This is a genomic window from Lysinibacillus sp. NPDC059133, assembly GCF_042755925.1.
Lineage (GTDB): Bacteria > Bacillota > Bacilli > Bacillales_A > Planococcaceae > Lysinibacillus.
In genome coordinates, this window is sequence record NZ_JBHZDH010000030.1 from 1 (window position 1) to 57328 (window position 57328).

Below are 57328 nucleotides of genomic sequence, written 5' to 3' on the forward strand. Positions count from 1 at the left end.
AACATGAATATCCCAGGATTAAAAGATGTAGAGATTACGAAAGTAGAAGAAGTAGGCGATCGAATCGCATTGTATGTACAATTGCCTAAATGTACATACAATGTCCAGTTTGTAAAAAAGAAACATCGAAAGTTCACGATTATCGTATACAGAAGATCAATCATTTAAAATGGTTTGAACGTTTAACTATTCTTTTCTATAAGCGTCGTCGTTATGTTTGTAATTGTGGTAAGCGTTTCTCTGAAAAATCCCCCTTCGTAGATAAATATCAACGCTACTCAAAGGAATGGAATCAAGTAGTGAGTATACGTGCTATTAAAGCTAAAACATTTAAAGAAGCTGCAGAAGTACTAGGTACATCAACCACGACGGTCATTCGCCGTTTTAAAAAGGTAGCAAATAAACAATTAGTAGAGGGTGTACGTTTACCAAAAGCAATTGCGATTGATGAGTATAAAGGCGATACGGATGCAGGTACGTATCAGCTAATAATTGCGAATGCGGAGACGCACGAGCCGATTGATATTTTACCGAATCGTAAAAAAGAAACAATAAAAAATTACTTAAGTCAGTATGGAGCAGATGTTGAAATAGTGGTCATGGATATGAATCCAAGTTTTAAAGCAGCTGTTCGTCAAGCACTAGGTCGACCTGTTATTGTGGCAGATCGCTTTCATTTTAGCCGTTATATCTATTGGGCAATGGATGAAGTGCGCCGACAAGTACAAATACAATCGCACAAAGTGTAAACGCATGCGTCATGTGTTTTATAAACGTGCATCTAAATTATCACCGAAACAACAGTGGTACTTACAGCGCTATACAGAAATGTCTGAAACATTAAAAGTAGCTCATGAATTAAAGGAAGCCTATTGTGAATGGTTTGATTGGGCAAAGACAAAGAATGATGTCGTAGAAGTGAAGAAGCGATTACAAGCTTTTTACCGTAAAGTAGAAGAGACAAAATTACCAGCTTTCTTAAAAGCAATTCAAACATTTAAAAACTGGCAAGTAGAAATCTTAAATAGCTTTAGTTTTGGTTATTCCAACGGCTTCTTGGAAGGCATTAATAATAAAACAAAAGTGATGAAACGGAATGCATATGGCTTTCGACGCTTCGATCACTTTCGAGCAAAAATCTTATTAAATTTAAAGTATAAAGATATCGGGGTTCATCTGGGTTAACGCGCTAAAAGAATGCACCACCCCAACATTTGACTTAGAACCATAAAAAAAGGCTCTTTTCGAAAAGATTGTTGCTATTCAACTAACGGCGCAGGTTATTTGAAGAAAGGTATTACATTATGGGGAGTGGTGATTAGGTGGACCTGGTATTTATTCGTCACGGCCAAGGAGAACATACATTAGATATACCAAAAAGTTTACAGATAAAAGACCCTTCATTAACACCTAAAGGAGAGAAACAAGCAAAATTGTTAAGGAATCAATTTCCTTTAACTAATGATGACATTTTAATCATAAGCCCTATTAGAAGAACTCTGCAAACCGCATTTATTTGGAGTGAAAATATAGATTGTCGTAAGATTGTAAGTCCCTTGGTTTCTCCTCGGTTGTTTCCTATATTTCCAGATAAAAACACATTGCCTTGTGATAAAATAATTGATTTAGAAATAATCCAAAAAGATTTTTCAACTTTCGAAATTGAAACCAATGTTCCCCAAGATTTATGGTCTAATGGAATAAATGTTATGCCTGAAAATAAATTCATAAAAATTGCAGAAGATTTTATTATGAATTGCAAGTTGTTACAAAAAGAAAAGATCTATATAGTTTCCCACGATGGTACTATAACCGCTTATCGTCAATTAATTTCAGGTCAGAGTTTATCTAGGAAAGATTTCCCGTCAGAAACTGGATGGTTTCAAATTACTTGTTGAACTCCCATGAAAGAACTTAATCATCTTTCATTTTCTGTGGTGAAGTGTTGATTTTTGGCGCTTCATGGATGGCTAACGGGGTGCTTTACTTGAAGATCATTGAGTTGCATATGCAGCTCTTTTTTTATTGAACTAACGAGGCAGGTTTGTTTAAGTCAGGTAAGCTAAGGGTTAAATGTACGGATATCATAGACAGGCATCACTTCATTCAACATTTACATTTGATGATTAGAAATGGGAAGACAATACAGGAGAAAATCTGTCGGCAACAAATCGAAAACGACCTTTACAAAAAAACACTCCCGAAGGAGTGCTCACCGCTTTAGTTCAAAAAGGTAAAATCCATAGTCTGTGGAAACACCGGAATAACCCATTTGTCGGAGCATTGCGGTAATATTACCACGGTGATATGTACCGTGATTAACCACGTGCCTAACGAGATCTTTGTAATTAGCCCGCAACTCACCGAATTTAAGCGGATACTCAGATATTTCCTCTAAATCATCTTGGTGGTTCAAGATAAACTCTTCATATCGAGCCGCAATTTTAGCAAAATAAGCCTCAAAAGAGTTGAGCGTGGCATCTTTAACCTCTTCAAGTGAACTCGTCATCGCAGCATAGATGTCCTCAGGACTTTCATGGGACATTATGCTGAGCCAAGTATTATCCACAGAATAGATATGTGCTAATGCATCGCCAATGGTAGGAAATACACTATTTAGTGGTTTACGGTACAGATCATCAGGAAGTTTTCTTAAATGTTCAAAAACTCTTTTATTAGCCCAAACATGGTAACGAAATAGTTCAAGCGTATCTTTCATTATATACCTCCTGGATCCTGATGTTTTTTCCAATAGTATGGTGTTCCATACATCGAAACGAATCCTTTAACTATTATGCACGATAAAATGGATCTTTCAACCATTATGCACGAACGTTCTTTCAGACGAATTCCATGACCATCCTTCTGTCGCTAACGGGTGCTTTAGTTTAAGAAGGATTTACGAAAAATCAAAATATAAAGATCAAGTTAATCTACAAAATGTGCAGGATTAACTTGGTCTTTATGTATTAACAGCACCAATCTATCCGCTTAACCGAGCGTACCCTCATAAGTGAACCCATAATTGCTATATACTACCCCATCGATAACCCCACATGCCGCTACGTTGCACTACGCTTTCGCACAAAAATATCCTGACGCTACCGCTACGTTGCACTACCTTTCGAGCAAAAAATATCTGCTGCCCCCAGAAAAGCACCCAGTCGAAACAGAAATCAACCCTACGTTAGGGTGAAGAGCATTTCATTAATAAATCATACATACTAAATGAAGAATCTCAAGGTATAATGAAACTCATAAGAGGAAAAATTATTGGATACAAGATCGAAAGGAAGAAAGAATTGGGAAAAAAACAAATTTGGTATGAAGTAGAAGAAAACGAGTCAATTGAAGATTGTTTGGCAAGAATGCGTCGAGATGGTTATATGGCAGTGGGAAGAAAAGAAGAACCGATTTTTCACTTAGTCGATGGAGAACCAACGTATTTACGTCAAAAAATACAATTTAAAGCGATGAACTGGCAAGATTCCGAGTGAATTTGACTAAAATCCGAACGTTTGCAAATGACTAAAATAAATTGTTCGCATTTTTGCATTGACGATAGCGGAATGACTTGTTAAAATATGAGAAGGAAAAACAAATAAATCCCACATATATGCTAGAGGATTGGCTCTAGTGTCTCTACCCGGCACCGTAAATGCTGGACTATGCGGGAAAGCACTTTTGGCATGTTACGGGAAGGTTTGTGTGCAGAAATGTACATTTGCATATTCTTTTCATAATAAGTCCTCAAGTAAGCTGCTTTCACGTGTATGGTAGGGAGTAGTTTATTTGAGGATTTTCTTTGTTATAAAAAGTAAAGATTGCAATAGCTATATGAGAAATCATTTTTCTAACGTTAAGAAGGAGCGACAATCATGAATCCGAAAATCGGTGTCATTATGGGGAGTTCAAGTGACTGGGAAACAATGAAACATGCATGTGATATTTTAGATGAATTACAAGTATCGTACGAGAAAAAGGTTGTGTCTGCACATCGGACTCCTGATTTAATGTTTGAGTATGCAGAATCAGCACGTGAGCGAGGTATTCAAGTAATTATTGCTGGTGCAGGTGGAGCTGCGCATTTACCTGGAATGGTAGCAGCTAAAACAACGTTACCAGTAATCGGTGTACCTGTACAATCTCGTGCTCTTAACGGTCTTGATTCTCTATTATCAATCGTTCAAATGCCTGGTGGTGTACCTGTAGCAACAGTAGCGATTGGCAAAGCGGGAGCGACGAATGCAGGCTTGCTAGCAGCGCAAATTTTATCAACAACAGATGCAGAGCTTGCTAATAAACTAGATGCTAGACGTGAAGCCACGAAGCAACAAGTACTGGAAAGCACAGGTGACTTAGTGTGACAAAGATCATTTATCCAGGGCAGACGATAGGCATTATCGGAGGAGGGCAGCTTGGCCGTATGATGGCACTTGCTGCTAAAGAAGCAGGCTTTAAAATCGCCGTTCTTGAACCATCAATGGATTCACCAGGTGGACAGGTTGCGGATGTACGTATTGTAGCACCATATGATGATGAGGCAGCTTTAGAAGAACTTGCCGAGGTAAGTGACGTTATAACGTATGAGTTTGAAAACATCGATTATGATGGCTTAAAACGTTTAACACAAATGGCTTACGTTCCACAAGGAGCAGAGCTAGTACGCATTACACAAAACCGTGTGACTGAGAAAGAAGCGATTGTGAACGCAGGTTGTCCGGTAGCTCCTTATTTGGTTGTAAATACATATGAAGAATTACTAGCCAATATCGATAGGATTAGTTATCCTTGTATAGTCAAAACAGCAAGAGGTGGTTACGATGGCAAGGGGCAGCAGCTTTTAAAATCTGCGGAAGACCTATCGTTAGCAAAAGGGCTTTTCTCTCACTCACAATGTATTGTTGAGGGATTTGTACCTTTCGTTAAAGAGGTATCTGTCATTGTACAAAGAAACGGTGATGGTGAATCATATTGTCAGCCAGTTGGAGAAAATATTCATGTTCATCATATTTTACATGAAACGATTGTGCCAGCTCGTATAAAAGAAGAAACAGCACAGGCTGCAGAGCGCGAGGCCTTGAAAATTGCTGATTACTTAAATTTAGTGGGCACATTAGCTGTAGAAATGTTTGTATTAGAAGATGGTGGAATTGTTATTAATGAATTAGCACCAAGACCTCATAATTCAGGTCACTATTCAATAGAAGCATGTAATGTTTCTCAGTTCCATCAGCATATACGCGCTGTTTGTGGTTGGCCATTACGTAAACCACAACTTTGGGCACCATCTATTATGATAAATGTTTTAGGGCAGCATGTCATGCCACTTAGTAACTCAATTGCTAAATATCCTGAATGGTCTATACATCTTTATGGGAAAGCTGAAGCTAAGGTGAACCGTAAGATGGGCCACGTAACGATTATGACAAAAAACTTAGAAGAAACACTACAACAAATCGAGAGTTCTGGCATTTGGTCAGAATAGAAGGAGAAACGCAATGATCGAACGTTACACAAGACCCGAAATGGGCGCAATTTGGACAGAACAAAATAAATATCAAGCTTGGCTAGAGGTTGAAATTTTAGCATGTGAGGCTTGGGCAGAATTAGGCGACATTCCAAAAGAAGATGTAGCTAAAATCCGTGAAAATGCTTCATTTGATGTGAATCGTATTTTAGAGATTGAGCAAGAAACACGTCATGATGTTGTAGCATTCACTCGTGCCGTATCTGAAACACTTGGCGAAGAGCGAAAATGGGTGCACTATGGTTTAACTTCAACGGACGTAGTTGATACAGCCCTTTCTTTTATAATTAAACAAGCGAATGATATTTTACGTAAAGACATCGTGAATTTCATTGACATTATAGCAGCGAAAGCGAAAGAGTATAAGCATACGGTCATGATGGGACGTACACATGGTGTTCATGCTGAGCCAACAACTTTCGGTTTAAAATTAGCTTTATGGTATGAAGAAATGAAGCGTAACTTAGAACGCTTTGAAGCAGCAGCAAAAGTAATTGAAACAGGAAAAATGTCTGGTGCAGTAGGAACATATGCCAATATCGATCCTCGAGTTGAGCAATATGTATGCGATAAATTAGGACTTACAGCATCACCTATCTCAACACAAACATTACAACGTGATCGCCATGCACAGTATTTTGGAGCGTTGGCATTAATCGCAACATCAATAGAGAAATTTGCAACAGAGATTCGCGGCTTGCAAAAATCTGAAACACGTGAAGTTGAGGAAGGATTTGCAAAAGGACAAAAAGGCTCGTCAGCGATGCCTCATAAACGTAATCCAATCGGATCTGAAAACATGGTTGGTATGTCACGTTTAATGCGTGGCTATATGGTAACGGCTTATGAAAACGTAGCATTATGGCATGAGCGTGATATTTCACATTCATCTGCAGAACGTGTTATTTTACCGGATGCAACGATTACACTTAACTATATGTTAAATCGCTTCGGTAACATTGTGAAAAACTTAACAGTATTCCCTGAAAACATGAAACGTAATATGGGTCGCACTTTTGGTCTAATTTACTCTCAACGTATCTTATTAGCACTTATCGATAAAGGGTTAGTGCGTGAGGAAGCGTATGATACGGTACAACCTTTAGCGATGCAGGCGTGGGACGAGCAAGTTCAGTTCCGTACGTTAGTCGATGCAAGTGAAAAAATTACATCGTATTTAACGAAGGAAGAGTTAGATGATTGCTTTGACTACAACTACCATTTACAGCATGTAGATATGATTTTTAAGCGTCTTGGACTTAACTAAGTAGAGTCACTAGCGGATGTTACAGAATTGAATCGTTACGTACGATTCAATTCTGAACAATACGCGTGTATTTCATAATATCAGGGGGAGTAACGAAATGACTACAGGTCAACTTTTGTATGAAGGTAAAGCAAAAAAATTGTATACAACAGAGGAGCCCAATGTGTTACTCGTTGAATACAAGGATAGTGCAACAGCATTTAATGGTGAGAAAAAAGAAGAAATTGAAGGTAAAGGCGTATTAAACAATCGCATTACCTCTCTAATTTTCGAAAAATTACAAGCAAACGGAATTGCGTCACATTTCGTAAAACAATTATCTGATACGCAGCAGCTTGTAAAAAAGGTAGATATTATTCCAATAGAGGTCGTAGTTCGTAATATAGCAGCAGGTAGCTTAGCGAAACGTCTCGGGTTGGAGGAAGGTACACCATTAAAACGCTCAATCGTTGAGTTTTATTATAAAGACGATGAACTAGGCGATCCGCTCATTTCAACGGAGCATATTGACGTACTTGATCTTGCAACACCTGAGGAAGTGACAGCCATTTATAATGGTGCACTTGCAGTTAACGAAGTTTTGCATCCTATATTTGCAGATGTCAACGTTACACTAATTGACTTTAAATTAGAGTTCGGACGTGATAATGATGGAAATGTACTGCTGGCAGATGAAATATCACCAGATACATGCAGACTTTGGGATGCAACTACAAAGCAAAAGTTAGACAAAGATGTCTTTCGTAGAGACCTTGGTAATTTAACTGAAGTTTATACTATTATACTTTCTAGACTCGGAGGCAAATAACAATGAAAAAAGTTAAAATTTACGTAACATTACGCGAGAGCATTCTTGATCCACAAGGTTCAGCTGTACAAGGTTCTTTAGTGAAAATGGGTTACGCTGAAGTAGAAGATTTACGTATCGGTAAATATCTTGAACTAGCAATTAAAGATACAGAACGTGATATTGATACTCTAGTAAAAGAAATGTGTGAAAAGGTTTTAACTAACGTTGTAATCGAAGACTACCGTTACGAAGTCGAGGAGGCTAACTAATCATGAAATTCGCAGTACTCGTTTTCCCTGGGTCAAACTGTGATATCGATATGTATCATGCGATTAAAGACGAGCTAGGTGAAGAAGTAGAATATGTATGGCATACAGCAACAGATTTAAGTGGCTTTGATGGTATTTTAGTACCGGGAGGCTTCTCATACGGGGATTACCTTCGCTGTGGTGCGATGGCAAATCAATCTAATATTATGGCAGAGGTCAAGAAGGCAGCAGATGCTGGTAAGCCAGTATTAGGAGTATGTAATGGATTCCAAATCCTAACTGAAGCAGGTTTATTACCAGGTGCATTACTTCGAAACAAAAATTTGAAATTCATGTGCCGCACAATCCAGCTTAAAGTTGAAAACAATAATACATTATTCACAAACCAATATGAGCAAGGTCAAATGATCAATATTCCAATCGCACATGGTGAAGGTAACTACTACTGTGATGAGGAAACTTTACAACAATTAAAAGATAACAATCAAATCGTGTTTACATACTCAGGCGAAAATCCAAACGGTTCTTTAGAAGATATCGCAGGGATTATAAACGAGCGCGGCAATGTACTAGGTATGATGCCTCACCCAGAGCGAGCTGTTGATGCACTGGTGGGCGGAGCAGACGGTCTAGCAGTATTTAAATCAATCGTGAAGCAGTGGAGGGAAAATCATGTCAACAACTAAGTTTGAGCCAACAGCACAGCAAATTAAAGAGCAAAAGCTATACGCTGGTATGGGGATGTCAGACGAAGAATTTGCAATGGTAGAAGGTATTATAGGGCGTCTACCAAACTGGACAGAGACAGGTCTTTTCTCAGTAATGTGGTCTGAGCACTGCTCATACAAAAATTCAAAACCCGTGTTACGTAAATTCCCTACGGAGGGTCCCCAAGTTTTACAAGGTCCAGGTGAAGGTGCTGGCATCGTAGACATTGGTGACGAACAAGCAGTTGTATTTAAAATGGAATCGCATAACCATCCATCAGCAATTGAGCCTTATCAAGGTGCTGCCACAGGTGTTGGTGGTATTATCCGTGACGTTTTCTCAATGGGTGCACGTCCAATTGCGATGCTGAACTCACTACGCTTTGGTGAATTAAAATCAGCGCGTGGAAAATATTTATTTGAAGAAGTAGTTGCTGGTATTGCAGGTTACGGTAACTGTATCGGGATTCCAACAGTAGGTGGCGAGATTCAATTCGATCCATGCTATGAAGGTAATCCATTAGTTAATGCAATGTGTGTAGGTTTAATTGACCACAAAGATATTCAACGTGGAATTGCAGCTGGTGTAGGGAATACAGTCATGTATGTTGGCGCTAAAACAGGTCGTGACGGTATCCATGGTGCAACATTTGCCTCTGAGGAGTTAACAGAAGAGTCTGAGAACCAACGTCCGGCAGTACAAGTAGGAGATCCATTTATGGAGAAACTTTTACTTGAAGCATGTTTAGAAGTTGTAAAATCGGACGCTCTAGTAGGTATTCAAGATATGGGGGCTGCTGGTCTTACTTCTTCATCAGCAGAAATGGCTTCTAAAGCTGGTTCTGGTGTAGAAATGAACTTAGATTTAGTACCTCAACGTGAAACAGGCATGACAGCATATGAAATGATGCTATCTGAATCTCAGGAGCGTATGCTACTTGTTGTGAAAAAAAGTCGCGAAGATGAAATTAAAGCGATTTTCGATAAATATGATTTAGATGCTGTGGCAATTGGTCGAGTGACTGATGATAAAATGCTTCGCCTTTTACATAACGGTGAAGTTGTAGCGGAAGTACCTGCTGATGCACTTGCAGAAGATGCACCAGTTTATCATAAACCATCTGCGGAGCCTGCTTACTATGCTGAGTTCCAAGCGATGGAAAACACAGAACCGATGGTAACAGATTACAAAGAAACATTAAATGCACTTTTAAAAGCACCAACAGTTGCTTCAAAAGAGTGGGTTTACGATCAATATGATTATCAAGTTCGTACATCAACAGTCGTTGCTCCAGGTTCTGATGCAGCCGTTATCCGCGTTCGTGGTACGAACAAAGGATTAGCGATGACTACAGACTGTAACTCTCGTTATATTTTCTTAGATCCAGAAGTAGGCGGTGCCATTGCTGTAGCAGAGGCGGCTCGTAATATCGTAGCATCTGGTGGTACACCATTAGCGATTACTGACTGCTTAAACTTCGGTAATCCTGAGAAACCAGAAATCTTCTGGCAAATTGAAAAATCAGCTGATGGTATTTCAGCCGCTTGTACAGCACTGAATTCACCAGTAATCGGCGGGAACGTGTCTCTTTATAACGAGCGTTCTGGTGAAGCGGTTTACCCAACACCAACAATCGGTATGGTTGGACTAATTGACGATTTAGCACATGTGACAACTCAAGAAGTAAAAGCTGCTGGTGATGTAGTATTTGTGATCGGCGATACAAAAACTGAATTCGGTGGTTCGGAGCTTCAAAAATTATTAAATAATGGGGTTATTTCAGGGAAAGCACCAGCGATTGACCTACAGATTGAAGCTGCACGTCAACAAGCATTGCTTCAAGCAATTAAAGCAGGAATCGTACAATCTGCACATGATGTAGCAGAAGGTGGTCTTGCAGTGGCTCTTGCTGAAACAACATTTGGCGTTAATGGCTTAGGTCTTGATGTGACATTAACAGGCTCTGCTACAACAGCATTATTCAGTGAAACACAATCTCGTTTCGTTGTAACAGTGAAAGAAGAAAATGCAGCTGCATTTGTAGAAATTGTAAAAGACGCAAAGAAAATCGGTGTCGTAACAAACGATGCGCTTGTTAAAATCAACGGTGACAACGGTGTGCTTGTAGAAGGTACAGTGGAGGAATTCCGTTCTAATTGGAAAGGAGCAATCCCATGCTTGCTGAACTCAGAGGCTTAAACGAAGAATGTGGGGTGTTTGGTATTTGGGGTAACCCAAATCCAGCACACCTTAGTTATTACGGGCTTCATGCTCTTCAACACCGTGGCCAAGAAGGCGCTGGAATTGTCGTTTCTGACGGTCAGCATCTTCGCGCGGTGAAAGGCGAAGGACTAGTTAATGATGTTTTCAACGAAGAGAAATTAAAGGCAGTGGATGGAAAAGCAGCAATTGCCCATGTCCGTTATACGACTGCTGGAGGAGGCGGTATTGAAAATGTACAGCCGTTATTATTCCACTCGTCAACTGGTAGCCTTTCAATTGCTCATAACGGTAATTTAGTCAATGCAACACACTTAAAACAGTACTTAGAGCGTCAAGGTAGTATTTTCCACTCTAGCTCCGATACTGAAGTTCTTGGGCATCTTATTAAGAAAAGCTCGCTTTCACCATTCCGTGCAAAGGTGAAAAATGCCCTCTCATTATTAAAGGGTGCTTACTCGTTCTTAATTATGACTAAAGATGAAATGCTTGTCGCACGTGATCCACATGGTTTACGTCCATTATCTCTTGGAAAGCTAGGAGATGGTTGGGTAGTAGCCTCTGAAACTTGTGCATTTGATTTAATAGGTGCAGAATTTGTTCGCTCTGTTGAACCTGGTGAGTTATTAATTATTAACGATGAAGGTGTAAAATCTGATCGTTTTGTAGAAATGGATAAACGCGCAATGTGTGCGATGGAGTACGTGTATTTAGCACGTCCTGATTCTGATATTGATGGAATTAACGTCCACATGGCACGTAAACGTATGGGCAAACAGCTTGCTCGTGAATGTGCACATATTGAAGCTGATGTTGTTACAGGTGTCCCTGACTCAAGTATTTCAGCAGCAATCGGCTTTGCAGAGGAAAGCGGTATTCCATATGAATTAGGTCTTATTAAAAATCGTTATGTAGGTCGTACATTTATCCAACCGACACAGGAATTACGTGAACGCGGTGTGAAAATGAAGCTTTCTCCAGTTGTTCAAGTCGTGAAAGGTAAACGAGTAGTGATGGTGGACGATTCAATCGTTCGTGGTACAACTTCACGACGTATTGTAAAAATGTTAAAAGATGCAGGGGCAGCAGAAGTACATGTTGTCATTTCTTCGCCACCGATGACGGAACCTTGTTATTATGGCATCGATACTTCAACTCATGAAGAATTGATTGCATCTAGCCACAATGTAGATGCAATCCGTGAAACTATAGGAGCCGATTCACTCACATTCCTTTCCGTTGAAGGCATGGTAGAGACGATTGCAAGACCATATGAAGATGAAAACCGTGGATTATGCCTTGCATGCTTTACAGGTAAATATCCAACAGAAATTTTCCCAGATACAATCTTACCGCATGAAAAAGAACTATTACGTTAAGAAAAACATCTAAATACGTCTAGCAATGATGACAAATCAAGATTCAGATGTGCCAAGGCGATTTGGATGATAAGGAGGAACTCTGCGTGTCAAAAGCATATGAACAAGCAGGTGTAAATATTGAAGCAGGCTACGAAGCCGTAAAACGAATGAAATCTCACGTTGAACGTACAAACCGTCTAGGTGTGATGGGCACGTTCGGTGGTTTTGGTGGTATGTTTGACTTGTCAGAACTAAATCTTAAGGAACCTGTTCTTATTTCAGGTACTGATGGTGTTGGGACAAAATTAAAGTTAGCGTTTATGGTGGACAAGCACGACACGATTGGCGTGGACTGTGTAGCGATGTGCGTCAATGATATCGTAGCGCAAGGTGCCGAACCATTGTACTTTTTAGATTATGTAGCCCTTGGCAAGGCAGAGCCTGCAAAAATTGAGCAAATTGTAAAGGGCGTTGCAGATGGCTGTGTGCAATCTGGTGCGGCATTAATCGGTGGAGAAACTGCAGAGATGCCAGGTCTTTACGAAGAAGATGAGTATGATTTAGCTGGTTTTGCAGTAGGAGCCTGTGAAAAATCAGCCATCGTAACAGGTGAGAACATCGTAGAGGGTGACGTGCTTGTTGGTATTGCTTCAAGTGGGGTGCATTCAAACGGTTACTCATTAGTGCGAAAAATCGTCTTTGCAGATAATCAGTACGCAGTTGATTCGATTGTGGAAGGCTACGAGGATCTAGGTCCTATTGGGGAAGCCTTGTTAGTGCCAACAAAATTATATGCGAAACCTGTACTTGCAGCTTTAAAAGCAGCAGACGTTCATGGCTGTGCACATGTAACGGGCGGTGGCTTTTATGAAAACCTACCACGTATGATGCCAGAAGGTTTAGCAACTGAAATTGACTTAGGGTCTTGGCCAGTCTTACGTATTTTTGAGTTCTTAAAAGAAAAAGGACAGTTAGAGGACAAGGATTTATATAACGTCTTTAACATGGGAATTGGATTCGTTTTAGCTGTACCTGCAAATGAAGTAGATAAAGTCCTTGCTACAGTAGAAGCAAATGGTGAAAATGCATACAAAATCGGTCGCGTAGTGAAAGGCGAAGGTGTTGTATTCAATGGCTCACATGATGGGAGTTTAGTGTAATGGCTGCACCAACTAAAATTGCCGTTTTTGCTTCAGGTAGCGGCAGTAACTTTCAAGCTATTCAAGAGGCCATTGAACGTGGCGAACTACATGCAAAGATTGAACTTGTTGTGACAGACAAGCCTAGCGCATTTGTAGTGACACGTGCTGAAAACTATAGTATTCCAGTGCTAGCTTTAAGTCCAAAAGAGTTTTCATCAAAGGCAGATTACGAGACGGCTATTATCGAGGCTCTTCACGAACGTCATGTAGAATGGATTGTGCTTGCAGGTTATATGCGCTTAATTAGTGAAGTATTGCTAACTGCATACCCACAGCACATTGTGAATATTCATCCTTCACTATTACCGGCGTTCCCTGGTAAAGATGCTATTGGTCAAGCGATGGAACACGGTGTCAAGATAACAGGAGTAACAGTCCATTTTGTAGATGAAGGTATGGATACAGGGCCTATTATTGCACAAGCGGCAGTTCAAGTTGTTGATAATGACCGTGAGGCAACAGAAACGGCAGTTCATAAGGAAGAGCATGTACTGTATACAAAAGCTTTACAGCAATTGTTAAAGTAATGGATTGGGAGAGAGTTAGGTCTTCTAAAAAAAGAGTGCTCAATCAAAACCTAACTCTGTTCCATCAATAATAGCAAGACATATTCGTGGCAAACACGATAAAATTAGGAGGATTTCGTTGTGACAAAACGCGCATTAATCAGTGTTTCCAATAAAGATGGTATTTTAGAATTTGCAAAAGAACTAGTAGCATTAGGTTATGAAATTTTATCAACTGGTGGTACGAAAAAAATGTTACAAGACAATAATGTTGCCGTAACAGCAGTAGATGAAGTAACTAAATTCCCTGAAATTTTAGATGGCCGTGTAAAAACGTTAAATCCAATGATTCACGGTGGACTATTAGGAAAATTTGACGATGCTTCTCATCAAGCACAAATGAATGAGCATGGAATTGAGCCAATTGAGATTGTTTGTGTCAATCTTTACCCGTTTGTTGAAACAATTTCAAAGCCTAATGTAACATGGGATGACGCGATTGAAAATATCGATATCGGTGGTCCAACAATGTTACGTTCTGCAGCAAAAAACCATCAATATGTAACAGTAATTGTGGATAGCAATGACTATGCGAACGTATTAGAGGAACTGAAAGCTAATGGTGCAACGACTATTGAAACACGTCGTAAGTTAGCTGCAAAAGTTTTCCGTCACACAGCCGCTTATGATTCATATATATCAAACCACTTAACAGAAGAAGAGTTTCCGGAGAGCTTAACAATGACATATGAATTAAAGCAAAACTTACGCTATGGTGAAAATCCACATCAAAAAGCGGCATTCTATCAAAAACGTCTAGGCTCAGATTTTTCACTAGCTTATGCTACGCAATTGCATGGTAAAGAATTATCATACAACAATATTCAAGACGGGAATGCAGCATTGCAAATTGTTAAAGAGTTTGAAATGCCTGCAGCAGTAGCTGTAAAGCACATGAACCCTTGTGGTGTTGGAACGGGCGCAACATTAGAAGAAGCGTTTGATAAAGCATATGAAGCAGATTCAACGTCTATTTTTGGTGGCATTATTGCTTTAAATATGGAAGTTGATGCAGCAACTGCTGAAAAATTAAGCCATATATTTTTAGAAATTATTATTGCACCAGCTTTCTCCCAAGAAGCTCTTGATATTTTAACGAAGAAGAAAAATATTCGCTTATTAACAATTCCTTTCGAGCAAGCAAAACAAGACAAATTCAATGTTGTATCGGTTGAAGGTGGTCTTCTTGTACAAGAACCAGATCGCTATGGCTTTTCTAATGCAGATATTAAAGTTGTCACAGACCGTGAACCGACAGCACAAGAATGGGAAGCATTACAACTTGGCTGGGCAGTTGTGAAGCATGTTAAATCTAATGCTATCATCGTTACAGATTCTCAAATGACACTTGGTGTTGGTGCTGGTCAAATGAACCGTGTTGGAGCGGCTAAAATCGCATTTGAGCAAGCTGGCGAAAAAGCAAAAGGTGCAGCGCTAGCATCAGATGCATTCTTCCCAATGAGCGATACTGTAGAAGCAGCTGCAGCTGCTGGTATTACAGCCATTATTCAACCAGGTGGCTCTATAAAAGATCAGGATTCAATCGATAAAGCGAATGAATACGGCATTGCAATGGTATTCACTGGCGTACGTCATTTCAAGCACTAAAATATCCAAAAACTAGACCGAGATGGGCAACATCTCGGTCTTACGCACAAAGAGGAGGATTCCCTAAAATGAAAGTATTAGTCATTGGAAGCGGCGGTCGTGAGCATGCTATCGCCAAACAATTTAATATATCACCATCTGTTAATAAAGTATTTGTAGCACCTGGTAATGATGGTATGAGGGGCGATGCGGAAATCGTTGCTATTGATACTATGGATTTTGCAGGTCTTGCACAATTTGCAAAAGAAAATGCAGTAGATTTAACCTTTGTAGGACCTGAGCAACCACTTGCTGAGGGCATCGTTGATTTCTTTACTGCCCGTGGCTTACGAGCATTTGGCCCAACAAAGGCAGCAGCACAAATCGAAAGCAGTAAATCGTACGCGAAAGATATTATGAATAAATATAATATCCCAACAGCAGCCCATGAAACGTTTACTGAAGCTGCAAAGGCTATAGCCTATATTAAAGAGCAAGGTGCACCAATCGTTATCAAAGCAGATGGGTTAGCAGCTGGTAAAGGTGTAGTTGTCGCAATGACAGAAGACGAAGCAATTGAAGCAGTAGAAGATATGATTGGGAACCAACGTTTTGGTGAATCCTCTTCTCGTGTTGTCATTGAAGAATTCCTAGACGGAGAAGAATTCTCCTTTATGTCATTTGTCCATAAAGGTCAGATTTACCCAATGGTGATTGCTCAAGACCATAAACGTGCTTATGATGGCGATAAAGGACCAAATACAGGTGGTATGGGAGCCTATTCACCAGTACCTCAAATCTCGCAAGAAGTAGTGGATGATGCATTTAAGACGGTTGTTGAACCGACCGTGAAAGGTATGGAGGCAGATGGTGAATCGTTTACAGGGATTTTATATGCAGGTTTGATTTTAACGAAAAATGGTCCAAAAGTGATTGAGTTTAATGCACGCTTTGGAGATCCTGAAACGCAAGTAGTTTTACCACGTATGACATCTGATTTTGGTGCATTTATGACAGCATTGATGGATGAGAAGCCATTTGATTTGCAATGGTCTGAAGAAGCAATGCTAGGTGTAGTAATTGCCGCTGAAGGCTATCCAGGGGACGTTGAAAAAGGACATGCATTACCTAACCTAGAGGCTTTATCAGCTTCACACGCAGTATTCCATGCAGGTACAAAGATGGTTGATGGAAAGTTTGTTGGTAATGGTGGTCGAGTTTTATTAGTTGGAGCAAAAGCATCTACTTTAAAAGAAGCACAAGAAAAAGTATACGCAGGCATTGCAACTGAAAAATGGGACAATTTCTTCTACCGCAAAGATATCGGTTGGCGTACGTTTAAATAGTAGTTGAGTAACTAATTGCCGATAAAAGGATATTTTGTTTACATTTTGCTTAAGTTTATCGCCATAGCGTGGGGTTGATTTCCGTTCCGACTGGGCGCTTTGTAGCTGCCGCTTTGCTTTCGCTACAGAAAACATTTGCCGCTGACGCTTCGCTTTCGCGCAGAGCAGAGCTTCCTGGGGGCGTCCGATGAGCCGCTTCACTCGCGTTGCTCGCTCCAGGGTCTCGGGCCAACACGAGGTTGGTCACGAAGGCGTTATCACAGGACGTGATGCTTTTAGCCTTCGTTCCTCTATTGCTGATCCCCAAGGAGTCGCCCAGTCTCCACTCCAATCAACTTATATAAATAGCATATGTTCTAATAAATGTCGTCCAAAATTTTAAGTATAAATCTAATTGGAATAAGCTGGTTTGCATTGCGGGTTACTAAATGATTAATGAAATAAATCAAGCTTGTTGATTAGGTAAATATAGGTTTTTATTGAGTGATAAAAGGATTTTTTGTTGATATTTTGCTAATATATGCCCATTTTAACTGATTGTAGCGGAGGGCTACTCGACTCCCGCGGGAAAGCGAGACAGACGAGACCCTGCACGGAGTGCAGCGGAGGAAGCGGCTCGACGCTCGCCCGCAGGAAAGCGAGTAGCCCGTAGCGGAAATCAGAGCTTTCTAATTAATGAAGATGATTAATAACGCACCTGAATTAAATATTTTAATAGAACTGTGAAACTTCTTATTGTTTTCAAACGTATGATTTACAAAGGTGAAAGCCGTCTCAACAATACAGTTGAGACGGCTCCTTTGACTAAGAAGGATTTTGTGCATTATTTGTAGGATTTTTACTTCCTGAGGAATTTTGATTGGAAGTGCTGGAGTCAGACTGCTTTGACGCAGTTGCGTTTGATCCTGACATATTTCCAGTTATAACGGAGGAGAAATCCTTCATGAGTTTATCGATTTGTTCAGATGACATAGAATTTTGGCCACTGAGCATACTTTGCATAGAAGAGTTGTTGCCGGTGTTCATAGCACTCCCCATACTTGAGCTTAGTAAAGATTTAGTAGGACAATACTTAAAGATACCCTCAGCCATTTTCATGGCACCAAAAGCAATCATCAATCGACCTGCCGTACAGTTAGGATTTCTTGAGACCTTAGCGATACCAAATGCCGTTAAACTTGTACCCATGGCAAAGCGACAGAAGGCATTTTTTTCGCTTAAATTCGTTTCCTGCATCATCATATTTCCTCCTTTAGTCATTGTGGGAAAAATAAAGCGGGGGCACTTTGCTTTATGAAAGTGCTGTGTTACGATTGAAACAAGATGATTGCATAAAGCACTAAATTTATGAAAGAAAGCGTTTATGCAGTAGTAGTATGTGATTTCAAGTAGGATTTACACAATGAAATTTTACGTAATTCAGGAAGGGGCGAATAGAATGGATCCAGTATGGAAAATTACAGAATTACGCCAACAATTAGCTGTAATTGATGGTAAAAAAGCACCGGATATTGTATTAACAAATGCGCGTTATTTACATAGCATGCTCAAACAGTGGGTAGTAGGGAACATTTGGATTTCAGGAGATCGTATTGTCTATGCTGGTGATAGAATGCCTCCGTTATTAGAGGAGACAGAGGTGGTAGATTGTACGAATAAAACAATTGTACCAGGATATATTGAGCCACATGTTCATCCGTTCCAGTTATACCATCCACAATCTTTTGCTGATTTTTGTGGACAGCTAGGCACTACAACTTTTATTTCAGATAATTTAAGCTTCGTTTTATCTTTAGAAAATAAGAAAGCGTTTTCAATTCTGGATAATTTGAAAAATCTACCGTTTTCATTTTATTGGTGGACTCGTTTTGATTCGCAAACTGAAATGGAACAGGAGGAAGAGATTTTTTCTAATACGTCCATTTTAGAATGGCTAGAACGGGATGATGTTTTACTTGGAGGGGAATTAACGGGTTGGCCAAGGTTGTTACATGGAGATGACCAAATGCTTTATCGCATGCAAATGGCTAAGGGCTACGGAAAAAAAATAGAAGGGCACTTCCCTGGTGCATCAGAACGAACTTTAGCACGTATGAAGCTACTTGGTGCAGATGGTGATCATGAAGCTATGACAGTAGAAGAAGTGGAGCGACGTATTATGCAAGGATATGCTGTAACGCTGCGTCATTCTTCCATACGTCCTGACTTACCACATCTATTAAAAGGAATCGTCGAAAAAGGACTACCTATTTTTGATCATTTAATGATGACAACGGATGGGTCGACACCCTCTTTTCATGAAGATGGTGTGATGGATAAATGTATTCAAGTAGCCTTAGATGCAGGTGTAGCACCAATCGATGCTTATCAAATGGCTTCCTATAATGTGGCACGCTATTATAATATGTCCAGCTTACATGGCTTTATCGCAACTGGTCGATTTGCTTCCCTTAATATTTTACAAGATGAATGGCACCCGGTTCCTGAAAGTGTACTATCGAAGGGTGTTTGGTTAAAACGCGATGGAGAACAAGTGCAAAGGCTTGCTGCAATTGACTATTCAGCGTTACCTGCATTTGACTTAGATTTTTCATTAACGTCTCATGATTTTCAATTCTCGATGCCGTTTGGAATTGAGTTAGTAAATGATGTTATTACCAAACCATATAACTCATTAATTACTAGAGAAGGGCAGCTTGCCGATCATGATGAATGTTATTTAATGCTTATTAATAGAGATGGCAATTGGCATGTTAACACGATGATTAAAGGTTTTGCTACTAGTGTTCAAGGCTTTGCTTCATCATATTCGAATACAGGCGATATTTTGCTGATCGGAAAAAATAAAGAAGATATGATTACAGCTTTTGAAGAAATGAAGGCAATGCGTGGTGGTATTGTACTTGCTGAAAAGGGTGAAGTAATTGCAACTATCCCATTAACTATTGGTGGTCTTTTACATGATGGGGATGTTAAGGAACTATCAGAAAAAGAGAAGGTCTTAAAACAAGCATTAGCGGAACGTGGTTACCACTTAGGAGACGCAATTTATTCTTTATTATTCTTACAATCTACACATTTACCATATATTCGTATAACACCAAAAGGGATTTTTGATGTTATGAAGAATAAGTTATTATTACCAGCAGTGATGCGCTAGTTGAAGCTTCCTTATGGTATATCCACAACAATTACAAATTAGATGTAATTGATTAAAGGAGAGTAGTGCTTGTGTTCAAATCGAAGAAACTATTTATCGCAATGGCTTTTAGTACTTTGTTGATAGGAGGATGTTCTAAAGATTCGTCGGAAGTAAAGGAAGACGATATGAACAAGGTTGATGAAGAAACTGCTATTGAAGAGACTGCTAAAGAGGGAGATAAGGTTGCTCCGTTAACAGGTGAAGCTGTTAAGGAGGAAATTACGCAACGCCCAATTATGGTTACCATTAATAATCATCAGAAAGCACGTCCACAATCAGGAATAGAAGCGGCGGACATTATTTATGAAATGCTGGCTGAAGGCAATGTTACGCGTTTGCTAGCAATTTATCAAAGTGAACTGCCAGAAACTGTAGGGCCAGTTCGTAGTGCTCGATCTTATTTTATTGATCTTGCAAAAGGCTTTGATGCATTTTATGTAGCGCATGGCTATAGCCCTGAGGCAAAATCGATGCTTACTAATAATGTAGTCGACAATATAAATGGCATGGATTATGATGGGACACTTTTTAAACGTTCAAAAGATCGTGTTGCTCCACATAACTCATATATTACGTCTAAAAATATAGTAAATGGGGCGAAAAAAGTGGGCGCTTCAATGAGTTACCGTGAAAAAGTAAGTCAGGCTTTTTATGAACCCGATGAACGTGGTAAAATAGGCAGTGAAACAAGTCGAGTTGACATTTACTACGGAAATAGTGAGTATTTCCATAATTCGTATTTGTATGACCATCAAAGTAATCGTTATGGACGACAATCGGCTGGCGTTGACACAAAGGATATGTTAACAGGCGACACATTATCAATTGCAAATGTTCTATTTTTTGAAATGAAACATCGAACGATTGATAATGAGGGGCGCCAAGAAATTGATTTAACTTCTGGTGGAAATGCGTATGTATTTCAAAATGGCTATATGAGAGAAGTCAAATGGGCTAATATTGATGGAATACCAATGGCTGTAGAAGAGTCTGGGGAGCTTGTAAAGCTAGTACCAGGGAAGTCTTGGGTTCATTTTGTACCAACTTCACCAGGGTTACAAGCAATGGTGAAAACGCAGCCTTAAAGGGAGGAAGATTGCATGCAAATCGAAAAAATTCGAGGACATCAAACAGATCAATTATTTAAAGCAGTGTTAGAGCTGAAAGACATCGAGGAATGCTATAAGTTCTTTGATGATTTATGTACGATTAGTGAAATTCAATCGCTGGCACAACGCTTTGAGGTTGCGCATTTACTACGTTTAAAGAAAACCTACGAATCCATTAAAAAGGAAACAGGTGCAAGTACAGCAACTATTTCGCGTGTACGTCGTTGCTTTGATTATGGGAATGATACATATGATGAAATGTTAGGTCGTTTGTATCCAGATGAAAAGCCATTTCAAGCACCAAAAGAATAGTAGGTAAAGAGGCTGGGTAGAGGTTCTGCTCAGTCTTTTTCATTTTTTTGTAGACAGTCATAAGCTATACTTGTAAACGAATAGATAGAAAATGATAGGTGGTAAAATAGATGGATTATTTAGAATGGAGACATGTGTTCAAACTAGACCCAGCTAAAGATATTTCAGATGAAGCACTAGAAAGAATTTGTGAATCAGGTACAGATGTTATTATAGTTGGCGGAACAGACGATGTAACTTTAGATGGTGTATTAGATTTGCTTGTTCGAGTAAGACGCTTTGAAGTACCGATAGCGCTTGAAATTTCTAATGTTGATTCGGTAACACCAGGTTATGACTATTATTTCATTCCAACCGTGTTAAATAGTGATGATCCAAAGTGGATTAAAAATCTACATCATGAAGCCATTAAAGAATATGGAGATATTATGGTATGGGATGAATTAGTCGCTGAGGGTTATTGTATTTTAAACCCGACTTGTAAAGTAGCAGAAGTAACGAATGCAAAAACTGATTTATCCATTGATGATGTTGTTGCCTACGCACGTATGGCTGAAAATTTCTTTAGACTACCTGTATTTTATGTAGAGTATAGCGGTACTTATGGTGATATTGAGGTTGTAAGTGCTGTTAAAAATGAACTGAAAAATACGCGACTGTTTTACGGTGGTGGCATTACATCTGCTAAGCAAGCAGCAGAAATGGCAAAATATGCAGATACAGTAGTAGTTGGTAATATTATTTACGAAGATTTAAAAGCTGCACTTGCGACTGTTAAGGCTGTTAAAAATAATATATAATGTAAGAACAAACGTTTGTAAGGCGGTGCGGAATGGAGCAGTTAACGAAAAACTTATTAGCAGGTATGAACCCTGAGCAGGAAAATGCGGTCAAAACAACTGAAGGACCGCTTCTAATTATGGCGGGTGCTGGATCAGGGAAAACACGTGTATTGACACATCGTATTGCATATCTAGTCATCGAAAAAGAGGTATATCCGTCAAAGATTTTAGCGATCACATTTACAAATAAAGCTGCACGTGAAATGCGAGAGCGTGTAGATGGCGTTCTCGGTAACGGAACTGGCGATAGTATGTGGGTATCGACCTTCCACTCAATGTGTGTGCGAATTTTACGACGCAATATTGATCAGCTAGGGATATCACGTAACTTTTCAATTTTAGATTCGACTGATCAGCTGTCAGTTGTTAAAAATGTTATGAAGGATGAAAATATTGACACGAAGCGTTTTGAACCACGTGCGGTTTTAAATGCGATTAGTTCAGCAAAAAACGAATGTATAGCTGCGGACGATTATGCAGGTCAAATCAATGAAAATAATCCTTACGAAAAAACGATTGCTCGGATTTATAAAGGTTATGAAAAAAGACTACGACGCAATCAATCGCTCGATTTTGATGATCTAATTATGACAACTATTACATTATTCAAGCGTGTACCAGAAGTGCTTGAATATTATCAAAATAAATTCCAATATATCCATGTAGATGAATATCAAGATACGAATAAATCTCAATATTTACTCGTTCAGATGCTGGCCAAGAAATTTAAAAATATTTGTGTTGTAGGTGATTCAGACCAATCGATTTACCGTTGGCGTGGTGCGGACATTGGCAATATTCTTTCATTCGAAAAGGATTATCCAAGTGCTAAGGTCATTATGCTTGAGCAAAATTATCGTTCAACAAAACGCATCCTACAAGCAGCAAATGACGTCATTCAAAATAATACAACACGTTATCCAAAAGAACTGCGTACAGAAAATGCAGAGGGTGAAAAAATCGTATTGTATAAAGCGTATAACGAGCAAGAGGAAGCACAATTCGTTGTACAAACAATCCAGAAGCATATTCAAAAAGAAAATCGTTCATTTGATGACTTTGCGATACTCTATCGGACAAATGCTCAGTCTCGTGTGATGGAGGAAGTGCTTGTTAAGTCCAATATGGCTTATCAAATAGTTGGTGGTACTAAGTTCTATGATCGTAAAGAGATTAAGGATTTACTTGCCTACTTGCGCCTTATTGCCAATAATGATGATGATTTATCACTTGCACGTATTATCAATGAACCAAAGCGCAGTATAGGTGCAACCTCCTTTGAAAAAATGGCGCGCTATGCGATTGATCAAGAGCGCTCTATTTTTGATGCCATGAATGATCTTGTATTCATGGGACTTACAGGGAAGGCCGCTAATTCAGCTGAACATTTTTATGCGATGATTAAAGGTTTTACAGAGATGCAAGAATATTTATCGGTGACAGAAATTGTAGAGCAGGTCATTGATAAATCTGGTTATCGTGCAATGCTACAAAACGAAAAGACGATTGAAGCAGAAAGCCGCTTAGAAAATATTGAAGAGTTTTTATCAGTAACAAAGGCTTTCGAGGAGCGTAGTGAGGATAAGAGCTTAGTTGCCTTTTTAACAGATTTAGCGCTAATTGCGGATATTGATGCACTTGATAAAGATGATGCATCGAAGGGTAACATTATTTTAATGACGATGCATGCCGCAAAGGGCTTAGAATTCCCGATCGTCTTTATCATTGGAATGGAGGAAAATATCTTCCCACATTCTCGTTCACTTGATGATATGGATGAAATGGAAGAAGAACGTCGTCTAGCATACGTAGGTATCACTCGTGCAGAGGAACGTTTATATTTAACGAGTGCACAAAGTCGTACGATTTTTGGTCGTTCTAGCTATAACAATGTCTCACGTTTCTTAGGTGAAATTTCAGAGGATATTACAGAATCGGTGTCCAAAGGTGGTACGAAGCCTGAAGTTCCGTTTGCCTCTAGTAATCGTTCAACAGGCGGCTATCAAAAACGTACACTTGGAGCAATTCAGAAAACACAGCCTGCAACAGCTCGTATACAAACAACTGGTGGAGACCAATTTGGCTGGAAGGCTGGAGACAAAGCGATCCATAAAAAATGGGGAACAGGTATGGTTGTGAGTGTAAAAGGTGAGGGTGATAGTACAGAGCTGGATATTGCCTTTCCACAACCTGTTGGTATTAAGCGATTACTAGCACAATTTGCACCTATTGAAAAAGGGTAACCGGGGGAACATAAATGAACGAAATTGAACAGCGCATTGTGGAATTAAATAAATTGTTACATGAATACGGTCATGCCTATTATGTGTTGGATAAACCTGTCGTAGCAGATAGTGTTTATGATCAATTATTACATGAACTTATTGCATTAGAGGAAGCGAATCCGTCACTCATTTACCCAGATTCACCGACACAGCGTGTTGGCGGAGCAGTGGTAGAAGGCTTTAAAAAGGTGACTCATGATTACCCTATGCTAAGTCTATCAAACGCTTTTAATGAAGAAGACTTACGTGAATTTGACCGTAAAGTACGTCAAGCAATCGGTGATAAATTCTCTTATGTTTGCGAGCTGAAAATTGATGGTCTTGCCATTTCTTTAAAATACGAAAATGGCGTTTTTATACAAGGAGCAACGCGAGGAGACGGTGTTGTAGGGGAAGATATTACAACCAATTTAAAAACGATTCGAGCAATACCACTTCGATTGAAGGAACCAATTACAATCGAAGTACGTGGTGAGGCGTATATGCCTAAAAAATCATTTGAAAAATTGAATTCCCTACGTGCTGAAAATGGAGAAGAATTATTTGCTAATCCGAGAAATGCAGCTGCAGGCTCTTTACGCCAGTTAGATCCTAAAATAGCAGCAAGTCGTCAGCTATCGACCTTTATTTATGCCATTGGGGGAGATGGAGAGGCATATGAGATTGACGGTCATGCAGAGATGCTTGATTATTTAGAGGGACTAGGTTTCCCATCAAACAAAGAGCGTCAACGCTGCTCAACGATTGAAGAGGTACTAGCCTTTATCGAAAAATGGACTGAAAACCGCCCGGATTTAGCCTATGAAATTGACGGCATTGTCATTAAGGTGGATCGCTATGCCCAGCAGGATGAGCTTGGTTATACAGCAAAGAGTCCACGTTGGGCAATTGCTTATAAATTCCCTGCTGAGGAAGTAGTCACAACATTACTTGATATTGATTTAACGGTTGGGCGTACAGGGGTTGTTACACCAACTGCTATTTTATCGCCTGTTCAAGTGGCAGGTACGACGGTTCAACGTGCATCATTACACAATGAGGATTTAATTCGAGATAAAGATATTCGACTAGGAGATACAGTCATTATCCGAAAAGCCGGAGACATTATCCCACAAGTTGTAGGTGTAATACTGGAGCAGCGCCCTGAAGACGCAGTTCCGTATGAAATGCCCGAAAATTGCCCTGTTTGTGAGAGCGAACTTATTCGTATTGAAGGAGAAGTGGCCTTACGTTGTGTAAATCCTGCATGTTTTGCACAAATCGCGGAGAGCATTAAATATTTTGTATCGCGTAATGCTATGAATATTGACGGTCTTGGTGATAAGGTCGTTGAGCAATTATTACGTGCTGATTTAATTCATGATGTCTCTGATTTGTATCACGTAACGGAGGAACAGCTTGTCGAGCTTGAGCGTATGGGAGAAAAATCAGCGGCGAATTTAGTCAATGCTATCCAAGCTTCCAAGGGAAATTCGATGGAGCGTTTACTAATTGGATTGGGTATACGACATGTTGGTGAAAAGGCAGCGAAAATTGTTTCAGAGGAGTTTGGAACAATGGAAGCGGTGATGGCAGCAACAGAGGAGCAACTCGTGGCGATTTACGAAATTGGTGATAAAATGGCTTCATCACTTGTTGAGTATTTTTCAAATGAGGATGCACGTGCAGTCATTGGGCGCCTAGCTGAAGTAGGTGTCAATATGACGTATAAAGGTAAAAAGATAGAGGTAGCTGTAGGAGATAATCCTTTTGCAGGTAAAACAATCGTATTAACTGGTAAACTTGAGCAATTGACACGTAACGAAGCAAAGGTGAAAATAGAAGAGTTAGGTGGAATTGTTACAGGTAGTGTCAGCAAAAAAACTGACCTTGTCATTGCAGGAGCAGATGCGGGTTCTAAACTAACAAAAGCCGAGCAGTTAGGTATTGAAGTTTGGAATGAAGACAACCTGATCGAACAATTTAATATTGTGAAATAATGGAAAATATCAGGCTCGTCACCAAAAGTTGTAGGTGACATTTGTTAAAATATACCTTATATAATTTGATTGGAGTGGAGGCTGGACGCCCCCAGGAAGCTCTGCGCGAAAGCGAAGCGTCAGCGGCAAGCGCCCAGCTGGAACGGAAATCAACCCTACGTTATGGTGATAATCTAAATATTAATAGTAAAGTAAGATGAATTGTCCGTCCTTTCCACAGGCAGGTATGAACAAATTCGTCAAGCAAAATCTGAACATCAGTAAAGGAGTACTAACATAATGAAGTCATTTCGACTCATTCCAGCAATTATCGCTGCTGCAATGCTAGTCGGCTGTGTGCCTTCTGATAAGAAGGAGACAGAGCTAACACAGGAGACGCAACAGGAAAAAGCGGAAACAACAATTATTCCAAGCTTACAGATTGATGAATCATATTATAGAACGCTAATACCTTATAAACAAAGTGCTAGCAGAGGGTTAGTAGTTTCAAATATGTTTACAAAATATGATATGAAGGAAGTTGAAACAGGTTTAATGCGTCTGTCTCAAAATGAGTTTGACACAGAAAACTACTTCTTCCAAGAGGGGCAATATTTAGCGGAAAGCACAGTGACAGACTGGCTTGCCCGTAGTTCACAAGCGAAGGAAGGTTTAAATCCTCCAACGACGGACTCAATGCCAGCAGAAGAACGTGCAACAAAGGCCCCAATCTATTTATCACATATTGTTGAGCAAAATTATTTAACAAAAACTAGTGATAACAAAGTAAAATTAGGCGGTATTTCGATAGGGCTTTCCTTAAACTCTATTTATTACTATCAAAAAGAAAAATATGGGGAGTACTATGAGGAACCAATTTCGGAGGCAAAACTAGTTGAGCAAGGAAAGAAAATGGCCTCTGAAATTGTGTCCCGCCTAAGAACTCGTGATGAATTGAAAGATATACCGATTGTAGTAGGCTTGTTTAAACAAAAAGCTCGCAATGACATTGTTCCAGGAACGTATTTTAACTATGGGGTAGCAAAAGTTGGACAAAACGACGTAGCTGATTGGAAAGGTATTGACGAGGAATACGTACTATTCCCAACGAGTGAATCACAAGATGTATACCGAGATGTTAGCAATAACTTTAAGAACTTTAAACAAGATGTAGATAAATATTTTTCAAACTATACTAGTGTGATAGGAACAGGCTTCTATCAAAACAAAAAAATTCAAAAGCTATCGATTGAAGTACCAATCCAATTCTTTGGCAAGCTTGAAATTACAGGCTTTACTCAATATTTAACAGGTGTTCTTATCAATCAATTTGATAACATCAATGTTGAAGTAAGTATCACCTCAGTTAACGGTCCAGAGGCATTAATCGTAAAGAATGCCAACGAAAAAGAACCTTACGTCCATATCTATTAAAATATAGTCAGCCTTGTGCTGACTATATTTTTTGTGGGAAGAAAAATGAGATTGGATAATATTTGTTGGAAGAAATCGGAGTGATGGATAGACTCTTTTAAGCGACGGATAGAAAAGTGAAAGTGACGGAAAGATACGTCAGAGCGACGGATAAAGTTCTCGAAACGACGGATAGAAAAAAGGGAGACGGAAGGCCTCGCCGAAGTGACGGATAGAAGAGCAAAAGCGACGGAAAGATTCCCCGGAGCGACGGATAAAGTCATCAAAACGACCTCGACCCGATAAATAGAAGAGAGCACAGCACACAATCCATGCCCTACTTCTGAAAAGCGAAGTCTATAAGAAAGACTCTAAAAACAGTCCCTAAAGACGACACTTCGTCATAGTAGTGAAAGGTTTCTTTATTTTTGGTGAAAGTTGTGATTTTTAATATGAAAAATGTTATGATTATTTGCATGGTTAACTTTATTCAACCCTATTGTTATCGACAAAAGCAATGAATTGAATGAGTATTCGGAGGTGTGAAAAATGGCAAAATTAACAAAAGAAGAAGTTAAGCACGTGGCAAATTTAGCACGTCTTGCAATTACGGAAGAGGAAGCAGAGAAATTTGCTGAACAGCTTGGTAAAATTACAGACTTCGCAGAGCAACTAAACGAGTTAGACACAACGAATGTTGAACCAACAACTCACGTTTTACCACTAGTAAACGTAATGCGTGAAGATGTGGCAACAAAAGGTTTAGACCGTGAAGTAATGATGTTAAACGTAAAAGAACAAGAAGATGGTCAAGTAAAAGTACCAGCTATCATGTAATACTAAAACATAGGAGGATTCCTCATGACGTTATTTGAACGTTCAGCAAAGGAGTTACAAGCTGATATTAAAGCTGGTAACCTAACAATCGCTGATTTAACAAAAGAAGCATACGAACGTGTGGCGAAGCTTGACGGCGATGTACAAGCTTTCCTTGCTTCAAACGAAGAAAAAGCAACTGCACAAGCAGCTGAAATGGATAAAGTGCCATTTGAAGAGCGTGGACCACTTTTCGGTCTTCCTATCGGTGTTAAAGACAACATCGTTACAGAAGGCTTAGAAACAACTTGTGCTTCTAAAATTTTAGAAGGCTTTATGCCAATTTACGATGCAACAGTAGTTAAAAAGCTACGTGAAGCTGGTATGGTCACTATCGGTAAATTAAATATGGACGAGTTTGCAATGGGTTCTTCAAATGAAAACTCATACTATAAAACAACAAAAAATCCGTGGAATTTAAACCACGTACCAGGTGGATCTTCAGGTGCGTCTGCAGCAGCAGTAGCAGCAGGTGAAGTACCATTCTCACTTGGTTCTGATACAGGTGGTTCAATCCGTCAACCAGCGGCTTATTGCGGTGTTGTAGGGATGAAGCCTACATATGGTCGTGTATCTCGCTTTGGTCTAGTTGCATTTGCATCTTCTTTAGATCAAATTGGACCAATTTCACGTAATGTTGAAGATAACGCCCTTTTACTTGAAGCAATCGCAGGATTAGATGCAAACGATTCAACTTCTGCAGACGTAGAAGTACCAAACTACGCAGCAGCCCTTACAGGTGACGTAAAAGGCTTACGTATCGCTGTGCCAAAAGAATTCCTTGGTGAAGGTGTTGGCGAAGCAGCACGTCAATCAGTGCTTGATGCATTAGAAGTATTAAAAGGCTTAGGTGCTACAGTAGAAGAAGTATCGCTTCCTCACTCGAAATATGCACTTGCAGCATACTATATTCTATCTTCTTCTGAAGCGTCTTCTAACCTTTCTCGTTTTGATGGGATCCGTTATGGTTTCCGTGCAGAAAATGTTAATAATTTGATGGACCTTTATAAAGAAACACGTGCACAAGGCTTTGGCGATGAAGTAAAACGTCGTATCATGCTTGGTACTTACTCGCTAAGTGCAGGTACGTATGATGCTTACTACAAAAAAGCTCAACAAGCACGTACACTTATCAAAGCAGACTACGACAAAGTATTTGAAGACTTTGACGTAATTATTGGACCAACTTCTCCAACACCAGCATTCAAAATTGGTGAAAACGTCGATGATCCAATGACGATGTATGCAAATGATATTTTAACGATTCCTATGAACTTAGCTGGTGTGCCAGCCATCTCAATCCCATGTGGTATTGAAAATGGTCTACCACTAGGCCTACAAATTATCGGTAAATATTTCGATGAAGCAACAATTTACCGTGTAGCTCATGCTTTTGAACAAGCAACGGAGTTCCATAAACAAGTTCCTCAAATTTGGGAGGGAAAATAACATGAACTTTGAAACAGTCATTGGTTTAGAAGTACACGTTGAGTTAAAAACAAACTCAAAAATCTTCTCACCAGCACCAGCTCATTTCGGTGCTGAACCAAATACAAATACTACAGTTATCGACCTAGGTTATCCTGGTGTCCTCCCTGTACTTAATAAAAATGTTGTAGATTTCGCAATGCGTGCAGCACTTGCACTAAATATGGAAATCGAACAAGAAACAAAATTTGACCGTAAAAACTACTTCTATCCAGATAATCCGAAAGCATATCAAATTTCTCAATTTGATAAGCCAATCGGTAAAAACGGCTGGGTTGATATCGAAGTAGATGGTTATACAAAACGTATCGGTATTACACGTCTTCATATGGAAGAAGATGCTGGTAAACTGTCTCACAGTGGCGACCACTCTTTAGTTGACTTTAACCGTCAAGGTACACCACTTGTAGAAATCGTTTCTGAGCCAGATATTCGCACACCAAACGAAGCGTATGCGTATCTTGAAAAAGTAAAATCAATCATCCAATATGCAGATGTTTCAGACTGTAAAATGGAAGAGGGATCTTTACGTTGTGATGCCAACATCTCAATCCGCCCATACGGTCAAGAAGAATTCGGTACGAAAACAGAGCTTAAAAACCTGAACTCTTTCAACTATGTTCGCCGTGGTTTAGAGCACGAGGAATTACGCCAAGCTGATGTCCTTCTTTCAGGTGGGGTAATTGATCAAGAAACTCGTCGTTTCGATGAAAAAACAGGTAAAACAATTCTTATGCGTGTGAAAGAAGGAACAGACGATTATCGTTACTTCCCAGAGCCAGACTTAGTTCGTCTATCAATCGATGATGAATGGTTAGAACGAGTGAAATCAGAAATTCCAGAGCTACCAGATGCTCGTAAAAAACGCTATGTTGAAGAATTAGGCTTAACACCATATGATGCAGGAGTTCTTGTTATTTCAAAAGAAATCTCAGACTTCTTCGAGGCAATGGTAGCTAAAGATGCGGATGCAAAGCTTTCAGCAAACTGGCTTATGGGTGATGTTTCTGCCTATCTAAACGCAGAACAAAAAGACCTTAAAGATACTGCATTAACACCAGAAAACCTTGCAGAAATGGTGAAATTAATCACTGACGGTACAATTTCTTCTAAAATCGGTAAAAAAGTATTTGCTGAATTAGTAGAAAAAGGCGGTTCTGCAGGAGAAATCGTTAAAGCAAAAGGTTTAGTTCAAATTTCTGATGAAGGTGCATTACTTGCTATCGTTACAGAAGTTCTAGACAACAATGCACAATCAATCGAAGACTTCAAAAACGGTAAGGATCGCGCTATCGGCTTCTTAGTTGGTCAAATTATGAAAGCTACTAAAGGTCAAGCGAACCCACCAATGGTCAATAAATTATTACAACAAGAAATTGCAAAACGTTAATTGCAATTGCAATAGAGGGCCAAGAGAGCAAATTTGTTTTCTTGGCTTTTTATTTTAAAAAATTAATACATACTAAGAATCTTTAGGGCATTTAATCGGGGATAATTTATGTTAAAACATATGTTATGTGGATAAGTTGATTGGAGTGGAGACTGGGCGACTCCGTGGGGATCAGCGATATAAAGGAACGAAGGCTAAAAGCATCACGTCCTGTGATAACGCCTTCGTGACCAACTTCGTGTTGGCCCAAGCGGCTCATCGGACGCCCCCAGGAAGCTTTGCTCTGTGCGAAAGCGAAGCGGCAGCTACAAAGCGCCCAATCGGAACGGAAAATCAACTTAATATGACTAAAAAATACCAAATTAGCACTTTATAGTTGTCTAAAAGGAGTATTCATAGCAAAATATAGAATAGAACATGATAAAACTTTTGGGAGGTCTATCAATGAAAACTGAACAACAATATTTCAATGATGCGATTTCAATTCAACAATATATGGATAAAATGACGACGTTAAAAGAGGACAGCTTCCGTATTTATGATGGCTTCGAAGTGCCATTAAACGATGGCTTTATCGAACTACTGAAGAACAAGCAATCAAAAATTTTAACAATTACTGAGGACTGGTGCGGGGACGCAATGTTAAACAATCCAATCATTCGCCGAGTTGCAGAGGCAGCAGGATTAGACATGCGCGCAGTACTACGCGATGCTGATACAGATTTGATTGATCGTTATTTAACAAATGGTGGCCGTGCAATTCCGGTTTATATTTTATTAGATGAAGCTGGACAGGTTGTTGGAAAATGGGGACCACGTGCACCAGAATTACAGGAACTAGTAGTAAGTAAACGAGCTACTTTACCTGATAAAGAAGATCCAGCATTTGAAAATGCACAAAAAGCGCTATATGCAGAAATTCGTGAAGAGAATATAACGAATAAATCATATTGGACATTTGTTTACGAGGATTTTAAAAAGCAAGTAACTGCTGCATTGCAATAATTGTAAATCACAAGCGCATGTCAGGAGAATGAGGACATGCCTTGCTTTAGAAGTTCAATGCAACATTTAAAAGTAGAATTTCGTTGAAAGAAATAGAATCTTATGAAGCGAGAAGGTATGTTATGAAACGAGCAAGAATCATTTATAATCCTACATCTGGGCGTGAAGTGTTTAAAAAGCATCTACCAGAAGTATTGGCAAAATTAGAGGTAGCAGGCTATGAGACATCATGTCACGCAACAACTTGTGAAGGCGATGCAACCATTGCTGCAAAAAATGCAGTAGAACGTGGCTTTGATATAATCATTGCAGTTGGTGGAGATGGCACATTAAATGAAGTTGTTTCAGGTGTCAGTCTATTTGAGAACCGACCGAAAGTGGGTCTAATTCCGATGGGCACAACAAATGACTTTGCTCGTGCTGTGCAGATTCCTCGAAATATTGAAGCTGCAGTTGACATTATTATTAAAGGTGAATCGTTGCCGGTTGATGTTGGTTTATTAAATGGGGAACGCTATTTCATCAATATTGCCGCTGGTGGGCGTATTACAGAGTTAACGTATGAAGTGCCAAGTAAAATGAAAACAATGCTAGGACAGCTTGCTTATTACTTAAAAGCAGTAGAAATGATTCCATCAATCAAAGCTTCCCACATGCGTATCGAATATGATGGTGAAGTGTTTGATGGAGATGCCATGATGTTTTTATGTGGCTTAACAAATTCAGTAGGTGGCTTTGAAAAGCTTGCACCTGACGCAAGTATTAATGATGGCTACTTTACGCTATTAGTATTGAAAAAAGTAAGCCTGCCTGAATTTATTCAGCTTGCTGCGATGGCTTTAAGGGGCGAGCATTTGAATGATGATCGTGTAATTTATAAAAAGGCAAGTGTCGTCAAAGTATCTACTGAAGATGAAATTCATTTAAACTTGGATGGTGAATATGGTGGGGACGCGCCTGCAACATTTGAAAACTTAAAGCGCCATATTGAAATTTTTGCTCCACTAGCAGATATTCGTGAAGAAGACCGTATATAACGAACATTAAAACAAGGCTCTCTTCAATTTAGGAGAGAGCCTTGTTAGAGCTTGCTCAATTGAATTTCTGGGATATTAATGGTTTAAACACCATATATATGAATATTACATTCCTTTAATTGGTATTGTGAATGAATTAAGAAAAATGTTTGGCAAATGTGCGTATATTACTTGAACAAAATTTGAAACCTTTATAATAGGCCGAAATTCCGGTCCATTATAAAGGTTTTTTTCGTTGCAATAGTGGAAAATGGGGGTAGAGATAAGGGAAAGGAAGTGTTGCCTTTGTATAAGTCACAGGAAAGAAAGCTCATTTGGCTAAGCTTTGGTGTTGGAATTATCATGCTACTTTCCATACTTGGAAGAATATTTGGAGGTTAGGGGGGCAATGAAATGGTGAATGAATCAGCAGTCTTTTGGAGTAGAGCATTAACGGAGCTAACCTTATCGTTCCATATTATTTATGCAACGATTGGTGTGGGTGTCCCATTAATGATTATGATTGCGCAATGGACTGGGTATAAAAAGAACGATGAGCACTATATTTTAATGGCAAGACGTTGGGCACGAGGTTTTGTCATTACAGTTGCAGTCGGAGTTGTAACAGGGACAGCAATTGGCTTACAGTTGTCTTTACTATGGCCGAATTTTATGCAGCTTGCCGGCCAAACAATTGCATTACCACTTTTTATGGAAACGTTTGCATTTTTCTTTGAAGCCATCTTCCTAGGCATCTACTTATATACTTGGGATCGCTTCGATAGTCAGAAAAAGCATATGCTACTATTAATTCCGGTTGCTGTCGGTGCATCAATGTCAGCTGTGTTTATAACAATTGTCAATGCGTTTATGAATGCGCCACAAGGATTTGACATTGTGGACGGCCAGCTTGTGAATATTCAACCTTTTTTAGCCATGTTTAATCCAGCGATGCCGACAAAGGTAGCGCATGTTCTCGTTACAGCCTACATGACGTCCGCATTTGTGTTAGCATCTATTGCAGGATACCGTCTACTTAGAGGTTCTAAGCATGTATACCATAAAAAATCCTTATACCTACTTATGAAGATTGGTCTCATTTTCTCCATTGCATCAGCGATTATTGGAGACTTTTCAGGTAAATATTTAGCAGAATATCAGCCAGAAAAACTAGCTGCAGCTGAGTGGCATTTTGAAACGGGAGATAAAGCTTCTCTTATCCTATTTGGTGTATTAAATGATGAAGAAGTAAAATATGCTATTAAAGTACCTTATGCTTTGAGTGTTTTAGCACATAATAATCCAAATGCAGAGGTAATTGGCTTAGATCAATTTGCTAAAGAAGATCGACCACCGCTGTATATTCATTACCTCTTTGATCTCATGGTGATGATTGGCATGTTCATGGCATTCGTTTCACTGCTTTACGTAACCGGGAAAGCACGTGATTGGCAGTTTATTCATAGACGTTGGTTTAGATGGATTGTTGTTGCAGGTGGACCACTTTCCATTATTGCAATTGAAGCAGGATGGTGGCTTGCCGAAGTGGGACGACAGCCTTGGATCTTATATGGATTAATGCGAACACCAGAAGGGGCCACAACGAGTGACCATGTGGATTTAATGATGCTATTGTTTACCGGCGTATATGCCGTATTAGCAGTAGGCAGTATGGTGGTTTTAATTCGTATGTTCAAAAAGAATCCAATTGAGCGAGAAATAGAAGATCGCCATGCTGATAAAGGCGGTGACATCTTATGACATTAGAGATTTTAGGTATTTCAGTGTTATGGATTTTCCTATTTGGTTATGTCATTGTAGCTTCAATCGATTTTGGTGCAGGCTTTTTTAATGCCTACAGTCTACTCATCGGAAAAAATCACATTTTAACGAATATTATTAAGCGTTATTTATCACCTGTTTGGGAAGTAACCAATGTCTTTTTAGTATTCTTCTTTGTGGGGATTGTTGGATTTTTCCCACAAACAGCTTTCTATTATGGAACGATTTTACTTGTCCCAGTAAGTATTTCACTAGTGCTCCTTGCAATACGAGGCTCCTACTATGCGTTTGAATCATATGGTGCACGTGGGCATATCGGTTACACGTTGACGTATGGTGTAGCAGGCTTACTCATTCCAGCCTCACTCTCTGTTGTATTCGCGATTGCTGCTGGTGGCTATGTTGATATTGTTGATGGGCAACCTGTCCTAAACTATTGGACATTGTATACGAGCCCATTTGCTTGGAGTATTGTCGTGTTGAGCATTGCAGCTGTACTTTATATTTCAGCCGTGTTTTTAACTTGGTATGCTCATAAAGCAAAGGATCGAGAAGCCACAAATTTAATGAGAAGATACGCACTTGCTTGGGCGATACCATTAATGGTGAGTGCGCTCGGCATTATGTACGAAATGAAATTTATCAACCCTGAAAGTTACAATAACATGGTTAATTTATGGTGGATGTTTGCCATTTCAGCCGTGTTATTTATTGTTACTGTAATATTGATATGGATGAGGAAAAATTATGGTCTTGCGGTTAGTTTATTGATTGCCCAATTTGCAGTGGCATTCTTCGCATACGGAATCGCTCAATATCCATATTTACTGTATCCGTATTTAACAATTTACGATAGCTTTACAAGTACACAAATGGCGATTGCACTCGTCATTGCGTTTATTTTAGGACTGTGTCTACTGATTCCATCACTGTTCTTGTTGTTGAAATTATTCCTCTTCAACAAAAAATATGTGACAGGAAAAGAAGACAATCACGCATAGGAGGGATACAACTATGGCAAGTTTTTTGATTTTTTATGCACCATTTATAGTCGTCATCCTAGGTGTAGTCGCAGCTTTCTGGTGGGCACCTAGAGATTACCATACAGTAAGGAAAGAGGAGAAGAGTCGCGAATAGCGGCTCTTTTTTCTAATCGTGTAAAGGCGATCCGTTTGAGGAGAGCTGATCATATTCTTGCCTTACCCGAGCAGTTTGGGGAGAGAGCGGATTACATTTTCGGCATACCCAATCAGTTGGTGGCCAGAGCTGATCTCACTTTCTCAATACATCTGAGCCGTTAATATGAAGCCTTGTTCTTTTTTCATCCGCCACAACATGCTACAATAAAGAGATTGAAATGGAGGATGTACGAATGTCAGCACCCGTGAAAAAAAATGACCGACTAACAGTTTATATAGAAGATTTAACACATGATGGCAATGGCGTCGCAAAGGTCGATGGCTATCCATTATTTATCCAAGGTGCACTTCCTAATGAAACGGCGGAAGTACATGTTGTAAAAACGTTAAAAAATTACGGCTTCGCGAAGGTTGCAGAAATTCTCAAGCCATCGCCAGATCGTGTAGATGCACCTTGTGAATATTTCAAGCAATGTGGCGGCTGCCAATTACAACACCTGTCTTATGAAGGACAGTTAAAATGGAAAGAAAACATGGTGCGTAATGTCATGCAGCGCATTGGTAAAATTGATGCGCCTGTCCTACCTGTGAAGGGTATGGAAGAGCCTTGGCATTACCGTAATAAAGCACAAATACCTTTCTCCTCAAATGAAGCAGGACAAGCAATTGCTGGATTCTACAAAACGAAGTCTCATAGCATTGTGGATATGGAGCGTTGCTTAATTCAGACTGGGGAAGCGGACGCTATTCTTGCAAGTTTGAAAAAGGAACTAGCGGCAATCGGTGTCCGACCATACAACGAGCTATCGCATGAGGGAATGCTGCGCCACGTAGTTATTCGTAAGGCACGAGCAACTGGTGAAGTTATGGTTGTTCTCGTAACTAAAAAGAAGAAATTCCCGCAAAAAGAAGCCGCTGTTGCGACAATCCAGAAGCTTGTCCCGAATGTCACATCCATTATGCAAAACGTTAACAGCGACAAAACGAACGTTATTTTCGGTGATGAAACCGTGAATCTATGGGGCGAGGACGTTATTATTGATACAATTGGCGATGTTCGCTTTGAAATTTCAGCCCGTTCATTTTATCAAGTAAACCCTGAGCAAACGGAAGTCCTATACAAACAAGCATTAGACTACGCTGACTTACAAGGTGATGAACGAGTTATTGATGCTTACTGTGGTATAGGCACAATTTCATTATTCCTTGCACAACAAGCAAAGGCTGTTATGGGTGTTGAAATTGTACCGCAAGCGATTGAAGATGCAAAACGCAATGCAGAATTAAATGGTTTCACTAATACGTATTTTGAGGCAGGTCCAGCAGAGGAAGTTATTCCACGTTGGTATAAGGAAGGCAAAGAAGCGGATGTTTTAGTAGTTGACCCACCACGCAAAGGCTGCGATGAGGCGCTTCTAAAGACGATTTTAGAGCAACGTCCAAAGCGTGTTGTTTATGTGTCTTGTAATCCAGCTACACTAGCACGTGACCTTCGAATTTTGGAGGATGGGGGCTATCAAACACAGGAGATTCAACCTGTAGATATGTTCCCGCATTCGACGCATGTGGAGGTTGTTACGGAACTAACTCTAAAGGAGCGATCATAATGGACGCAGCAAAAAAATGGCTCTCTATCCCGAAAGATATCAGAGAAATGCTCGTAAAAAACGTATTTTGTGGCAATTGTGGTGTAACAGCAATTGTGAAGTACACGATACAAGAGGGAGAATATGCCCCTGTATTGAAGGGGAAATGCAAGACTTGTGGTAGGGATGTTGCTCGGGTGATTGATTAGTAAATGATAGAACTCTGAAAGGATGGAGTGAATATTCCATCCTTTTTGTGTAAGCATGGAAGGGTTTTTAGTTGAATCATATGCTTGAATAGAAGAGGTTACTTTTGATATAGATGAAAATTAAAAATTATACACCTCATAATTGGTATCAGAACATTATAATAGGCAGTTCAAGAACGTGGGTTTGATTCAAAGGGGTTATAATTCGATTACTTTATGATAAATTAACCGTTATCTCGGATTGCTTTTTTATGTTTTTGGAATAAAGTGTCCACTATTTGGGGTTCAGTTCAAAAATCTATACCATTTGCTTTTTGTTTATAAACATACCATTCAGGACCGATTTTCGTTAAAATAAACATTGTCGATTTTCACAAATTATAAATGTATTTGTGTTTGATAATCAGTTCGAGCATGATATAAGTGTAAAAGAAGCGGAACATTTGGCTTTATATTGTTTGACCAAGAGTTTGAAGATGTATCGATAGTGAGAGGATTTGAGTTTGACATGATAGATAATTTTTGGCGTGACTTACCACGACCATTTTTTGTACTTGCACCAATGGAAGATGTGACAGATGTTGTTTTTCGTCACGTAGTAAGTGAAGCTGGTCGACCGGACGTATTTTTCACAGAGTTTACAAACTCGGATAGCTATTGTCATCCAGAGGGCATGAAAAGTGTGCGTGGCCGTTTGATTTTTACAGAAGATGAACAGCCGATGGTGGCACATATTTGGGGGGATAATCCTGAATATTTCCGTCAAATGAGTATTGGTCTGGCAGAGCTAGGATTTAAAGGCATCGATATTAATATGGGCTGCCCTGTCCCGAATGTGGCATCGAGAGGGAAAGGTAGCGGCCTTATTCTACGTCCAGACGTTGCAGCTGAGCTTATTCAAGCAGCAAAAGCGGGCGGACTGCCTGTTAGCGTGAAAACACGACTTGGCTATAATGATGTAAATGAGTGGGTAGAGTGGCTAACGCATATTTTACAACAGGATATTGCGAACCTTTCTATTCATTTACGTACAAGAAAGGAAATGAGCCAAGTAGATGCGCATTGGGAGCTAATTCCGGAAATTAAAAAATTACGTGACCGTATCGCACCAAATACGTTACTAACAATCAATGGAGACATTCCTGACCGCCAAACGGGGCTACAGCTTGCTGAACAATATGGCATTGATGGTGTTATGATCGGGCGAGGTATTTTTAAAAATCCTTTTGCTTTTGAAAAAGAGCCAAAAGAGCATAGCAGTAAAGAATACCTTGATCTTTTAAGACTGCAGCTTGATCTTCAAGATCAATATGCGGAAGCACTACCACGTTCCATCACAGGGCTTCATCGCTTTTTCAAAATTTATGTCAAAGGATTCCGTGGAGCGGGTGAATTAAGAAATCAATTGATGAACACGAAATCAACAGATGAAGTGCGTGCATTACTTGATAACTTTGGAAAAGAATGGGACGGGGACAATTAAATCAGAATGTATTGGCGGAAATAGCAAAGAGGGGCAAAGAACTCCTCTTTTTTGTTGCCTAATTCAGTTTTGTAAAGTACCTTATCTCTTCTTTATCCGTATAAAAGCTAACAGATGCGTATAGAGATAAGGCTGATTTATTTGTAGTTAATACCATGAGATTAGCTTTTTGTAGCTGATGAGACTTTGTTATAACTAACAAAAAACTACTAACGAACATAAATGGTTTCCCATCATAGGGGCTATCTATTTGTAAAGCATCAAGTACTAGATGATGTTTCAATTGACATATCGAGAATTATCGATATAATTTGGTTTATGGATCCAATTGAAGTGTTTAAGGCGTTATCCAACGAGTCGAGGTTACAAATTTTACAATGGTTCAAAGAGCCTGAAAAATATTTTGCGCCCCATGAAGGGATTGATATGAGAAAAATCGGGGTTTGTGTTTGTCAAGTCCAAGAGAGGCTGAATATGACACAGTCAACAGCTTCCCAGTATTTGTCCATCCTCCAACGAGCAGGTCTGATCAAAATGGAGCGGATAGGAAAATTTACGTATTACAAAAGAGATGAAGACAAAATACAAGAGATTGCAGATTTTTTCAAATGTGAACTATAATTTAGACTGAATACCTGAAACGTATTCAGTTTTTATTTCTAAATCACATCTACATATTGCGATATGTTTAATTGTGCTTTGTATTTTTCTCTAAAATCGGCTAGGGAGTTGAGATTTCATTTATGAACTATAATCTAGGCTGGATTCCTGTAACAGATTCAATTTTATCCTATAACACATCAATATATGTGTATTACGAAAGGAGTTAGTGAAAATGAAGATTGGAATTATTGGTGCGGGTCGCATGGCTCAGGCCGTAGGAAGGTTGGCCGCAAAGGCTGGTCATCAAGTCATGATGAGCAATTCAAGAGGACCAGAGAGCATCCTTGATCTGGGCGAGGCGATTGGTTGCAGCGTCGGTAGCATCGATGAAGCCGCAGCGTTCGGCGAAGTGGTCTTCGCTGCCATCCCTCTTCAGGCTTATCACGCCATCCCGGTGGAGCCTCTCTTTGGTAAGGTTGTGCTCAACCCGCAAAATTATTTCCCACACTTTGGGCGCATTTCGGAGCTGGAGAGAGGAATAATGACGACAGCCGAGCTATTAGCACAACACTTACCACAGTCGCGTATAGTCAAAGTGCTGAACTCGATCTTAGTGGAGGAGGTGGTGCCCGATGCACGACCTGCCGGTGCTCCGGATCGCCGCGCCCTTCCAATCGCGGGTGACGACAAAGACGCTAAGGAGATAGTAATTAGGCTCTTGGATCAGATAGGTTATGACGTGGTCGATGCTGGGCCACTCGCAGAGGGCTGGCGTTTCGAGCGACGGAAGCCTGTCTATTGTGTACCGTTAAACAAAAGTATGCTGGAACAAATGCTGTCTACTACTACTCGTGCTACGTTAATGCCCGAAGGACATTGGCATTATCATCGCGGAATTCGTGGCTAGTTAAGCGACGCGTTTCACTTGCTGTTGAACGCCTCAAGCTCAAATGCATGCATGGTCGCACGTATCTGTGTGCAGATCAATCTACCCGTAAAGGTCACTTGCAAGCGGTCCATGGCTACGGGAAAGAACCTTATACGTCAGCGACTGAATGCTCAAACAGCAATTTCAGTTTTATTTTTTAGTTATCAAATCGATATATTGGGATATGTAATTTTATCGAAATTTTTATAACATCAAATTTTTTTAATGCGAAATTGAAGAAGAGGAGCAAATCTTTATGACAGGTACATGGAAAATTTACTTATTGGCACTCGTCAGTTTTTTAGTCGGCACATCCGAGTATGTTATTTCGGGTATCTTAGATCAAATCTCGGATACATTGGGCATCTCCGTTACTTCGGCCGGGCAACTTGTTACGATTTTTTCTTTAGTATATGCAATCTGCACACCTGTGCTGATGGCGTTGACGGCAAAAGTTGAAAGGCAAAAATTGTTGGTTTCAGCAATGGGTATCTTCGTTTTAGCCAATGGTTTATCTTTTGTCCTGCCTGGATATGAGCTTTTTGTTTTAGCTCGTGTAATCATGGCTCTAGGCGCGGGAATGGTTGTTGTAACCGCCCTAGATATTGCAGCCAAAATTGCTGCCCCAGGTAAACAAGCAAGCGCCATTGCCACCGTAGTTATGGGATTTACAGCTTCCTTAATTATTGGTGTTCCTCTTGGACGAATTTTAGCAGTCGAATTCGGATGGAAGTCTGTATTTGGTTTCCTGGCACTAGCAGGATTACTTGCGATGTTTATTCTCTACACGGCAATACCTAAAGTAAAAGGGGATGAACCCGTTCCCTTGTCCAAGCAGCTTGCCTTCTTGAAAAATAGAAAAGTAACGCTAGGGCTCGCTATTACCTTTTTTTGGCTGGGTGGATACTCGGTAGCCTATACTTATATTTTACCTTATCTACTTAATGTCGCTGGTTTAAATGAGGAGCTGTTGAGAGTAGCTTTATTGGCGTTCGGAATCGCTAGCTTAGTCGGATCGAAATTTGGCGGATTTAGCACGGATAAATGGGGCGTTTTTCCGACATTGACGGGAGGGTTGTTCCTGCATGTAGTAGCTCTTATCTTCCTGTCCATTGCAGTTTCCTTCACTGATTCGTGGTTACTTATTTTAGGCTTACTGATTTTATGGTCATTTGCAGCTTGGTCAACTGGTCCGACGCAGCAATTTAATCTAGTTCAGATTGAACCGAACTTTTCGGGCATTATGTTAAGTCTTAACCAATCAATGATGCAATTGTCAATGGCGGCTGGAGCCGGTATAGGAGGCATCATTGTCAATCAAGTGTCTGTATCATCGATTACTTGGTTCGGCATGATTGGCGTCATCCTTGCGATTATTATAGCGTTTATATTGAAGTCGAGGATGAGCGAAGAAAAGCAAGGGGCACAAGTTAAATCATTATGAAATAGCAAGAAATGAATGATTCTCAATAGTATTTTCCATGAAGAATATATTCGATAGATTATGAAATGGAGATAATTACTTCAAAGGAGAGCTTGAGCTTTTGTATTCTTACTATCAGAAGGTCTTATCAGTTAAACCTTTTAAAAGGGGAATTACTTTTGGAGGTAAAACATCTTGTATGTTATCATTTTACATACTAATGAAGCAGTAACTTGGCTTAAGTTGAAATAAAAAACAATTATCCGAGAGTCTTAAAGGATTCTCGGATTTTTTAAAGATTTCTAACTTTATAAAAGTGATTTCATTTTCAGCAAACGTTGAAGTCGCATCCCTCGATACAGTTTTTAAAAGAATATTGTTTGTTGGACGCTTACGAAGAATTAACAACACAATAAAGATTTATATCCTTTCAAATTGTATGACTCCCACCACAAAATTCAACGAAAGCAAAAATAGTAGGGAAAACAATGATAAAAGTTGTACTTTATCCCTCTCTCAGCATATCTAACTACTAAAATTCAAGTTTTCTCGATCCTCGGTATTATTTTTTGTCTATTCTAAATAATTGTTCTTATGGATATTGACTTTTTATTTATGATTTATTAGCATATTTACAAATGGAAACTGATTAATGGGTATATTGACACATATCTAACTAATAGTGGAATATTACAAAAAAATAATAACAAAATGAATCGTAATGAATCGGTACTATTTAACTTCTTTCAGCAAATGTCGGTAAGAGGAAGTAGAAATACCAAAACCAGGTTATTAAAAGAACAGACTAATTGAGAGGGGGTAAGTAATGCAATGCCACAAGAAAAAGAAGTACATATTGTCAGTACTTATGAGGATATTGAACTCATATGGCTTTATCCACTGATTCATTTAGATAAACAAAACGATAATGGTATTTTTAAAAAATAAGTTACTATTTAGCAAGCTAGAAATAATTATTAAAAATTTTAGAGTTAAGAATAGGTGGTCATTTTATGTCTAAAAAAATTATGTTTGCTACAGCTAAATTAAAAGGAGAAAAAGAACGCAATATTTATTGTAAAGATCTAGATAGGGAAGATTATGATTCTAAATACAAAAACCATTTAACATGTATTAATGGGTGTAAAGCTAAAATAAAATTCACACAAAGAAAAAATAATATTAAATTTTTCAGTACTTGGAATAAAGAGGGGAAACTTCATGATAAAGGTTGCCCATATTACGTAGAATATAAAGGAAGTAAGGGAAGGGAAAAATTAAATGCATATTATAAAAATATCGAATTAGATGATGAAACGATATTTAATCGGCTGAAGAATCAATATTATAAAATAAATAAAAGCTATGAAGGTAACGAGTTACCTTCACCTCAACAAGGAAGTAGAAAAGTTGAACAAAGAGGTGAAAATAATGTAGATACATTTATAGATTTAGATGAAGGAGAAAAAAATTACAATAGCTCTAACATAAGACATAAAGATGCCAATTTTGTAACTCAAGATGATTTAGGTTCACGTCTATCTGTATATGGAAAACTACATAGTGTCGAAAATGGTGTAAATAAAGATGGAACAAGGTATGCTTATTTAAATTTTAAAACAGAAAATACTTCTGTAAATATATTGTTTTCAGAAGCATTTTATTCAAATGAATATGCAAATGGGATAAATGAGTTTGAAAGGTTTATTGAGAATATTAAAGAACTTGTTAAAAATAAAGAAAAAGATGTAATAGCAATAGCTTATGGAGAAATAACAAAGAAGAAAAAAAGGAATACAGGGGTAAATGTATCTGTTACCAACCCTAAAAGAATATTGATAAATAATATGAGTTATAAAAAAATTTTAACATTATCTTAGCGGTTACAATAAATTATATTTAGTAAACTTCTTCAAAATATCGAAGTTCAGAATTATAAAGTATGTAGTACCATTCCTATGCCACAGGAAGTGTCGCGATTGTTGGCTTTTTCTCTAATGGCATTTTCGCATTAATTAGTAGCTTCTATTCCGGTGCAAATTCTAAGTACGGCTACCAATACGATTTTTAACTTCGGTAGAGCAATTGGAGGATTTTCGCCGATCTTTGTAGGTTATATTCTTCAAAGTTATGATATGAAGGTCGTTATGATTTACTTAGCAGCCTTATATTGCATTTCCTTTACCGTAATGTTGACTCTAAAAAAAGGGACAAGCGAGGCTTTACAACCAGTTAATATTAAATAAAAAACATAAAGAACGAATTCCAATTAAAAAAGGGATTCGTTCTTTTTGAAATTTATTATTATAATAAACCTTTTGAACGTTTTTCAGCCATTTCTACGAGGCGTTTTGTAATTTCTCCTCCGACTGAACCGTTTGCACGAGAAGAGGCTTCTGGCCCTAATTGTACATTAAATTCTTGTGCGATTTCATATTTCAATTGATCAACAGCTTCATGTACACCAGGAACTAGAAGCTTATTTGAACTACGATTAGCCATTTTTCTCACCTCCTTGTGATTAGAATGGTCGAGAGTTGGCTAATCATACATGTAAAAAAGTAAAATGCGCATTCTAAATACTATAGTAAAGTAACTTTTGGAAAGCTAGCTAAAATTGTGAATGTCTCTGCTATAATAAAGTAATGCTTCAATCTTGAAGATACGATTGTTAGAAGCGCTTTACAGTTAAAATGGAGGTTTTTTAAATGACGAACAATGATATTTTAATTCGTTTAAGATATGCATTAGATATCAAAAATAAAGATATGGTTGAAATTTTTAAGCTAGGAGGCATGGACTTTACGAAGGAAGAAGTATTGAACATGCTTATTAAAGTTAATGATGAGGAAGAAGCACCAGAAGAATACATCAAATGTAATAATAAAATGGTAGAGGCTTTTTTAAATGGATTTATTACATTTAAACGAGGTCCGCAAAAGTCTAAGTCTGGTCAGCCAGAAGGACCACCACCTGTTTCAGGAAAAGAAAGCCCTAATAATATGCTATTAAAGAAAGTGAAGATAGCGTTAGCCTTAACGAGTGAAGAGATGCTTGATATTTTATATGATGGTGGCGTTAACGTTTCGAAAGGTGAATTAGGTGCCATTTTAAGAAATCCAAGTCATCGTAACTATAAAGAATGTGGCGATCGCTTTGTGAGGAATTTTTTAAGAGGGCTAACATATAAATATAGAGAATAAAACGGCTCGATACTAAACATATTCTTGATTAAAAAGAGGCGTGAAGCCTGAAGCGCTGTATTAACGTTAGTCAAGTGGGGATTTTAGTAAATAGCCAATAAATTAATCATAAACAAAGTAGCTGCAATTTTGTAGCTGCTTTGTTTATGATGGTTTTTACGTAAATATCTATAATGAGGTTAAAATTTTCTGTAAAAAGCACATTTTTCTTAGTTGAATGTAGTTGACAATTTGTGACGGAATTGTGTACACTGAGATTGACATAAAGTTGTCACAAAGATGGAAAATAAATGTTCACGAACAGAGGGGTGCTTTTATGTTTAGTTTAAAAATTTTATTAGTTGCTATCGCATGTGTTACTATCCCACTTGTTGTTGCTGCAATTATGATAGACATTTTTTATGCAGAAAAGAAACAAGTTCGTTTTTCATTACGCCGTACATCGATGTGGTATGTGAGTATGTTTGCTGTATCATTTATACCGGCAGTTTTAGTCATGACACTAAACGGATAAGTATTTTTAATAGGAATAATCATTTAGGGGTAATTGATTATTTTAAATTATAGTAGCAGCTACAATATTACGTTGTAGCTGCTTTTAACTTTTTTCAGCAGAAGTCAGCCACGTCCTGTGACGCAATTATGTCGAGGCATAATTGATTTGCTCTGAAGAGAATTGTGGATGCACCGAGAAAATTATGTAATATTATTCATTTCATACTTATAGTAAAATAGTGAAAATGTGTGTATTTTTAACTAGTGACATTGACTACTTTTACCCATTGTGTTAATTTGAGGAGGAAAAAGATAGGCAAATTTGCCGAAAGGCAGAGACGCAAAGCTACGGGTCTAAGGTATTAAATACTATGATGGCTGAGCTGCGAAGGAGTACTAGTTAAGTACATCTATTGCTAGTTATATTCTTTGATGCCTATTTCATTTGAAATAGGTTATTTTTTTGTCAAAAACATAATAAAAGGGGGAAATAATAATCATGAAGTTGTTAAAAAATGTTTCATTAAAAAACAAGCTTTTACTAACGGTTTCTATAATTGTTTTACTTTTAATTGCTATTATTACTACGCAAAGTATTAGAGAATTAAACAATCGAATGTCTGTTGATTTAGAACAAGAGTTGAAAAGTGTTGGTTTATTGACAGCTATGAATCTTGATAGTGATGATATTAAAGATTTATTGTCTGAAAAGGGAGAAACGAATGCTGACTTTAAGAAAATTCAAAAGCAACTCGATAAGATTCAAGAAGAACAAGGAATTATGAGTTGGAGCTATATTTGGGATGTGAAGGATGCAGATGGCGTTACCCCAATAGGCTATACCTCTAATTTGAACGAAGTATATGAAGCGGGTGAAATCTTTACTGATTTAGCAGATGAACATGTAAAAACAGCTAAATTGGCCATTAAAAATAATAGCACTGAGGTAACTGATATTTTCCAAGATCCTTATGGTTCATGGCGAACTGTATTTAGCCCTATTAAAGATGACAATGGCAAGCTCATTGCATTATTAGGTATTGATTATTCTGCGGATTATATAAATACCATCATTAAAACAAGTGTCATAAAACAAATTGTTCTAGCTGTGATCGGAATTTTAATTTTATTAGTTTTACTTTACATAATTATTGATCGTCTATTAAAACCGCTTAAGAAAGTAGTAAATGCTGCAAATCAAGTAGCAAATGGGGAATTAGTAAATGTAGATTTAGAAATAACGAAGGACGAAATCGGAAATTTATCTGAATCGATTAATACGATGGTTTCGAATCTACAACATATCATTTTAAATATTAGAAGTACATCTGATAACGTTTCTTCTTCTGCTAATCAGCTAACTGTGAATGCAGCAGAGACATATAACAGCGCAACAAATATTGCTCAAGACATGGGACAAATCACGCAAAACGCTGAGGTCTCAATGGTTATGACTGAGGAAACAGCTGCTGCTATGGAGGAAACAGCGACAGGCATCCAGCAAATTGCTGATTCGGCTAATACAGCTGCTGAATCATCTATTTCCTCTTCTCAAGCTTCAGAACGTGGAAATCATGTTGTTCTCCAAGTCATTGCACAAATGGAGTTGATCAATGATTCTGTTGAACAAATAGGGACAACAATAAATGGTTTACATATCAATACGAAAAAAATTAGCGATATTGTAAGTCTTATTACAGCAATAGCAGATCAAACAAACCTACTAGCATTGAATGCGGCAATCGAAGCTGCTAGGGCAGGAGAGCATGGGAAAGGCTTCGCGGTTGTCGCTGACGAGGTTAGACGATTAGCGGAGCAATCATCACAATCTGCAACGGAAATATACAATTTAATTAGTACAATTCAAGCTGATTCAAACGCTTCTATTACTGTTATGGAAAAAGGAAAAGAAGATGTAAAGGCAGGTATGGCATTTACAAATGAAGTAGGGGAAATCTTTAAAGAAATTCTCACGTCATCAGAAGAAGTTGCAAGTCAGATTCGCGAAATTTCGGCTGCGTCTCAACAAATTTCCGCTTCTTCGGAGGAAGTCGCAGCTTCTGTCAATAATATTAAGCATTCTGCGGAGCAGTCATCTGAATTCTCGTCGAATGTGTCAAACGCAACGCAAGAGCAATTGACGACCATGCAAGAGGTGAAAGAGGCATCTTCTTCATTAGGAAAAACAGCAGAAGAATTGCAGGTACTTGTAACAAAATTCAAATTGGAGAATGATCAATAATGGAAATTAATTTTAAAGGGAAAAATGTACTAATTACAGGTTCCAGTAAAGGAATCGGCAAAGCCATTGCTTTAGGCTTTGCTGAGCTAGGAGCCAATGTATGTATCAATTATATTGGTGATGATCACGAGGCAGAAGAGGTTCGTACACAAGCGGAAAAGTTTGGTGTACAGGCTATGAAATTTAATGCAGATGTATCGGATTCTCAGCAAGTTCAAGCTATGTATCAATCTATGGACAAACAGTTAGGCGCTATTGATATTCTTGTCAATAACGCTGGATTTGCACAGGCTTCAAGCATAACGGATTTAACAGATGAGCAATGGGATAAAATGATTAAAGTTCATTTATACGGTTGCTTCTACAATTGCCGAGAAGCAGCAAAAAGAATGAAAGAACGAAACAAAGGAAAAATTATTAATATTTCTTCTGATATTGGTAGTTTAGGTTGTGAGGAATTTACGCATTATTCTGCTGCAAAGGGTGGTATCAATGCATTTACGAAGGCTTTGGCACGAGAGTTAGCGCCTACGATACTAGTCAACGCAGTAGCTCCTAGTGGAACTTTTACAGACATCCTAAAGGAATTTGGCGAAAATTATGTAGAGGAAGAGTCTGCTAAATACCCGTTAAAACGATTAGCTCAACCAGAAGAAATCGCAAAGACTGTGTTGTTTTTAGCTTCAGAAAATGCGAATTTCTATACGGGACAAATATTAACACCTAATGGTGGAGTCGTTATGAACGGATAATGTGGGAAACTAAGGAGCACTACTATGTTAAATATAATCATCTTTAGCTTATACTTAATTTTTATTTATTACATTGGATATAAAGGATATAAACGAGTAAATACTGCGGAGGATTTAATTGTTGCTGGTTGGAGTATGCCTTTATCTGTTGTAACAGGAAGTCTAGTGGCGGCCTTATTAGCGGCCCCATTCTTCTTTGCAGCAGTTGGCTCAGGTTACACAAGTGGCGGCTTTGAAGGTTCAGCAACAATGGGCGGTTTAGGGACTTGTATGATTCTTGGAGCACTCATTTGGACGAAGCCTTTACGTAGATTAAAAGGCTGGACATTAGCAGACTACTATGGATTAAGATATGGCAGTAAAAAGCTAGGTGCTTATACAGGTGTCGTAATGGCGATTGCCTTCGGTGTCTTTAATGCAGCGGCGTTAACAGTTGGAGGCACGTATATCATTCAGCAGCTGTTGCAAATTGATTTCGTTCCAGCGGCAATACTCTTTGTATCATTAACAGCCCTATATTCTGTTATTGGTGGCTTATGGGCTGTAGCCTATACGGAAATTGTTCAGGGGGCACTTGCAGTAGCGGGTATAGTAGGGATTACAATTTTTATCTTATTCTATTACCCTGATGTAACATTTAACCCGGAATGGTGGAATATTAGTGAACTCTTCAATAAGGCTGGAGCAGAATTTTGGACACTGTATCTTGTGTTAGCACTTGGTGATATTCCAGCGGTGGATTTAGGACAAAGGGTAGCAGCGGCAAAAAGTCCAAAAGTAGCACAGCGCAGTATGATTATAGCTGGGACAATTATTATCGCGATCAGCTGGATTCCTGGTATGTTAGGAGAAGCGTTCAAAACGATTTATCCTAATAGTACAAATCCAGAGACGTTAATGCTTGCCTTTGCTCAAGGATATTTCCCTCCATTATTAGCAGCCATCTTTTTAACAGCAATGGCAGCGATGGGAATGTCTACTGTAGCCGCGTGTTATGTTGCGACTTCAGGAATTATCACAAAAAACATTTATTTAGACTTTATTAATCGTAACCCAGATCCTAAAAAACTATTAAGATTTTCAAGACTTATTATTATTTTAAGCGCTTTGCTAGGCTTAGTTTTAGCGGTCAGCTTCCAGAAAGTAATTGATTTAGCATATTTGGCATGGGATATTGTCTTCGTGACGATTTTCTGGCCAATCGTTTTAGGACCGTTTTGGAAGCGAGTAAGTACACCTGCCGTGTGGACAAGTATATCTGTCGGGCTAGTCTATTACATTATTACATCTTTAACTTATGTACCGAGTCTTCATATCCAATCAGAAGGATTTTTAGGTTTATTAAATGAACTGTGGCAGGCACCAGTTTTCTCAGGAGTTGTGATCACAGGTATAACAATTGTTATCGTTAGTTTGCTTATTCCACCTTCGCAACATGTTCTTGAGATGCATAAGATTGAAAAAGATAAGACTTTAGATGATGTTGGTGGTAAAGAGGAATTAATGGATCATTCAAATTGATGATTATTTATAAATGAAAATTCGGGAACATGAGGGCATTGATTTTTAATGCCCTTGTGTTTTTTTTTTTTTTTTTTTTGCATAAAAAACACTTAAAAATGGCAATTTTAGCTTGTTTTAGCAAAAAAATAAAGTACTTTGGTAATAGAGACATTTTACCAGGATAATGTTGTAAAATTTATTATTACCAAAATATAAAAGTAAGTATTCGCATAGAAAATAAAGGAGTTCAACAATGAGAAGTAGCTTAAAAATTAAAATGTTAATGGTATTTTCTATTTTACTTGTAATATGATTCGTGATATTGCTTCACAAACGAATCTACTTGCATTAAATGCTGCGATCGAAGCGGCTAGAGCGGGTGACTCTGGAAAGGGCTTTGCCGTAGTTGCTGAAGAAGTAAGGAAGCTTGCGGAGCAATCAGAAAAATCGGCGAATAGCATATCAAACTTGATTTCTAAAATAAATGAGGATACAAGCTTAACGGTGCAAACGATGAATGTAGTCACTGAAAATGTAGAAGACGGTTTACAAGCTGTTGAAGATGCCGGAAAATCATTCGAAAGTATTCTTCAATCTATTCAGGGCGTAGTATCTCATACAAAACAAGTTTCTGTAACCTCAGAAGAAATGTCTGCATTTTCTGAGGAGATTACAGCAGGAGTTATGGAAACAACAATGCTTGCGAATAAGGCTGCAAAGGCAACAGAAAGTGTTGTAGAGCGTACGATGGAACAAGAAAGCTACAATCAAGATATCCTCCATTCTATTTTAAAACTGAACAAAATGGCAGAAGATCTTGAAAAATCCGTTTCAAAGTTTGATGTAGATGTTAGAAATGCAGATAGTTCCCATAGAAATTAAGAATGAAAAGATTATCGTTAGAATAGAATTTCTATTAACATGGATGAAATAATCCTATTGATTATCTTTTTAAGGGTGGGAACTAGATGAAAACCTTTTTTCTTTTATTTCTGGGGATGATCTATGTATTACTAGCAAATTCAGTTGAAACGGCTATATTTAGTAAGATCTATTGGTTAATTGGTTTAGGGCTAGTAATAGCAGGAATTATTCGGTATGTAAAAGAACGATATATCTATATCAATGAATTAAATGAAATGAAAGAGGCGAGTGAGGAGGAGCTTATGGCTATCCCTCATACACAGTGCATCATCTCAAATGATTGTTTAAGTGCTTTATTACTAAATGAACCTACAAATACACTTTTCCTCGTAAGTAGAGAAGATTTAGATGAAAATTTGATAAAAAAAGAAATTCCATTCAATAAAATATATGAAGTAGCTATAGTAGAGGACGACATGTATATTGCTAGGACGAGCAATAACTTCATAAGTGGTTCATTACTTGGTGAAGATTTGGATATAGAAGAAGAGGAATTAGATGAAGAGGACCCTGAGTATAACACTGTGTCTCAATTGACGTTGCAAATTGTTGCTGATCACTTATCGGACCCTATTCTAGAATATGTTTTTATGGATAACAGTGAGCCTCTATCAAGAGAAGAGGATGAGTATCAAGAAGCGCTGGATTTATGTGAGGAGTGGTTTCAGAAGATCAGTGTGATTATTAAACGTTATGAGCTGGAAAGGGTACCAATTAGGCATTAGTATTAAGGGGAAAAAAGCTATCTCGAGCGTAATGTCGAGATAGCTTTTTTAGGTAGAATTGCCTCGAAATGATCGGGTGAGCCACAAAAGTGCTTAGGTATCACCTCGAACCTTAAATTTTAAATTGCTGTAATTGGCTATTTAGCTCTTCAGCCATACCAGCGAGATGATTTGCACCCCTTGAAATTTCCTCCATAGTAGCAGCTGTTTCCTCTACAGTTGCTGTTGTTTGTTCTACACCAGCTGCAGACTCTTGAGAAATAGAAGCCATTTCATCGATGGAGACATTGATGGATTCGGAATTTTGAGCAACTTTATTTAAATTGCCTGAAATGGTATTTATGTTAAGAATCATGTCCTCAACGGCTTCCGAAATTTGTTCAAATGTTTCATTTGTTTGATCTAGTTGTACAGTTCCTCTTTTTACTTCCTCATAGCCAGATTGTAGAGCGGTTGTTACATTACCAGTTTCACCTTGTATACGGTTGACGATTGTAGAAATATCAGTGACAGAGAACTGTACTTGTTCTGCAAGCTTTCGAACTTCATCGGCTACAACTGCAAAACCTTTACCGTGCTCACCTGCCCGAGCTGCTTCGATGGCTGCGTTTAAGGCCAGTAAATTTGTTTGATTTGAAATATCGTCTATGACTGAAACAAGTTTGGAAATTTCAGCAGACTGTGCATTTAAGCCTTCCACTTTTTTTACGGAATCTAAAACAATTTCATTAATGGTTGCCATTTGTTGTGTTGATTGTACCATTAAGCCTTTACCTGTAGTGGTTAGTTCTTGTACATGATTTGAATGCGCTTTTAATTCAATGCCTTCCTGTGTTGTTTCATGAATACTTTGTTGGAAAGAAGTCATTGTTTCGGCTAAATCACCTGCTGTAGATGCTTGTGTTTCAGTGCCAGAGGCTAGCTCTTGCATAGTTACGGTAATTTGCTCTGTCCCTGATTGTACTTCATTAGAAGATTGGGCCAGCTCTTCGCTACTAGCTGCTACTGTTTCGGAAACAGCATGAATTGAGCTTATTGTTTGCTTTAATTTTTCATTCATATCATTTGCGGAAAGCATTAATTGACCAATCTCATCTCGATGAGTTATTGGAAGTAGTTCGTGTTGCAGATTGCCATCCGCTAATTCGCTCATGCGCTTCGAGACAATTGTAATAGGTTTAGAAATATTGCTAGCAGTAACAATAGCGATTAGGATACCTGCGATTGTCAATACAATGCTAACAATTAGTCCAACTGTTTTATTGCTTAAACTTGTTGATACTACGTCATCTCCTACCTTAGTAATGGCATCTGAGCGTTTATCGGCCAATTCTTCATAACCAACACGAACATCAATTACAAGATTATTCATAGCTGTTAAATTTTTTAATGCTAATTCTCTATCACCTTTTTTATAAACATCGAATACTTCGGTATTTACGCGATTGCTCCATGTACGTGCCATTTCAACTAGTTCCGCACGCTCAGACGTATTTTCGTATTTCTCCACAATACCATTACTTTCCTCAGCAATTTGACGATATTCATTAAAAGTTTCTATGTATTTTTCATCACCTGATACAACATAACTTAAAGCTGCAGAGAGACGAACACTCATAGACATTGCTAAATTTTTACTTGCAGTTAAGACTTGTAAATCTTCTTTCACTAAACCTTCTGCTTGTTTTTCCATCTTATTATTAGAAATGTACGTATAGGTTGTAAAACAAACAACTAATACTATCAAAAGAAGAAATGCACTTAAAATTCGGGCTTTAAGTGTTTTAAACTGAAATATTCCCTTCATCTTTTCCCATCCTTTTATTGTTCATTTTCAATGTAGAACTGTATAAAAATCGAAATCATAATTGTTATAGTACAAATATATTTTATAACTAATTAGATATATACATAAGCCCTTTTAATGGAAAAATTTAAAAATGGTTTTTTAGTACAATAACAAATCCTGGGTTATGAATGATAGGTAGTTAAATGTATATGTCTAAATAGAAATTCTAATTTTTTTTTAATACTTTTATGTATTTATACCTAACCTAATGAAAAAAGCACTTGTTGTAAATTTTCTCTATAAAATTTGTCTAATAAGTTACATAAAAAATTTCTTAAAACGTGGCCATTCTCATATACAGACATCGAGGTGAACATTCGGAACTCCGTAAATTGCCAACCAATCCGAGTTGGCAGCTTCCATAAAGTTTTTCCCTGTATTATCCATATTTTAGATTGGATGGTATAATATATTTAGAGTTCAACTGTTTTAAAACAAGATAATTATAGGAGGAAGATGGTATGAACAAATGGTTCAAAATAATGGGCTTCGTGCTATTTGTGAGTTTTATTTGCAATACTTCAGCACATGCGGCTTCTTCAACTTCTCTTTTTGTCAACGGTCAAGCTGACTATGACTTTATTACGGTTGAAGGACGAACAATGGTTAAATTAAGGTCTCTGAGCGACCCGTCATGGCCTGTGCTCGCTTATGATCCTAAGACCGGTGTCGTCACGATTCAAAATAAAGATAAGAGTAAGAAAGTGCAGCTTGTGGCGGGAAGAAAAACAGCAACAGTTAATGGGAAGGCGATAAAATTAGACGCTGCAGTGGTAAACAAAAACGGTAGCACTTATGTGCCGATTCGTTTCATTAGCGAGACACTTGGCGGTTATGTCTATTACAATAACAAAGATAAACGGGTTATTGTCCGTACACCTGCGGGTCAGGAAGAATACGAGACACTGATGCACGGGGATCTCACGAAGGCGCGTCATATTGCGCTCGGACTAGAAAAACTCACAGAGGAAGCGCCACCTCTTCATGCTGGAGAAGGGTATAATTACTTCTATTACACGTTTCCAGAAGGAGAAGCATTGCGTTTCACGCTGGATCTCGCCGGCTATAGCGATGCTTATTATGAAGTGAATAATGAAGGTCTGGCAGTCATTAAATGGCAGAAGGATGATGTGGCTGAACGAGAGTGGGGAGCGAAGCCAACCTTTAAAAGCTATGTTTATTTCTTGGACGAGTATATGCGTGGCTTATTCACTTATGGAATTGTAGACGCTCAGGGTAAAGATACGGAGCTGGGAAAATTCCCTCAGGAAAATAGCAACAAGCTAGTTCTAAAAATTGAAGGGGAGAAACGGACAGATCAGAGGTAGAAAGCTTGTGGTAGATTAGCGATTGAGCTCGGCTAAAAAAACATAGAAGTTTTAGAAATTACCGGATATATGTAGCAAAAAAGAAGGATGGATAAAAATTATCTATCCTTCTTTTTTGTGTGCAACATTTAATTACTGTTTTGCTTTGCTTTTTTTGCTTGTCGTTCCCATTGCAATAAAGAAGGATATGGATCAAATGCCCATTCTGTACGTCCATTGAACTTATATATACCGTAGTGAAGATGAGGCGGGAATTTTCCGGACGTCCCTTCTTTACCGTAGCCAGAGCTACCAACATAACCGAGAACAGTTCCAGGTTCGACAAGGTCCCCTACTTTAATCTTTTTATTATAACTACCAAGATGGGCATAATAATGATATGAATTATGATTATCTCGAATTCCTATGCGCCAACCACCAAATTGGTTCCAGCCCTTTATTTCCACTACTCCATAAGAGGTAGAAACCACTGGAGTACTATAGCTAGCGAAAATATCTGTTCCTTCATGAATACGGCGTCCACCCCAGCCCCTATTGGCACCCCATGTACTCCGATAGCTGTAATCGTAATTAGTAGGGATTGGGAATGTATGGGCATCGAGCTCAGTTGTTTTGAAATGACTATACATTTTGGAAATGGTGAAGATTTGATTTACGGCCTGTTCACTTCCGTAATATTCCCATAAAGCTAATTTAAAGTCCTCATCAGTTGTTCCAAATTTACTTAAAAAAGTAGCCATGGAGAATATGATATCGACATCATCCTTAGGACTAGCAACTCCATCACCATTGCCATCTAGCCCCATTCCGCCAAAGTAACTAATTGTGTCTGGGCGAGTATCATCTCTTACAGGATTTAAAGCACCTGACCAATATTCATCAGAAAATTGAATGGCAATGATACCATCCCGTTTCGGAATATCTTTACGAACTGATTGCAAATTGCGTTCATATTGGTCAATGGCTGCTAAGAAATGCCACGGAATGAGTAATTCGTCAAATTGTACGTAATAGGCCATACGTTGCTGTACAATTTCTTCTTGGGTGGGTTCTTCTTTTGCTAAAGCAACAGAGGGGAGAGTAAAGCTCCATAAAAACATCCATGATAAAAGGAATATAAAATGGCGATTCAATAATGGACCTCCTTTCTAACGTTAGAATAACCGAATTTTTTATCTTCATTCAGCACTTTTTGTGGGAAAACGAAGCGGTAGAAATGAGCAATTTGTGAAAAAAATGGGCTCGTAGCGTAGGGTTGATTTCCGTTCCGACTGGGCGCTTTGTCGCTGACGCTTCGCTTTCGCGCAGATAAAACATTTGTTGCTGTCGCTTCGCTTTCGCACAGAGCAAAGCTTCCTGGGGGCGTCCGATGAGCCGCTTCGCTTCGCTGCAGGGTCTCGGGCCAACAGATG

At 38.6% G+C, this 57328-nt stretch carries 49 protein-coding genes, 3 pseudogenes and 2 riboswitches; of the genes and pseudogenes, 46 read left to right on the forward strand and 6 right to left on the reverse strand.

The window, feature by feature from the left end; translation table 11 throughout:
* Together ACFXN8_RS15745 and ACFXN8_RS15750 are read left to right on the forward strand one after the other, a co-directional pair.
* A pseudogene (locus ACFXN8_RS15745) lies at nt 1-1185 on the forward strand (ISL3 family transposase); the annotation flags it as partial.
* Between the two features lie 137 nt (nt 1186-1322).
* Complete coding sequence (locus ACFXN8_RS15750) at nt 1323-1898, forward strand: phosphoglycerate mutase family protein (protein ID WP_386846382.1); 576 nt, start codon at nt 1323-1325, stop codon at nt 1896-1898.
* Nucleotides 1899-2212: 314 nt separating this feature from the next.
* Here ACFXN8_RS15750 and ACFXN8_RS15755 read toward each other — a convergent pair whose 3' ends face one another.
* Entirely contained in the window at nt 2213-2719 is a 507-nt protein-coding gene (locus tag ACFXN8_RS15755) for a DinB family protein (protein ID WP_255505243.1), read from the reverse strand.
* A 583-nt stretch (nt 2720-3302) separates the two neighbouring features.
* Between ACFXN8_RS15755 and ACFXN8_RS15760 the strand changes: the two genes are divergently transcribed.
* The 13 genes from ACFXN8_RS15760 (at nt 3303) to purD (ending at nt 16846) form a co-directional block, all read left to right on the forward strand.
* Entirely contained in the window at nt 3303-3497 is a 195-nt protein-coding gene (locus ACFXN8_RS15760; RefSeq protein WP_386846385.1) for an NETI motif-containing protein, read from the forward strand.
* A gap of 93 nt (nt 3498-3590) precedes the next feature.
* Nucleotides 3591-3689, forward strand: a riboswitch (purine riboswitch).
* Nucleotides 3690-3878: 189 nt separating this feature from the next.
* Nucleotides 3879-4367: a 5-(carboxyamino)imidazole ribonucleotide mutase gene (gene purE, locus ACFXN8_RS15765; protein WP_376078096.1), complete on the forward strand. Its 489-nt coding sequence runs from the start codon at nt 3879-3881 to the stop codon at nt 4365-4367.
* Complete coding sequence (gene purK, locus ACFXN8_RS15770) at nt 4364-5488, forward strand: 5-(carboxyamino)imidazole ribonucleotide synthase (RefSeq protein ID WP_376078097.1); 1125 nt, start codon at nt 4364-4366, stop codon at nt 5486-5488. Before purE ends, purK begins: the two co-directional genes overlap by 4 nt.
* Nucleotides 5489-5501: 13 nt before the next feature.
* Nucleotides 5502-6797 (forward strand): adenylosuccinate lyase, encoded by a 1296-nt coding sequence (gene purB, locus ACFXN8_RS15775; protein ID WP_386846388.1) that lies wholly within the window; start codon nt 5502-5504, stop codon nt 6795-6797.
* A gap of 97 nt (nt 6798-6894) precedes the next feature.
* Nucleotides 6895-7605, forward strand: coding sequence for a phosphoribosylaminoimidazolesuccinocarboxamide synthase (gene purC / locus ACFXN8_RS15780; RefSeq protein ID WP_376078101.1), 711 nt, complete (start codon nt 6895-6897; stop codon nt 7603-7605).
* A 2-nt stretch (nt 7606-7607) separates the two neighbouring features.
* Nucleotides 7608-7856 carry a phosphoribosylformylglycinamidine synthase subunit PurS gene (gene purS, locus ACFXN8_RS15785; RefSeq protein WP_079562648.1) on the forward strand — a complete coding sequence of 83 codons (249 nt, stop codon included), beginning with the start codon at nt 7608-7610 and terminating at the stop codon, nt 7854-7856.
* Nucleotides 7857-7858: 2 nt separating this feature from the next.
* The gene (purQ, locus tag ACFXN8_RS15790) at nt 7859-8542 is read left to right on the forward strand and encodes a phosphoribosylformylglycinamidine synthase subunit PurQ (RefSeq protein ID WP_386846391.1); all 684 of its coding nucleotides are present in this window, start codon (nt 7859-7861) and stop codon (nt 8540-8542) included.
* A complete protein-coding gene (purL, locus tag ACFXN8_RS15795) occupies nt 8529-10763 on the forward strand; it encodes a phosphoribosylformylglycinamidine synthase subunit PurL (RefSeq protein WP_386846393.1) in 2235 nt (744 codons plus the stop codon). The genes purQ and purL overlap by 14 nt, the downstream gene beginning before the upstream one ends.
* Nucleotides 10739-12163: an amidophosphoribosyltransferase gene (gene purF / locus ACFXN8_RS15800; RefSeq protein WP_386846395.1), complete on the forward strand. Its 1425-nt coding sequence runs from the start codon at nt 10739-10741 to the stop codon at nt 12161-12163. Before purL ends, purF begins: the two co-directional genes overlap by 25 nt.
* Nucleotides 12164-12249: 86 nt before the next feature.
* Nucleotides 12250-13305 (forward strand): phosphoribosylformylglycinamidine cyclo-ligase, encoded by a 1056-nt coding sequence (gene purM / locus ACFXN8_RS15805; protein WP_386846397.1) that lies wholly within the window; start codon nt 12250-12252, stop codon nt 13303-13305.
* Nucleotides 13305-13874, forward strand: a complete 570-nt coding sequence (gene purN, locus ACFXN8_RS15810; protein ID WP_386846399.1) for a phosphoribosylglycinamide formyltransferase — start codon at nt 13305-13307, stop codon at nt 13872-13874. The genes purM and purN overlap by 1 nt, the downstream gene beginning before the upstream one ends.
* A gap of 120 nt (nt 13875-13994) precedes the next feature.
* A complete protein-coding gene (gene purH / locus ACFXN8_RS15815) occupies nt 13995-15521 on the forward strand; it encodes a bifunctional phosphoribosylaminoimidazolecarboxamide formyltransferase/IMP cyclohydrolase (protein ID WP_386846401.1) in 1527 nt (508 codons plus the stop codon).
* A 68-nt stretch (nt 15522-15589) separates the two neighbouring features.
* On the forward strand, nt 15590-16846 hold the full coding sequence (purD, locus tag ACFXN8_RS15820; RefSeq protein ID WP_386846403.1) for a phosphoribosylamine--glycine ligase: 1257 nt from the start codon (nt 15590-15592) through the stop codon (nt 16844-16846).
* Between the two features lie 804 nt (nt 16847-17650).
* Here purD and ACFXN8_RS15825 read toward each other — a convergent pair.
* Nucleotides 17651-18085, reverse strand: coding sequence for a hypothetical protein (locus ACFXN8_RS15825; protein WP_386846405.1), 435 nt, complete (start codon nt 18083-18085; stop codon nt 17651-17653).
* A gap of 199 nt (nt 18086-18284) precedes the next feature.
* Between ACFXN8_RS15825 and ACFXN8_RS15830 the strand changes: the two genes are divergently transcribed.
* The 23 genes and pseudogenes from ACFXN8_RS15830 to ACFXN8_RS15940 form a co-directional block, all read left to right on the forward strand.
* A complete protein-coding gene (locus ACFXN8_RS15830) occupies nt 18285-20006 on the forward strand; it encodes an adenine deaminase C-terminal domain-containing protein (RefSeq protein ID WP_386846407.1) in 1722 nt (573 codons plus the stop codon).
* 71 nt (nt 20007-20077) lie between these two features.
* Nucleotides 20078-21133 carry a DUF3048 domain-containing protein gene (locus ACFXN8_RS15835; RefSeq protein ID WP_376078126.1) on the forward strand — a complete coding sequence of 352 codons (1056 nt, stop codon included), beginning with the start codon at nt 20078-20080 and terminating at the stop codon, nt 21131-21133.
* 15 nt (nt 21134-21148) lie between these two features.
* Nucleotides 21149-21469 carry a YerC/YecD family TrpR-related protein gene (locus ACFXN8_RS15840; protein WP_004225717.1) on the forward strand — a complete coding sequence of 107 codons (321 nt, stop codon included), beginning with the start codon at nt 21149-21151 and terminating at the stop codon, nt 21467-21469.
* A gap of 110 nt (nt 21470-21579) precedes the next feature.
* Nucleotides 21580-22269 (forward strand): heptaprenylglyceryl phosphate synthase, encoded by a 690-nt coding sequence (gene pcrB, locus ACFXN8_RS15845; protein ID WP_386846410.1) that lies wholly within the window; start codon nt 21580-21582, stop codon nt 22267-22269.
* Nucleotides 22270-22301: 32 nt separating this feature from the next.
* On the forward strand, nt 22302-24554 hold the full coding sequence (gene pcrA / locus ACFXN8_RS15850) for a DNA helicase PcrA (RefSeq protein ID WP_386846412.1): 2253 nt from the start codon (nt 22302-22304) through the stop codon (nt 24552-24554).
* A gap of 14 nt (nt 24555-24568) precedes the next feature.
* Nucleotides 24569-26575 carry an NAD-dependent DNA ligase LigA gene (ligA, locus tag ACFXN8_RS15855; RefSeq protein ID WP_386846414.1) on the forward strand — a complete coding sequence of 669 codons (2007 nt, stop codon included), beginning with the start codon at nt 24569-24571 and terminating at the stop codon, nt 26573-26575.
* 279 nt (nt 26576-26854) lie between these two features.
* Complete coding sequence (locus tag ACFXN8_RS15860) at nt 26855-27988, forward strand: CamS family sex pheromone protein (RefSeq protein WP_386846416.1); 1134 nt, start codon at nt 26855-26857, stop codon at nt 27986-27988.
* A gap of 528 nt (nt 27989-28516) precedes the next feature.
* Nucleotides 28517-28804: an Asp-tRNA(Asn)/Glu-tRNA(Gln) amidotransferase subunit GatC gene (gene gatC, locus ACFXN8_RS15865; RefSeq protein ID WP_010857153.1), complete on the forward strand. Its 288-nt coding sequence runs from the start codon at nt 28517-28519 to the stop codon at nt 28802-28804.
* Nucleotides 28805-28828: 24 nt separating this feature from the next.
* Nucleotides 28829-30292, forward strand: coding sequence for an Asp-tRNA(Asn)/Glu-tRNA(Gln) amidotransferase subunit GatA (gene gatA, locus ACFXN8_RS15870; protein WP_386846419.1), 1464 nt, complete (start codon nt 28829-28831; stop codon nt 30290-30292).
* A gap of 1 nt (nt 30293) precedes the next feature.
* Entirely contained in the window at nt 30294-31721 is a 1428-nt protein-coding gene (gene gatB, locus ACFXN8_RS15875) for an Asp-tRNA(Asn)/Glu-tRNA(Gln) amidotransferase subunit GatB (protein WP_370079195.1), read from the forward strand.
* A 444-nt stretch (nt 31722-32165) separates the two neighbouring features.
* The gene (locus ACFXN8_RS15880; protein ID WP_386846421.1) at nt 32166-32726 is read left to right on the forward strand and encodes a thioredoxin family protein; all 561 of its coding nucleotides are present in this window, start codon (nt 32166-32168) and stop codon (nt 32724-32726) included.
* 122 nt (nt 32727-32848) lie between these two features.
* Nucleotides 32849-33763: a diacylglycerol kinase gene (locus tag ACFXN8_RS15885; RefSeq protein ID WP_386846423.1), complete on the forward strand. Its 915-nt coding sequence runs from the start codon at nt 32849-32851 to the stop codon at nt 33761-33763.
* A 393-nt stretch (nt 33764-34156) separates the two neighbouring features.
* A complete protein-coding gene (locus ACFXN8_RS15890; protein WP_386846425.1) occupies nt 34157-35503 on the forward strand; it encodes a cytochrome ubiquinol oxidase subunit I in 1347 nt (448 codons plus the stop codon).
* Complete coding sequence (locus ACFXN8_RS15895) at nt 35500-36525, forward strand: cytochrome d ubiquinol oxidase subunit II (RefSeq protein ID WP_376078508.1); 1026 nt, start codon at nt 35500-35502, stop codon at nt 36523-36525. Before ACFXN8_RS15890 ends, ACFXN8_RS15895 begins: the two co-directional genes overlap by 4 nt.
* 13 nt (nt 36526-36538) lie before the next feature.
* Nucleotides 36539-36661 (forward strand): cytochrome bd oxidase small subunit CydS family protein, encoded by a 123-nt coding sequence (gene cydS, locus ACFXN8_RS15900; RefSeq protein ID WP_376078510.1) that lies wholly within the window; start codon nt 36539-36541, stop codon nt 36659-36661.
* Nucleotides 36662-36896: 235 nt separating this feature from the next.
* Nucleotides 36897-38270: a 23S rRNA (uracil(1939)-C(5))-methyltransferase RlmD gene (gene rlmD, locus ACFXN8_RS15905; RefSeq protein ID WP_386846428.1), complete on the forward strand. Its 1374-nt coding sequence runs from the start codon at nt 36897-36899 to the stop codon at nt 38268-38270.
* Nucleotides 38270-38458 (forward strand): hypothetical protein, encoded by a 189-nt coding sequence (locus ACFXN8_RS15910; protein WP_323655684.1) that lies wholly within the window; start codon nt 38270-38272, stop codon nt 38456-38458. The genes rlmD and ACFXN8_RS15910 overlap by 1 nt, the downstream gene beginning before the upstream one ends.
* A gap of 508 nt (nt 38459-38966) precedes the next feature.
* Nucleotides 38967-39941, forward strand: coding sequence for a tRNA dihydrouridine synthase (locus ACFXN8_RS15915; RefSeq protein WP_386846430.1), 975 nt, complete (start codon nt 38967-38969; stop codon nt 39939-39941).
* Between the two features lie 318 nt (nt 39942-40259).
* A complete protein-coding gene (locus ACFXN8_RS15920; protein WP_386846432.1) occupies nt 40260-40562 on the forward strand; it encodes an ArsR/SmtB family transcription factor in 303 nt (100 codons plus the stop codon).
* A gap of 208 nt (nt 40563-40770) precedes the next feature.
* The gene (locus tag ACFXN8_RS15925; protein WP_386846434.1) at nt 40771-41451 is read left to right on the forward strand and encodes an NADPH-dependent F420 reductase; all 681 of its coding nucleotides are present in this window, start codon (nt 40771-40773) and stop codon (nt 41449-41451) included.
* A gap of 277 nt (nt 41452-41728) precedes the next feature.
* Nucleotides 41729-42916: an MFS transporter gene (locus ACFXN8_RS15930; protein ID WP_386846436.1), complete on the forward strand. Its 1188-nt coding sequence runs from the start codon at nt 41729-41731 to the stop codon at nt 42914-42916.
* Between the two features lie 992 nt (nt 42917-43908).
* Nucleotides 43909-44775: a hypothetical protein gene (locus tag ACFXN8_RS15935; RefSeq protein ID WP_386846438.1), complete on the forward strand. Its 867-nt coding sequence runs from the start codon at nt 43909-43911 to the stop codon at nt 44773-44775.
* Between the two features lie 71 nt (nt 44776-44846).
* Nucleotides 44847-45141, forward strand: a pseudogene (locus ACFXN8_RS15940) (MFS transporter); the annotation flags it as partial.
* Nucleotides 45142-45199: 58 nt separating this feature from the next.
* On the opposite strand, the gene ACFXN8_RS15945 reads toward ACFXN8_RS15940, so the two are convergent.
* Entirely contained in the window at nt 45200-45397 is a 198-nt protein-coding gene (locus ACFXN8_RS15945; protein ID WP_049668804.1) for an alpha/beta-type small acid-soluble spore protein, read from the reverse strand.
* 206 nt (nt 45398-45603) lie between these two features.
* Here ACFXN8_RS15945 and ACFXN8_RS15950 point away from each other — a divergent pair, with 206 nt between their 5' ends.
* From ACFXN8_RS15950 to ACFXN8_RS15980, 7 genes and pseudogenes are all read left to right on the forward strand, one after another.
* Nucleotides 45604-46098, forward strand: a complete 495-nt coding sequence (locus ACFXN8_RS15950; RefSeq protein ID WP_376078524.1) for a YehS family protein — start codon at nt 45604-45606, stop codon at nt 46096-46098.
* A gap of 316 nt (nt 46099-46414) precedes the next feature.
* Complete coding sequence (locus ACFXN8_RS15955) at nt 46415-46612, forward strand: hypothetical protein (RefSeq protein ID WP_323650864.1); 198 nt, start codon at nt 46415-46417, stop codon at nt 46610-46612.
* A gap of 286 nt (nt 46613-46898) precedes the next feature.
* Nucleotides 46899-46984: riboswitch (cyclic di-GMP riboswitch) on the forward strand.
* A gap of 108 nt (nt 46985-47092) precedes the next feature.
* Nucleotides 47093-48835 (forward strand): methyl-accepting chemotaxis protein, encoded by a 1743-nt coding sequence (locus ACFXN8_RS15960; RefSeq protein WP_386846441.1) that lies wholly within the window; start codon nt 47093-47095, stop codon nt 48833-48835.
* Nucleotides 48835-49587 (forward strand): SDR family NAD(P)-dependent oxidoreductase, encoded by a 753-nt coding sequence (locus tag ACFXN8_RS15965; protein WP_386846443.1) that lies wholly within the window; start codon nt 48835-48837, stop codon nt 49585-49587. Before ACFXN8_RS15960 ends, ACFXN8_RS15965 begins: the two co-directional genes overlap by 1 nt.
* Nucleotides 49588-49611: 24 nt before the next feature.
* The gene (locus ACFXN8_RS15970; RefSeq protein WP_376078530.1) at nt 49612-51108 is read left to right on the forward strand and encodes a sodium:solute symporter family protein; all 1497 of its coding nucleotides are present in this window, start codon (nt 49612-49614) and stop codon (nt 51106-51108) included.
* A 288-nt stretch (nt 51109-51396) separates the two neighbouring features.
* Nucleotides 51397-51972 (forward strand): annotated as a pseudogene (locus tag ACFXN8_RS15975) (methyl-accepting chemotaxis protein); the annotation flags it as partial.
* Between the two features lie 86 nt (nt 51973-52058).
* Nucleotides 52059-52739 carry a hypothetical protein gene (locus ACFXN8_RS15980; protein WP_386846446.1) on the forward strand — a complete coding sequence of 227 codons (681 nt, stop codon included), beginning with the start codon at nt 52059-52061 and terminating at the stop codon, nt 52737-52739.
* 112 nt (nt 52740-52851) lie between these two features.
* Here the strand turns inward: ACFXN8_RS15980 and ACFXN8_RS15985 are convergent, their stop codons facing one another.
* Nucleotides 52852-54546 (reverse strand): methyl-accepting chemotaxis protein, encoded by a 1695-nt coding sequence (locus ACFXN8_RS15985; protein WP_386846448.1) that lies wholly within the window; start codon nt 54544-54546, stop codon nt 52852-52854.
* A 503-nt stretch (nt 54547-55049) separates the two neighbouring features.
* Here ACFXN8_RS15985 and ACFXN8_RS15990 point away from each other — a divergent pair.
* Nucleotides 55050-55916, forward strand: a complete 867-nt coding sequence (locus ACFXN8_RS15990) for a copper amine oxidase N-terminal domain-containing protein (protein WP_386846450.1) — start codon at nt 55050-55052, stop codon at nt 55914-55916.
* 128 nt (nt 55917-56044) lie between these two features.
* Here the strand turns inward: ACFXN8_RS15990 and ACFXN8_RS15995 are convergent, their stop codons facing one another.
* Complete coding sequence (locus ACFXN8_RS15995; RefSeq protein ID WP_376078540.1) at nt 56045-57049, reverse strand: M23 family metallopeptidase; 1005 nt, start codon at nt 57047-57049, stop codon at nt 56045-56047.
* On the reverse strand, nt 57046-57328 hold a 283-nt coding region (locus tag ACFXN8_RS16000), incomplete at its 5' end, for a hypothetical protein (protein ID WP_386846452.1). The genes ACFXN8_RS15995 and ACFXN8_RS16000, both read right to left, overlap by 4 nt.

Excerpts from the sequence above, each read along its gene's own strand:
- ligA (WP_386846414.1), top strand. The coding sequence starts at position 24,569 with ATGAACGAAATTGAACAGCGCATTGTGGAATTAAATAAATTGTTACAT.
- gatA (WP_386846419.1), top strand. The coding sequence starts at position 28,829 with ATGACGTTATTTGAACGTTCAGCAAAGGAGTTACAAGCTGATATTAAA.
- pcrB (WP_386846410.1), top strand. The coding sequence starts at position 21,580 with ATGGATTATTTAGAATGGAGACATGTGTTCAAACTAGACCCAGCTAAA.
- cydS (WP_376078510.1), top strand. The coding sequence starts at position 36,539 with ATGGCAAGTTTTTTGATTTTTTATGCACCATTTATAGTCGTCATCCTA.
- ACFXN8_RS15910 (WP_323655684.1), top strand. The coding sequence starts at position 38,270 with ATGGACGCAGCAAAAAAATGGCTCTCTATCCCGAAAGATATCAGAGAA.
- purN (WP_386846399.1), top strand. The coding sequence starts at position 13,305 with ATGGCTGCACCAACTAAAATTGCCGTTTTTGCTTCAGGTAGCGGCAGT.
- ACFXN8_RS15945 (WP_049668804.1), bottom strand. The coding sequence starts at position 45,397 with ATGGCTAATCGTAGTTCAAATAAGCTTCTAGTTCCTGGTGTACATGAA.
- ACFXN8_RS15970 (WP_376078530.1), top strand. The coding sequence starts at position 49,612 with ATGTTAAATATAATCATCTTTAGCTTATACTTAATTTTTATTTATTAC.
- ACFXN8_RS15990 (WP_386846450.1), top strand. The coding sequence starts at position 55,050 with ATGAACAAATGGTTCAAAATAATGGGCTTCGTGCTATTTGTGAGTTTT.
- purL (WP_386846393.1), top strand. The coding sequence starts at position 8,529 with ATGTCAACAACTAAGTTTGAGCCAACAGCACAGCAAATTAAAGAGCAA.
- ACFXN8_RS15885 (WP_386846423.1), top strand. The coding sequence starts at position 32,849 with ATGAAACGAGCAAGAATCATTTATAATCCTACATCTGGGCGTGAAGTG.
- pcrA (WP_386846412.1), top strand. The coding sequence starts at position 22,302 with ATGGAGCAGTTAACGAAAAACTTATTAGCAGGTATGAACCCTGAGCAG.
- gatC (WP_010857153.1), top strand. The coding sequence starts at position 28,517 with ATGGCAAAATTAACAAAAGAAGAAGTTAAGCACGTGGCAAATTTAGCA.
- purQ (WP_386846391.1), top strand. The coding sequence starts at position 7,859 with ATGAAATTCGCAGTACTCGTTTTCCCTGGGTCAAACTGTGATATCGAT.
- ACFXN8_RS15985 (WP_386846448.1), bottom strand. The coding sequence starts at position 54,546 with ATGAAGGGAATATTTCAGTTTAAAACACTTAAAGCCCGAATTTTAAGT.
- gatB (WP_370079195.1), top strand. The coding sequence starts at position 30,294 with ATGAACTTTGAAACAGTCATTGGTTTAGAAGTACACGTTGAGTTAAAA.
- ACFXN8_RS15840 (WP_004225717.1), top strand. The coding sequence starts at position 21,149 with ATGCAAATCGAAAAAATTCGAGGACATCAAACAGATCAATTATTTAAA.
- ACFXN8_RS15930 (WP_386846436.1), top strand. The coding sequence starts at position 41,729 with ATGACAGGTACATGGAAAATTTACTTATTGGCACTCGTCAGTTTTTTA.
- ACFXN8_RS15935 (WP_386846438.1), top strand. The coding sequence starts at position 43,909 with ATGTCTAAAAAAATTATGTTTGCTACAGCTAAATTAAAAGGAGAAAAA.
- purB (WP_386846388.1), top strand. The coding sequence starts at position 5,502 with ATGATCGAACGTTACACAAGACCCGAAATGGGCGCAATTTGGACAGAA.
- ACFXN8_RS15950 (WP_376078524.1), top strand. The coding sequence starts at position 45,604 with ATGACGAACAATGATATTTTAATTCGTTTAAGATATGCATTAGATATC.
- purC (WP_376078101.1), top strand. The coding sequence starts at position 6,895 with ATGACTACAGGTCAACTTTTGTATGAAGGTAAAGCAAAAAAATTGTAT.
- ACFXN8_RS15960 (WP_386846441.1), top strand. The coding sequence starts at position 47,093 with ATGAAGTTGTTAAAAAATGTTTCATTAAAAAACAAGCTTTTACTAACG.
- ACFXN8_RS15915 (WP_386846430.1), top strand. The coding sequence starts at position 38,967 with ATGATAGATAATTTTTGGCGTGACTTACCACGACCATTTTTTGTACTT.
- rlmD (WP_386846428.1), top strand. The coding sequence starts at position 36,897 with ATGTCAGCACCCGTGAAAAAAAATGACCGACTAACAGTTTATATAGAA.
- ACFXN8_RS15980 (WP_386846446.1), top strand. The coding sequence starts at position 52,059 with ATGAAAACCTTTTTTCTTTTATTTCTGGGGATGATCTATGTATTACTA.
- ACFXN8_RS15860 (WP_386846416.1), top strand. The coding sequence starts at position 26,855 with ATGAAGTCATTTCGACTCATTCCAGCAATTATCGCTGCTGCAATGCTA.
- ACFXN8_RS15830 (WP_386846407.1), top strand. The coding sequence starts at position 18,285 with ATGGATCCAGTATGGAAAATTACAGAATTACGCCAACAATTAGCTGTA.
- ACFXN8_RS15920 (WP_386846432.1), top strand. The coding sequence starts at position 40,260 with ATGGATCCAATTGAAGTGTTTAAGGCGTTATCCAACGAGTCGAGGTTA.
- ACFXN8_RS15880 (WP_386846421.1), top strand. The coding sequence starts at position 32,166 with ATGAAAACTGAACAACAATATTTCAATGATGCGATTTCAATTCAACAA.
- purD (WP_386846403.1), top strand. The coding sequence starts at position 15,590 with ATGAAAGTATTAGTCATTGGAAGCGGCGGTCGTGAGCATGCTATCGCC.
- ACFXN8_RS15825 (WP_386846405.1), bottom strand. The coding sequence starts at position 18,085 with ATGATGCAGGAAACGAATTTAAGCGAAAAAAATGCCTTCTGTCGCTTT.
- purS (WP_079562648.1), top strand. The coding sequence starts at position 7,608 with ATGAAAAAAGTTAAAATTTACGTAACATTACGCGAGAGCATTCTTGAT.
- purF (WP_386846395.1), top strand. The coding sequence starts at position 10,739 with ATGCTTGCTGAACTCAGAGGCTTAAACGAAGAATGTGGGGTGTTTGGT.
- ACFXN8_RS15955 (WP_323650864.1), top strand. The coding sequence starts at position 46,415 with ATGTTTAGTTTAAAAATTTTATTAGTTGCTATCGCATGTGTTACTATC.
- ACFXN8_RS15965 (WP_386846443.1), top strand. The coding sequence starts at position 48,835 with ATGGAAATTAATTTTAAAGGGAAAAATGTACTAATTACAGGTTCCAGT.
- ACFXN8_RS15755 (WP_255505243.1), bottom strand. The coding sequence starts at position 2,719 with ATGAAAGATACGCTTGAACTATTTCGTTACCATGTTTGGGCTAATAAA.
- ACFXN8_RS15890 (WP_386846425.1), top strand. The coding sequence starts at position 34,157 with ATGGTGAATGAATCAGCAGTCTTTTGGAGTAGAGCATTAACGGAGCTA.
- ACFXN8_RS15895 (WP_376078508.1), top strand. The coding sequence starts at position 35,500 with ATGACATTAGAGATTTTAGGTATTTCAGTGTTATGGATTTTCCTATTT.
- purE (WP_376078096.1), top strand. The coding sequence starts at position 3,879 with ATGAATCCGAAAATCGGTGTCATTATGGGGAGTTCAAGTGACTGGGAA.